The organism is Streptomyces sp. NPDC007164 (assembly GCF_040634135.1).
Lineage (GTDB): Bacteria > Actinomycetota > Actinomycetes > Streptomycetales > Streptomycetaceae > Streptomyces > Streptomyces sanglieri.
Genome location: NZ_JBEYFB010000027.1, coordinates 57,672 through 113,934 on the forward strand (window position 1 = coordinate 57,672; position 56,263 = coordinate 113,934).

General features: G+C 71.2%; 51 protein-coding genes (2 of these 51 only partly in view). 21 read left to right on the forward strand and 30 right to left on the reverse strand.

Translation table 11 applies throughout. The features are described from left to right. A protein-coding gene (locus tag ABZ622_RS27880) for a GntR family transcriptional regulator (RefSeq protein ID WP_360547693.1) crosses the window boundary here: on the reverse strand, positions 1-458 show its 5' portion. 301 nt of this gene lie to the left of the window's left edge; 458 of the gene's 759 nt are visible here — the first part of the coding sequence; its start codon is at positions 456-458; its stop codon lies beyond the left edge, outside the window. Positions 459-603: 145 nt separating this feature from the next. Between ABZ622_RS27880 and ABZ622_RS27885 the strand changes: the two genes are divergently transcribed. Continuing rightward, positions 604-1,626, forward strand: coding sequence for a Gfo/Idh/MocA family oxidoreductase (locus ABZ622_RS27885; RefSeq protein ID WP_360547695.1), 1,023 nt, complete (start codon positions 604-606; stop codon positions 1,624-1,626). Positions 1,627-1,680: 54 nt separating this feature from the next. Here the strand turns inward: ABZ622_RS27885 and ABZ622_RS27890 are convergent, their stop codons facing one another. The 5 genes from ABZ622_RS27890 to ABZ622_RS27910 all read right to left on the reverse strand — a co-directional run bounded on the left by ABZ622_RS27890 (position 1,681) and on the right by ABZ622_RS27910 (position 6,644). Beyond that, on the reverse strand, positions 1,681-2,877 hold the full coding sequence (locus tag ABZ622_RS27890) for a cytochrome P450 (RefSeq protein WP_360547697.1): 1,197 nt from the start codon (positions 2,875-2,877) through the stop codon (positions 1,681-1,683). A 63-nt stretch (positions 2,878-2,940) separates the two neighbouring features. Next, positions 2,941-3,654, reverse strand: coding sequence for a response regulator transcription factor (locus ABZ622_RS27895; RefSeq protein ID WP_360547699.1), 714 nt, complete (start codon positions 3,652-3,654; stop codon positions 2,941-2,943). Between the two features lie 61 nt (positions 3,655-3,715). After that, positions 3,716-4,933 carry a histidine kinase gene (locus ABZ622_RS27900; RefSeq protein ID WP_360547701.1) on the reverse strand — a complete coding sequence of 406 codons (1,218 nt, stop codon included), beginning with the start codon at positions 4,931-4,933 and terminating at the stop codon, positions 3,716-3,718. A gap of 119 nt (positions 4,934-5,052) precedes the next feature. Then, the gene (locus ABZ622_RS27905) at positions 5,053-5,976 is read right to left on the reverse strand and encodes a DMT family transporter (protein ID WP_360547703.1); all 924 of its coding nucleotides are present in this window, start codon (positions 5,974-5,976) and stop codon (positions 5,053-5,055) included. Positions 5,977-6,020: 44 nt separating this feature from the next. After that, positions 6,021-6,644 (reverse strand): dihydrofolate reductase family protein, encoded by a 624-nt coding sequence (locus tag ABZ622_RS27910; RefSeq protein ID WP_360547704.1) that lies wholly within the window; start codon positions 6,642-6,644, stop codon positions 6,021-6,023. Between the two features lie 208 nt (positions 6,645-6,852). Here ABZ622_RS27910 and ABZ622_RS27915 point away from each other — a divergent pair, with 208 nt between their 5' ends. Beyond that, a complete protein-coding gene (locus ABZ622_RS27915) occupies positions 6,853-7,602 on the forward strand; it encodes an SDR family oxidoreductase (protein ID WP_360547706.1) in 750 nt (249 codons plus the stop codon). A gap of 31 nt (positions 7,603-7,633) precedes the next feature. On the opposite strand, the gene ABZ622_RS27920 is transcribed toward ABZ622_RS27915, so the two are convergent. From ABZ622_RS27920 to allB, 3 genes are all read right to left on the reverse strand, one after another. Beyond that, the gene (locus ABZ622_RS27920; RefSeq protein WP_360547708.1) at positions 7,634-7,963 is read right to left on the reverse strand and encodes a putative quinol monooxygenase; all 330 of its coding nucleotides are present in this window, start codon (positions 7,961-7,963) and stop codon (positions 7,634-7,636) included. 92 nt (positions 7,964-8,055) lie between these two features. After that, entirely contained in the window at positions 8,056-9,171 is a 1,116-nt protein-coding gene (gene alc, locus ABZ622_RS27925; RefSeq protein WP_360547710.1) for an allantoicase, read from the reverse strand. A gap of 2 nt (positions 9,172-9,173) precedes the next feature. Continuing rightward, positions 9,174-10,517 (reverse strand): allantoinase AllB, encoded by a 1,344-nt coding sequence (gene allB, locus ABZ622_RS27930; protein ID WP_360547712.1) that lies wholly within the window; start codon positions 10,515-10,517, stop codon positions 9,174-9,176. Between the two features lie 362 nt (positions 10,518-10,879). Here allB and ABZ622_RS27935 point away from each other — a divergent pair, with 362 nt between their 5' ends. After that, on the forward strand, positions 10,880-11,680 hold the full coding sequence (locus ABZ622_RS27935) for an IclR family transcriptional regulator (RefSeq protein ID WP_124721361.1): 801 nt from the start codon (positions 10,880-10,882) through the stop codon (positions 11,678-11,680). A gap of 60 nt (positions 11,681-11,740) precedes the next feature. On the opposite strand, the gene ABZ622_RS27940 is transcribed toward ABZ622_RS27935, so the two are convergent. Further along, positions 11,741-12,421 (reverse strand): ABC transporter ATP-binding protein, encoded by a 681-nt coding sequence (locus tag ABZ622_RS27940; protein ID WP_360547714.1) that lies wholly within the window; start codon positions 12,419-12,421, stop codon positions 11,741-11,743. Beyond that, complete coding sequence (locus tag ABZ622_RS27945; RefSeq protein ID WP_360547716.1) at positions 12,418-13,512, reverse strand: ABC transporter permease; 1,095 nt, start codon at positions 13,510-13,512, stop codon at positions 12,418-12,420. Before ABZ622_RS27945 ends, ABZ622_RS27940 begins: the two co-directional genes overlap by 4 nt. Before the next feature lie 110 nt (positions 13,513-13,622). Here ABZ622_RS27945 and ABZ622_RS27950 point away from each other — a divergent pair, with 110 nt between their 5' ends. Beyond that, on the forward strand, positions 13,623-14,831 hold the full coding sequence (locus tag ABZ622_RS27950; protein ID WP_360547718.1) for a sensor histidine kinase: 1,209 nt from the start codon (positions 13,623-13,625) through the stop codon (positions 14,829-14,831). Then, a complete protein-coding gene (locus ABZ622_RS27955; protein WP_360547720.1) occupies positions 14,828-15,466 on the forward strand; it encodes a response regulator transcription factor in 639 nt (212 codons plus the stop codon). The genes ABZ622_RS27950 and ABZ622_RS27955 overlap by 4 nt, the downstream gene beginning before the upstream one ends. Before the next feature lie 28 nt (positions 15,467-15,494). On the opposite strand, the gene ABZ622_RS27960 is transcribed toward ABZ622_RS27955, so the two are convergent. Then, entirely contained in the window at positions 15,495-15,794 is a 300-nt protein-coding gene (locus tag ABZ622_RS27960; protein ID WP_241196650.1) for a DUF5955 family protein, read from the reverse strand. Between the two features lie 289 nt (positions 15,795-16,083). On the opposite strand from ABZ622_RS27960, the gene ABZ622_RS27965 reads away from it, so the two are divergent. Both ABZ622_RS27965 and aceB read left to right on the forward strand, forming a co-directional pair. Next, positions 16,084-16,689, forward strand: coding sequence for a nucleotidyltransferase family protein (locus ABZ622_RS27965; RefSeq protein ID WP_360547722.1), 606 nt, complete (start codon positions 16,084-16,086; stop codon positions 16,687-16,689). 234 nt (positions 16,690-16,923) lie between these two features. Next, positions 16,924-18,543, forward strand: coding sequence for a malate synthase A (gene aceB, locus ABZ622_RS27970; RefSeq protein ID WP_360547724.1), 1,620 nt, complete (start codon positions 16,924-16,926; stop codon positions 18,541-18,543). A gap of 73 nt (positions 18,544-18,616) precedes the next feature. On the opposite strand, the gene ABZ622_RS27975 is transcribed toward aceB, so the two are convergent. Beyond that, a complete protein-coding gene (locus ABZ622_RS27975) occupies positions 18,617-19,885 on the reverse strand; it encodes an extracellular solute-binding protein (protein ID WP_360547726.1) in 1,269 nt (422 codons plus the stop codon). A gap of 109 nt (positions 19,886-19,994) precedes the next feature. On the opposite strand from ABZ622_RS27975, the gene ABZ622_RS27980 reads away from it, so the two are divergent. After that, positions 19,995-20,624: a TetR family transcriptional regulator gene (locus ABZ622_RS27980; protein ID WP_360547728.1), complete on the forward strand. Its 630-nt coding sequence runs from the start codon at positions 19,995-19,997 to the stop codon at positions 20,622-20,624. 105 nt (positions 20,625-20,729) lie between these two features. Here the strand turns inward: ABZ622_RS27980 and ABZ622_RS27985 are convergent, their stop codons facing one another. Both ABZ622_RS27985 and ABZ622_RS27990 read right to left on the reverse strand, forming a co-directional pair. Continuing rightward, on the reverse strand, positions 20,730-23,018 hold the full coding sequence (locus ABZ622_RS27985) for a glycosyl hydrolase family 18 protein (RefSeq protein ID WP_360547732.1): 2,289 nt from the start codon (positions 23,016-23,018) through the stop codon (positions 20,730-20,732). A gap of 232 nt (positions 23,019-23,250) precedes the next feature. Beyond that, a complete protein-coding gene (locus ABZ622_RS27990) occupies positions 23,251-23,916 on the reverse strand; it encodes a hypothetical protein (protein WP_360547734.1) in 666 nt (221 codons plus the stop codon). Positions 23,917-24,106: 190 nt separating this feature from the next. On the opposite strand from ABZ622_RS27990, the gene ABZ622_RS27995 reads away from it, so the two are divergent. Beyond that, positions 24,107-27,493: an AAA domain-containing protein gene (locus ABZ622_RS27995; RefSeq protein ID WP_360547736.1), complete on the forward strand. Its 3,387-nt coding sequence runs from the start codon at positions 24,107-24,109 to the stop codon at positions 27,491-27,493. 39 nt (positions 27,494-27,532) lie between these two features. On the opposite strand, the gene ABZ622_RS28000 is transcribed toward ABZ622_RS27995, so the two are convergent. Continuing rightward, complete coding sequence (locus tag ABZ622_RS28000; RefSeq protein WP_360547738.1) at positions 27,533-28,510, reverse strand: fibronectin type III domain-containing protein; 978 nt, start codon at positions 28,508-28,510, stop codon at positions 27,533-27,535. A 167-nt stretch (positions 28,511-28,677) separates the two neighbouring features. Between ABZ622_RS28000 and ABZ622_RS28005 the strand changes: the two genes are divergently transcribed. Both ABZ622_RS28005 and ABZ622_RS28010 read left to right on the forward strand, forming a co-directional pair. Next, positions 28,678-29,739 (forward strand): amidohydrolase family protein, encoded by a 1,062-nt coding sequence (locus tag ABZ622_RS28005; RefSeq protein ID WP_360547740.1) that lies wholly within the window; start codon positions 28,678-28,680, stop codon positions 29,737-29,739. A gap of 36 nt (positions 29,740-29,775) precedes the next feature. After that, positions 29,776-30,381, forward strand: a complete 606-nt coding sequence (locus tag ABZ622_RS28010; RefSeq protein ID WP_360547742.1) for a TIGR03086 family metal-binding protein — start codon at positions 29,776-29,778, stop codon at positions 30,379-30,381. 66 nt (positions 30,382-30,447) lie between these two features. Here the strand turns inward: ABZ622_RS28010 and ABZ622_RS28015 are convergent, their stop codons facing one another. Next, positions 30,448-32,586: a hypothetical protein gene (locus ABZ622_RS28015; RefSeq protein WP_360547744.1), complete on the reverse strand. Its 2,139-nt coding sequence runs from the start codon at positions 32,584-32,586 to the stop codon at positions 30,448-30,450. Positions 32,587-32,735: 149 nt separating this feature from the next. After that, a complete protein-coding gene (locus ABZ622_RS28020) occupies positions 32,736-33,419 on the reverse strand; it encodes an alpha/beta hydrolase (protein ID WP_360547746.1) in 684 nt (227 codons plus the stop codon). A gap of 291 nt (positions 33,420-33,710) precedes the next feature. Between ABZ622_RS28020 and ABZ622_RS28025 the strand changes: the two genes are divergently transcribed. The 3 genes from ABZ622_RS28025 (at position 33,711) to ABZ622_RS28035 (ending at position 36,202) form a co-directional block, all read left to right on the forward strand. Then, positions 33,711-34,019 carry an SH3 domain-containing protein gene (locus ABZ622_RS28025; protein ID WP_360547748.1) on the forward strand — a complete coding sequence of 103 codons (309 nt, stop codon included), beginning with the start codon at positions 33,711-33,713 and terminating at the stop codon, positions 34,017-34,019. Positions 34,020-34,193: 174 nt separating this feature from the next. Then, positions 34,194-35,201 (forward strand): hypothetical protein, encoded by a 1,008-nt coding sequence (locus ABZ622_RS28030; protein ID WP_360547750.1) that lies wholly within the window; start codon positions 34,194-34,196, stop codon positions 35,199-35,201. 125 nt (positions 35,202-35,326) lie between these two features. Then, the gene (locus ABZ622_RS28035) at positions 35,327-36,202 is read left to right on the forward strand and encodes a chitosanase (RefSeq protein ID WP_360547752.1); all 876 of its coding nucleotides are present in this window, start codon (positions 35,327-35,329) and stop codon (positions 36,200-36,202) included. Between the two features lie 136 nt (positions 36,203-36,338). On the opposite strand, the gene ABZ622_RS28040 is transcribed toward ABZ622_RS28035, so the two are convergent. The 9 genes from ABZ622_RS28040 to ABZ622_RS28080 form a co-directional block, all read right to left on the reverse strand. Continuing rightward, a complete protein-coding gene (locus ABZ622_RS28040) occupies positions 36,339-37,799 on the reverse strand; it encodes a nucleobase:cation symporter-2 family protein (RefSeq protein ID WP_360547754.1) in 1,461 nt (486 codons plus the stop codon). A gap of 246 nt (positions 37,800-38,045) precedes the next feature. Next, positions 38,046-39,443 carry an 8-oxoguanine deaminase gene (locus ABZ622_RS28045; protein ID WP_360547756.1) on the reverse strand — a complete coding sequence of 466 codons (1,398 nt, stop codon included), beginning with the start codon at positions 39,441-39,443 and terminating at the stop codon, positions 38,046-38,048. Positions 39,444-39,485: 42 nt separating this feature from the next. Then, a complete protein-coding gene (locus ABZ622_RS28050; RefSeq protein ID WP_360547758.1) occupies positions 39,486-40,880 on the reverse strand; it encodes a nucleobase:cation symporter-2 family protein in 1,395 nt (464 codons plus the stop codon). A gap of 67 nt (positions 40,881-40,947) precedes the next feature. Further along, positions 40,948-41,895: a factor-independent urate hydroxylase gene (pucL, locus tag ABZ622_RS28055; protein WP_360547760.1), complete on the reverse strand. Its 948-nt coding sequence runs from the start codon at positions 41,893-41,895 to the stop codon at positions 40,948-40,950. Between the two features lie 5 nt (positions 41,896-41,900). Then, positions 41,901-42,293 carry a hydroxyisourate hydrolase gene (uraH, locus tag ABZ622_RS28060; protein ID WP_360547762.1) on the reverse strand — a complete coding sequence of 131 codons (393 nt, stop codon included), beginning with the start codon at positions 42,291-42,293 and terminating at the stop codon, positions 41,901-41,903. 5 nt (positions 42,294-42,298) lie between these two features. Beyond that, complete coding sequence (gene uraD / locus ABZ622_RS28065) at positions 42,299-42,808, reverse strand: 2-oxo-4-hydroxy-4-carboxy-5-ureidoimidazoline decarboxylase (protein ID WP_360547765.1); 510 nt, start codon at positions 42,806-42,808, stop codon at positions 42,299-42,301. A gap of 190 nt (positions 42,809-42,998) precedes the next feature. Continuing rightward, on the reverse strand, positions 42,999-43,376 hold the full coding sequence (locus tag ABZ622_RS28070; protein WP_360547768.1) for a helix-turn-helix domain-containing protein: 378 nt from the start codon (positions 43,374-43,376) through the stop codon (positions 42,999-43,001). Continuing rightward, positions 43,373-43,624 carry a hypothetical protein gene (locus tag ABZ622_RS28075; RefSeq protein ID WP_266687880.1) on the reverse strand — a complete coding sequence of 84 codons (252 nt, stop codon included), beginning with the start codon at positions 43,622-43,624 and terminating at the stop codon, positions 43,373-43,375. The genes ABZ622_RS28070 and ABZ622_RS28075 overlap by 4 nt, the downstream gene beginning before the upstream one ends. 58 nt (positions 43,625-43,682) lie before the next feature. After that, positions 43,683-44,921 carry a lactonase family protein gene (locus ABZ622_RS28080; protein ID WP_360547770.1) on the reverse strand — a complete coding sequence of 413 codons (1,239 nt, stop codon included), beginning with the start codon at positions 44,919-44,921 and terminating at the stop codon, positions 43,683-43,685. 237 nt (positions 44,922-45,158) lie between these two features. Here ABZ622_RS28080 and ABZ622_RS28085 point away from each other — a divergent pair, with 237 nt between their 5' ends. The 4 genes from ABZ622_RS28085 (at position 45,159) to ABZ622_RS28100 (ending at position 49,749) form a co-directional block, all read left to right on the forward strand. Continuing rightward, positions 45,159-45,998 carry a TIM barrel protein gene (locus tag ABZ622_RS28085; protein ID WP_360547772.1) on the forward strand — a complete coding sequence of 280 codons (840 nt, stop codon included), beginning with the start codon at positions 45,159-45,161 and terminating at the stop codon, positions 45,996-45,998. A 47-nt stretch (positions 45,999-46,045) separates the two neighbouring features. Then, entirely contained in the window at positions 46,046-46,945 is a 900-nt protein-coding gene (locus tag ABZ622_RS28090; RefSeq protein WP_360547774.1) for a 2-hydroxy-3-oxopropionate reductase, read from the forward strand. 199 nt (positions 46,946-47,144) lie between these two features. After that, complete coding sequence (locus ABZ622_RS28095) at positions 47,145-48,602, forward strand: catalase (RefSeq protein ID WP_360547776.1); 1,458 nt, start codon at positions 47,145-47,147, stop codon at positions 48,600-48,602. Positions 48,603-49,065: 463 nt separating this feature from the next. Further along, entirely contained in the window at positions 49,066-49,749 is a 684-nt protein-coding gene (locus tag ABZ622_RS28100; RefSeq protein ID WP_360547778.1) for a phosphotransferase, read from the forward strand. A 231-nt stretch (positions 49,750-49,980) separates the two neighbouring features. Here ABZ622_RS28100 and ABZ622_RS28105 read toward each other — a convergent pair whose 3' ends face one another. Continuing rightward, positions 49,981-50,922 (reverse strand): alpha/beta hydrolase, encoded by a 942-nt coding sequence (locus ABZ622_RS28105; protein ID WP_360547780.1) that lies wholly within the window; start codon positions 50,920-50,922, stop codon positions 49,981-49,983. A 116-nt stretch (positions 50,923-51,038) separates the two neighbouring features. Here ABZ622_RS28105 and ABZ622_RS28110 point away from each other — a divergent pair, with 116 nt between their 5' ends. Then, the gene (locus ABZ622_RS28110) at positions 51,039-52,019 is read left to right on the forward strand and encodes a WYL domain-containing protein (RefSeq protein ID WP_360547782.1); all 981 of its coding nucleotides are present in this window, start codon (positions 51,039-51,041) and stop codon (positions 52,017-52,019) included. 350 nt (positions 52,020-52,369) lie between these two features. On the opposite strand, the gene ABZ622_RS28115 is transcribed toward ABZ622_RS28110, so the two are convergent. Both ABZ622_RS28115 and ABZ622_RS28120 read right to left on the reverse strand, forming a co-directional pair. Next, positions 52,370-52,933 (reverse strand): YdeI/OmpD-associated family protein, encoded by a 564-nt coding sequence (locus tag ABZ622_RS28115; RefSeq protein WP_360547784.1) that lies wholly within the window; start codon positions 52,931-52,933, stop codon positions 52,370-52,372. A gap of 331 nt (positions 52,934-53,264) precedes the next feature. Further along, complete coding sequence (locus ABZ622_RS28120; RefSeq protein WP_360547786.1) at positions 53,265-54,992, reverse strand: IS1182 family transposase; 1,728 nt, start codon at positions 54,990-54,992, stop codon at positions 53,265-53,267. A 183-nt stretch (positions 54,993-55,175) separates the two neighbouring features. On the opposite strand from ABZ622_RS28120, the gene ABZ622_RS28125 reads away from it, so the two are divergent. Further along, on the forward strand, positions 55,176-56,018 hold the full coding sequence (locus ABZ622_RS28125) for an IS5 family transposase (protein WP_360547788.1): 843 nt from the start codon (positions 55,176-55,178) through the stop codon (positions 56,016-56,018). Next, positions 56,015-56,263: the 5' portion of a hypothetical protein gene (locus ABZ622_RS28130; RefSeq protein ID WP_360547790.1), read on the forward strand. It continues 84 nt past the right edge of the window; only the first 249 of its 333 coding nucleotides appear in the window; the start codon lies at positions 56,015-56,017; its stop codon lies off the right edge, out of view. The genes ABZ622_RS28125 and ABZ622_RS28130 overlap by 4 nt, the downstream gene beginning before the upstream one ends.

A 56,263-nucleotide genomic window follows, 5' to 3' on the forward strand; every position in this document is an offset into this window, starting at 1 on the left:
AGCGGCTCGCCGTGCGCGTACCGCAGCCGCTCGACGAGGTGTACGTCGGTGCCCTCGGCGACCCCGAGGGCTTCGGCCACCGCCGGGTCGGCGGGTTCGACGGTGTTGCGCAGGACCCGGGTCGTGGGGTGCCCGCCCGCGGCCTCCAGGTCGTCGTAGAGGCTGCTCAGTTCGAGCGGGCGCCTGACCCTGCTGTGCACCACCTGGGTGCCGACGCCGCGGCGACGCACCATCAGCCCCTTGTCGACCAGCGACTGGATGGCCTGGCGGACCGTGGGCCGGGACAGGCCGAGACGTGCCGCCAGTTCGATCTCGTTGCCGAGGAGGCTGCCGGGGACGAGCCGGCCCCGCTCGATGGCGGCCTCCAGCTGCTGGGCGAGCTGGAAGTAGAGCGGGATCGGGCTGGAGCGGTCCACGCCGAGTTCGAGCGCGGCCGGGTCGGTGGTGGGTTTGGGCACGCGTGGAGGGTATCCCTCACGTCAGAAACTCCGGAAGTCCGGTCGTCCGGTCGTCCTGTTGTCCGGACAGCATGACCAACGAACAAGGGACACCTTGTCAGGACATATGGTTGACAGCGCAGCCGGTGGGCGGCACGTTGGGTCCATGCGTATCGGACTCATCGGCACCGGCCGGATCGGTTCCTTCCACGCGGGCGTGCTGGCCCGCCATCCCGAGGTGGACGCCCTGGTGGTGACGGACACCGACGGGGCGCGGGCGGCAAAGGTCGCCGAGCGCGTCGGCGCGACGGCGGTCCCGGGCGCGGCCGAGGTGTTCGGCGCGGGGGTGGACGCGGTGGTGATCGCCTCGGCCACCTCGGCCCACGCGGAGCTGATCGGCCGGGCGGCGCGGGCCGGGCTCCCGGCGTTCTGCGAGAAGCCGATCGCGCTGGGCCTGCCGGGGACACTGGGCGCGCTGCGCGAGGTCGACCGGGCCGGGAGCCTGCTCCAGCTGGGCTTCATGCGCAGGTTCGACGCGGGTTACCGGGCGGCGCGGGCCGCCGTGCGGGCCGGTGCGCTGGGCCGGCTGCACACCGTGCGGGCGGTGACGATGGACCCCGCCCCGCCGCCCGCCGCGTATCTGCCGCTCTCCGGGGGGCTGTACCGGGACTGTCTGGTCCATGACTTCGACATGCTGCGGTGGGTGACGGGCCGTGAGGTGACGGAGGTGTACGCCGCCGGGTCGGACGCCGGGCCCGGGATGTTCCGGGCGGCCAGCGACGTGGACACGGCGGCGGTGCTGCTGACCCTGGACGACGGCACCCTGGCCACGGCGGCGGCCACCCGCTGCAACGGCGCCGGTTACGACGTACGGATGGAGCTGGCGGGCGAGCTGGACCAGATCACGGTCGGCCTGGACAGCCGCACACCGGTCACCTCGGCCGAACCGCAGGGCCCCCCGGCCCCTTCCTCGCCCTGGCCCGGTTTCCTGGAGCGGTTCGCTCCGGCGTACGAGGCCGAACTGGACACGTTCGTAGGGGTGGTGCGGGGCGAGCGGCCCAATCCGTGCGACGGCCGGGAGGCGTTGTCCGCGCTGCTGATCGCGGAGGCGTGCGAGGTCTCCCGCCGGGAGCGGCGCCCGGTGACGGTCGCGGAGATCGCCGACGGCGCGGCGGGGCCCTCCGCGTAGGACCCCGCCGCCCCCGTCTCCGGGTCAAGTCCCCTCGGTCCGGGGCGCCTCGGCTCACCAGCGGACGGGCAGTCCACGCACCCCGCGGATCAGCATCCCGGGAATCCAGTCCAGTTCCCCCGCCTCCGCGTCCGGCGCCAGGGAGGGGCAGCGCTCCAGCAGCGTACGGATCGCGATCCGGCCCTCCATCCGGGCCAACGGCGCGCCCACGCAGAAGTGGGCGCCGTGCCCGAAGGCCAGGTGGCCCCGGGCGTCGCGGCGGATGTCGAAGGTGTCCGGTTGCGGATAGCGGGCCCGGTCCCGGTCGGCGCCGGCCAGGGAGACCAGGACCGGTGCGCCCGCCGGTACGACCTGTCGTCCGATCTCGACCTGTTCGCGGGGATAGCGGAATGTGGCGGTCTCCACCGGCCCGTCGTAGCGCAGCATCTCCTCGACGGCACCGCCGGTCAGCTCCGGGTCGTCGCGGAGGGCGGCCAGTTGGCCGGGGTGGTCGAGCAGTGCCCGTACCCCGTTGGCGATCAGGTTGACCGTGGTCTCGTGGCCCGCGACGAGCAGCAGGAAGGCCATCCCCACCAGTTCGTCGGGCGACAGCCGGTCCCCTTCCTCGTCGCGCGTGCGGACCAGCGCGCTCATCAGGTCGTCGCCGGGCGAGCACCGCTTGTCCTCGATGAGTTCGCGCAGGTACTCGCTCATGGCGCGGACCGCCTCCATCTCCTGGAGCGGCGAGGCCGGGGTGATGACGCCGTTCGACAGTCCGCGGAAGGCGCCGCGGTCCAGGTCCGGTACCCCGATCAGTTCACAGATGACGGTCATCGGCAGCGGGAGCGCCAGCGCGTCGACGAGATCGGCTCGGCCGGCGGGCACCATCGCGTCGAGGAGTCCGTCGGTGATCTGCTGGACGCGAGGGCGCAGCGCCTCGACCCGGCGGGCCGTGAACTCCCGGGCGACGAGCTTGCGCAGCCGGGTGTGGTGGGGTGCGTCCAGCTCCAGCATGTTGAGGAAGATGGGGTCGCTCTCGGTGGGTGCGCCCGGCAGGCCCCGCCAGTCCTTGGCGAACCGCGGGTCGGCGAGGGTGGCGCGGGCCTCGTCGTACCCCACCACCAGCCAGACGCGCTCGAACTCGTCGGTGCGGACGGTGTGCACCGGGCCCGCGGCGCGCAGCTTCTCGTAGTACGGATACGGGTTCGCGGTGAAGTCCGCGATGTCGCTCAGATCGACATCGGCCTCGGCACGGCCACTGGCATCGGACATGGGATCGCCCCTCCCGGTCTGACGGCCCGCTCGGCCGGATCGCTGCGGGCCGACCGGTTCACCCTATGTCGCCCGCTCCGTGCCGTCATCGTCGAGCAGGCCCGCGTCATGCACCAACAGCGCGATCTGGACACGGTTGTTGAAGCCGAACCTGGCCAGGATCCGGGACACCTGGGTCTTCACGGTCGCCACGCTGAGGTAGAGCGCGGCGGCGATCTCGGCGTTGGAACGGCCGCGTGCCACGGCGATCGCGACCTCGCGTTCCCGCTCGGCGAGTGCGGCGACCCGCGCCCGTGCCCGCTCGGCGCGGTCGGCCCGGTCGTCACGGCCGGTGCGGGGCCCGGTCCCGGCAGCGCGGGCCATCAGCTGACGCGTCACCGCGGGCGACAGCACCGGATCGCCGGCCGCCACCCGTCGTACCGCGTCGACGATCTGCGCCGGCGGGGTGTCCTTCAGTACGAAACCGGCCGCTCCGGCACGGATGGCCCGCAACACCTGTTCGTCGGCGTGGAACGTCGTCAGGACGATGATCTCCGGGGCGTCGGGCCGGGTGCGCAGCGACTCGGTCGCGGTCAGTCCGTCCATGCCCGGCATCCGGATGTCCATCAGCACCACGTCGGGGCGCAGCCGGTCGACGAGTCCGGCGACCTCCGTGCCGTCCGCCCCCTCCCCCACGATGTCGATGTCGTCGGCGCCGCCGAGCATGAGGTTGAGTCCGGCGCGTACGAGCGGGTCGTCGTCGACGATGATCAGCCGGACGGGCTGCGGGGTGGTCATGGCGACCACCGTAGCCAGGCCCGGAATCCGGCCGCGCCGGGGCCCCGGGTGCCCACGGCGGTCAGGCCGGCCAGGGCAGCACGGCACGGACCCGGAATCCGCCGTCCGGTTCCGGCCCGTGGTCGAGGCTGCCCCCGGCCAGGGTGGCGCGTTCCGTGAGGCCGATGAGCCCCTGGCCGGAGCCGGGGACCCGCTCGAAGGGTTCGGTGGGCGCCGGATTGCGCACCTCGACGGTGAGCCCCTCGCCCGGGGCGCCGGTGACCGTGACGGTGACCTCGGTGCCGGGTGCGTGCTTGCGGGCGTTGGTCAGGCCCTCCTGGGCGATGCGGTAGACGGTGCGGCCGGTGGCGGCCGGGGCCGCGCCGGGGTCGCCGACGCGGTTGTCGAGGGTGACCTTCATGCCGGCCAGCCGGGACTCGTCGACCAGTGAGTCCAGCGTGGCGAGGGTGGGCTGCGGCCGGTCGCCGTCGCTCTCCCCGGGGCTGCGCAGGACCCCGATGATCTCGCGGAGGTCCTGGAGGGCCTCGTGCGCGCTGTCCCGGATGACCCCGGCCGCGCGGGCCACTTCGGCCGTCGGTGCGTCGGGGCGGAATTCGAGGGCGCCGGCGTGGACGCTGAGCAGGGTCAGCCGGTGGGCGAGGACGTCGTGCATCTCGCGGGCGATGGCCTCGCGGGCGAGCCGCTGCGCCTGTTCGGCGCGGAGCCCGGCCTCGGTCTCGGCCCGCTGGGCCCGCTCGCGCAGGGTGACGACGAGCTGCCGCCTGGACCGTACGGCCATGCCCCAGCTGATCACCAGCAGGGGCAGCAGTGCCCCGATGACCGTGGCCTCGACGAACGAGGTGTCCGGTTCGGGGCGCAGATACGGCTGTACGGGGGCGAGTGCCAGCGTGAGTGCCCCGACGGCCGCCACGGGCCTGAACGGGCGGTGCACGGCCACCCCGAACAGCGCGACGAGTATGGCCCCCGCCGCGACCGGCTCGACCGCGGCGACCAGGACCAGGCCCACCGCGACGCCCAGCGGCCACCGCCGCCGCACCCACAGGGCACAGCAGGCCAGGGCGCCGATCACGATGTCGGCGAACAGGACGCCGTCGGGGGTGGTGCCATCGGCCTCGATCGTGGCGGCCGCGAGCATGCCGACCAGGGCCGCGCAGAGGAAGGCGGTGACGTCGACGGCCCAGTCCCGCACGGTGCGTCGTGAGCGGCCGCGCCGGTCGCCGGGCAGCTCGGGGTCGGCCATCGCCGAGGGCAGCAGCCAGCGGTATTCCGTACGGGTCATGCCACAAAACTACCGAGGTCGGGCGGGTGATCCCGGCCGTGCGGAGGTGAGCGGCGACCAAAGTCGCGAAAGACGAGACTTTCGGACGGGCGGCGCGGGGGCGGTGGCCGCCGGCCGGCTCAGGAGGCGGCCGGGGCAACCGCGCGGCGGCCCCGGGCGGTGCCGGCCAGGACGAGCACCGCGCCCACCGCGCCGGGGACGCCGAGCCGCTCGCCGCCGATCGCGATGCCCACGGCCGCGGCCCACAGCGGCTCCGTGCCGAGCAGCAGACCGACCCGGGACGGCGAGGTGCGGCGCACCGACCACATCTGCACGAAGAAGGCGAAGAGCGTGCAGAAGACGGAGAGGAAGAGCAGCCCGCCCCATTCCCGGACACCGAATCCGGCGGCCACCGTCCACGGCGCCTCGCCGGTGCCGGGAACGGCCGAGAGCAGGGCGAAGACGGGGACGGCGCTGCCGAGCTGGACCGTGGTCAGCGACAGCGAGTCGGCGCCCCGCACCGACGTGATGCGGGCCATCAGCAGCACGTGCACGGTAGGGGCGAGTGCGGCCACCAGCACCAGCAGATCGCCGGCCGAGGGGCTGGTGAATCCGCCGCCCTGGGTCAGCAGCACCACTCCGGCGACCGGGAGCGCGGCGGCGGCGAGGAAGGCGCGGGGCGGCCGGACACGTGCCACTGCGGCCTCGGCGAGCGGCGTGAAGATCATCGTGAGGCTGATGATGAGCCCCGCGTTGGTCGCCGAGGTGTGCACGACGCCGTACGTCTCCACGAGGAAGATCGCGCTGAGGACGAGCCCCAGCAGGCCGGCCCCCCGCCACTGCGCCGCGCTGAGCGCCCGCAGCCTGCGCCGTCCGGCGACGGCCAGCACGGGCAGTACGACGGCGAACCGCAGCACGAGCACGGCGAGGACGGTCTGGGTGGTGGTGATGCCCTTGGCCGCCAGGTAGCTCGAACCCCGGACGACCGCGACGAGCAGCACGGGCAGATCGGTGAGCCAGGCGCGGCGGGACGGGGCGAGGGTGGGTGCGGCGATCGAGGACACCTGGCACCCCTTCCGGAGCACCGCTTCCGGGCGTCCTGGCCTGCTCAGTTCTCCGGGGGGAAGCTACCGAACTCGGCCGGGCCGGCGGGCCGGTAGGTGTGGACCGAGATTCCGCTCCGGGTCTCCCGCGCCCCGGTCCGCTCGAAGGCGGCCGGCTGCCCGCCCTCCGGGAAGAGCCGGTGTCCCCGGCCCAGCACCACCGGGTAGACGAGGAGGTTGTACTCGTCGATCAGGCCGTGCGCCATCAGCGACCGGGCGAGCGTGCCGCTGCCGTGGATCTGGAGCTCGCCGCCCTCCGTCCGCTCCTTGAGGCGGGCGACCTCCCCGGCGACGTCCGTGGAGATCACGGTCGTGTTGTGCCACTGGGGCGATTGCAGGGTGGTCGAGACGACGTACTTGGGGCGGGCGTTGAGGCTGCCGGCGATCCGGTGCCCGGGGTCGGTCACCCTGGGCCAGTACGCGACGAAGATGTCGTAGGTGCGGCGGCCCAGGAGGAAGGCCGCCGACCGGTCGAACTGCTCGTCGATGAACTGCCGCATGCCCTCGTCCGCGAACGGCACGGTCCAGCCGCCGTACTCGAAGCCGCCGCTGCGGTCCTCGTCGGGCCCGCCCGGCGCCTGCATGACGCCGTCGAGCGACAGGAAGGTGGTGAGAGTCAGCTTGGCCATGGTCCGTCTCCTGTGTTCCGGTCCAACGATGGTCTTTCTCCTGAGACCCCGCTGCCACCCGGAACTCATCGGCGCGCGCCGGACGGCCGGTGGGGAGGGCGCCTCACGCAGGGGTCCGATTCCCGCCGGTGACGGCCGGGCGCGACGACTTTGCTGGTCCGTGTCGGGGCACCCGCCCCGGACACCACCGACCGACGAAGGACCCATCATGACCAGCACCATCACCGGCACGACCCGCACCGCGCTCGTCACCGGGGGCAGCCGCGGCATCGGCGCCGCGACGGCCCTGCGGCTCGCCCGGGAGGGCGTCGACGTGGCACTGACGTACGTACAGGACGAGGCGGCCGCCCACGAGGTCGTGGCGAAGATCCGCTCGTACGGCCGACGGGGCATCGCCCTGCGCGTGGACTCGGCCGACCCCGAAGCGGTCCCGGCGGCCGTGGCCGGCGCCGCGGAGGCGCTCGGCCGGCTGGACATCCTGGTCAACAACGCGGGGATCGGCGTCCTCGGCCCCATCGGCACCCTCACCCCGGCCGATGTGGACCGGGTACTGGCGGTGAACGTGCGGGCGGTGTTCCTGGCCTGCCGCGCGGCGGCGGGGCTGATGGAGCGCGGTGGCCGCATCGTCTCCATCGGTACGGCCCTGAGCCGGCACGCGGGCGGCCCCGGCTCCACCCTCTACGCGATGAGCAAGTCGGCGCTGGCCGGTCTCACCAAGCCGCTCGCCCGTGAGCTCGGCCCGCGCGGCATCACGGTCAATCTGGTGCAGCCCGGTCCGGTCGACACGGACCTCAACCCGGCCGACGGCCCCTTCGCCGCCGGCCAGCGCTCGGCGACCGCCCTGGACCGCTTCGGCACCACGGACGAAGTCGCTTCCCTCGTCGCCTACTTGGCCGGCAACGAGGCGGCGTACATCACCGGTACGGAGGTGGTGGTGGACGGCGGCCACGCGGCCTGACCGGGGCCGTGCCGGAAGGGGTGCGGAGGTCTCACCGCGAGCGCGGGGTGACCTCCGCCATCCGGGACCACCCCTCGCCGGGCACCTCCACGTTGATGATCTCGGGGGTCTCGGCGACCAGGTCCGCCATCAGGTCCATGGCCGCCGCGAAGTGCTCGGACTTCACATGGGCGGCACCGGCCTCGGGGTCGACGAAGGCCTCCAGCAGGATGAACTGGTCGGGGTTCTCCACGCTGTACGACCACTCGAAGAACACATTGCCCGGCTCCTGCCGGGTGGCCAGCGTGAAGGGCTCGACGGCCGGGAGCCAGTTGTCCCGCTCTTCGCTGCGGACGGTGAATTTGACGGCGATGAAGATCATGCGTCCAGAGTCGCATATGCCCCGGACGCGGACGCGCCGGGCACACCCGGACGGCGTCGGACGGACCGGACACCGGCCCGTCCGGCGCCGGGCTACCCGCCCAGCTCGCGGTGGCGGGCGGCCAGTCGTGCGGCGCCCTGCTCGGTGGGAGAACCGAAGAGCCGGAGCCGGGAGATCCCGCCGTCCGGGAAGATGTCGATCCGGACGTGCGTGGCCGAGACCGCCTCCGGCAGGACGAAACGGTGGTTGGTGTCGGGCTGCAGCCGGGTCCGGGGCAGCACCTCGGTCCACTCGCCGCTCCCGCCGTCGCGGGCGAAGAGGCTCGCCCAGCCCGCCGAGTTGCCCTTCAGGTACGCGGTGTCGATCTCGACGGCGCGGATCTCCGACTGCTCGACGAGCCGGTAGCGGATCCAGTCGTTGCCCCTGTCGCGCCGGCGCCGGGTCTCCCAGCCGTCGTCCATCTTGCGGGACCGGCCGGGCTGGATGGTGTTGGTGGCCGGGGAGTAGAAGCGGTCGGAGGCGTCCTCCACCGTGCCGCCGTTCTCCAGGGCCACCAGGTCGAAGGTGCCGAGGGCGGCCAGCCAGTCCGGGTCGGGGGTGACCTCGCCGTACACCCGGAGGCGGGCTGTCCCGCCGTCGGGGTGCTGGTTGAGCCGCAGATGGGTGACGCGCAGCCCGGCCCCGACGACGAAGCCGTTGGCCGCGTGCCCGCCGACGGCCGTACGGGGGACGAGCGTCGTCCACTTCACCTCGGGCGCGAGCAGTTCGCCGGGCGACGGGGAACCGGGCACACAGGCCGCCTCGACGGAGACCGCCTGCGGGTAGTTGCCCCGGAAGTGCGCGGTGTCGACGACGATGCCGCGGACGACTCCGGGCACCCCGAGGCGTACCAGCGCCCAGTCGTGGTCCTCGTCGGCGGGGTGCGGCACGTCCGCGCTCGCACCCCGGCGGCGCCGGGTCTCCCAGCCGTCCATGATCTTGCCCTTGTGGCCGAAGCGCTCGGGGTCGAACTCGGCGGGCTCCGGCCGGAGCAGGTTCTCGCGCTCGGCGAAGAACTCGTCGTTGGCGGCGATCACGCCCGCGCCGAGCCGCCGGTCGGCGAGGTCGACGAGGTCGGTGAAGGGGAAGTCGCAGGTGCGGTAGTCGGCGTACGGGTCGCCGCCGCCGTACGGGTTCGCGTCACCGGTGAAGCGGGCTGTCGCCGTCATGGTCAGTGGCTCCTTTCGAGGAGGCGGCCGGTGGGTTCGCCGACGGTGCCGTCGGCGGCTATCCGTACGCCGCGCAGCCAGGTCGACCTCACGACGCCGTGCAGGGTCTTGCCGGCGTAGGCGGTGACCCGGTTGCGGTGGAACAGTCCGGCGGGGTCGACGGTGAACGTGTCGTCCGGGGCGAGCACCGCGAAGTCCGCGTCCCGGCCGGCCTCGATGGCGCCCTTGCGGGTCAGTCCGGCCAGTTCGGCGGGGGCGGCCGACATCCAGCGGGCGACGTCGTCGAGCGAGTGGCCGCGCCTGCGGGCCTCGGTCCAGATGGCGGGCAGCCCCAGCTGGAGTGAGGAGATCCCGCCCCAGGCGGTTGCGAAGTCCGGCGTCTTGAGGTCGGTGGTGCACGGCGAGTGGTCGGAGACGATGCAGTCGATCGTCCCGTCGGCCAGCCCCTCCCACAGCGCGTCCTGGTTGGCCGCCTCACGGATCGGCGGGCAGCACTTGAACTCCGTCGCGCCGTCCGGGACCTCCTCGGCGGTGAGGGTCAGGAAGTGCGGGCAGGATTCCACGGTGACCCGGACACCCTCGCGTCTGGCGGCGGCGATCATCGGCAGGGCGTCACCGGAGGACAGGTGCAGGACGTGGACGCGGGCGTTCAGCCGCCTGGCGTGCGCGATGAGCCCCTCGATCGCGGTGTTCTCGGCGTCGCGCGGCCGGGAGGCGAGGAAGTCGGCGTACGCGGGTCCGCCGTGCTGCGGGGCGTCGGCCAGGTGGTGCGGGTCCTCGGCGTGCACGATCAGCAGCCCGCCGAAGCCGGCGATCTCCGCCATGGACCGGGCCAGCTGCTCCTGGTCGAGCTCCGGGAACTCCTCGACGCCGGAGGGAGAGAGGAAGCACTTGAAGCCGAACACCCCGGCCTCGTACAGCGGACGCAGGTCCTTGACGTTGGACGGGATCGCGCCGCCCCAGAAGCCGGTGTCGATGTGCGCCTTGGGGGCGGCCACCTGCCGCTTGGTGCGCAGGTGGCCGACGGTGGTGGTCGGCGGGAGGGAGTTGAGCGGCATGTCGAGCAGGGTGGTGATGCCGCCGGCCGCCGCCGCGCGGGTGGCGGTCCAGAAGCCTTCCCACTCCGTGCGGCCCGGGTCGTTCACATGGACGTGGGAGTCGACGATTCCGGGCAGCAGGACATCGTCGCCGAAGTCCTCCAGCCGGGCGCCGGCCGGCAGCTCGGCGCCGTAGGGCAGGACGGCGTCGATTCTCCCGTCGACGACGGCGACCGCTGCGGGGCGCGTCCCGTCCGGGGTGACCACCCGCGTCGAGCGCAGTACCAGTTCCACGTCCGCACCGGACACCCGTGCTCCTCACTTCGGACTTTCGAACGCCGATGAATTCAACGAACTGTTGAAGGAGTCTTCACTTGGGATCCGGGCCCGTCAAGACCCCACTTTCCTCGCCCGGCGACCGTCGGGCCACCCCGGGGCCACAACTGGAGATTTCCACAAAGTAAAAGACTCATTTCGGAGAGCGGAACGTAACATGGGACCAGTACCGGCCCGGAGATCCGCCCCGCCGACTGCCGACACCGGGACAAACGGGCTCTGACCGGCCAGGACGCCGTACCCCGAGCAGTGGGCCGATCGGGAACCGCCCGGTAGGCTGCTGGGTGCCTCGCCGGGCGGGGCACCAGCTCTTCCGCCTCGAAAGGACCGTTGACGTGCCGCCGTCCCACGCCAGCACATCCGACTCCAAGCCCGCCGCCCCCAGCGGTGGTGTGCAGTCCCTTGAGCGTGCCTTCGATCTGCTGGAGCGGATGGCGGACGCGGGGGGTGAGGTCGGGCTGAGCGAACTCTCCGCGAGCAGCGGGCTGCCGCTGCCCACCATTCACCGCCTGATGCGCACGCTGGTGCTGTGCGGATACGTACGCCAGCAGCCCAACCGGCGCTACGCGCTGGGCCCCCGGCTGATCCGGCTCGGCGAGTCCGCGTCCCGGCTGCTGGGCACCTGGGCCCGCCCGTATCTCGCGCGCCTGGTCGAGGAGACCGGCGAGACCGCGAACATGGCGCTGCTCGACGGCGACGAGATCGTCTACGTCGCGCAGGTGCCGTCCAAGCACTCGATGCGGATGTTCACCGAGGTGGGCCGCCGGGTGCTCCCCCACTCCACCGGGGTCGGCAAGGCGCTGCTGGCGCACACGCCGCCGGAGGAGGTACGGGCGCTGCTCGCCCGTACCGGGATGCCGGCCGCCACCGAGAAGACGATCACCACCCCCGACGGCTTCCTCGACGCGCTGGAGCAGGTCCGCCGGGTCGGCTACGCGGTCGACGACAACGAGCAGGAGATCGGGGTGCGCTGCCTGGCGGTCTCCGTACCGAACTCGCCCACCTCGGCCGCGATCTCGATCTCCGGCCCGGCGGGACGGGTGACGGACGCGGCGACGGAGCGGATCGTGCCGATCCTCCAGCAGGCCGCCGAGGAACTCTCCGACGCGCTGGCGAGCAGCGGTTCCACCGGCTGAGGCGTCCCGGAGCGCGACGCGGTGGAGGGGGTGGCCGCGGGCCACCCCCTCCACCGGTTCTCAGACCGGTTCCGGCACCGTCAGGCGGCCGTCGTCCATCCGGACCGTGCGGTCCACCCGGTCCAGATGGGCCAGGTCGTGGGTGACCAGCACCGTCGCCGTCGACCGCTCCCGGGTCAGCGCGAGCAGCAGGTCGAGCACCGCGGCGCCCCGCTCGTGGTCGAGCGCGCTGGTCGGTTCGTCGACCAGCAGCACCGCAGGGTCGTTCATCAGGGCCCGCGCGATGTTGATCCGCTGCCGCTGCCCGCCCGACAGCTGGTGGGGCCTGCGTCCGGCCTGGTCCGCCAGGCCGACCGCGTCCAGCAGTTCCAGCGCCCGGCCGCGGGCCGCGCGCACGGCGCCGCCCGAGAGATGGGCCATCACCTGGAGCTGTTCGGCCGCCGTGAGCGACGGCAGCAGATTGGGCTGCTGGAAGACGATGCCGATGCGCTCCCGGCGCAGCCGCGCCTGCTCCTTTCGGCCGAGGCCGGCGGTCTCCGTACCGGCGACGGCCACCCGGCCGCTGTCCGGGGTGACCAGGGTCGCGGCCACCGCGAGCAGGCTGGACTTGCCGGAGCCGGACGGTCCCACGACCGCGGTGAGCGAGCCCGCAGGTACGTCCAGCGAGATCCGGTCGAGGGCGGTGAGCCGGCCGTCGCCGTCGGGGTAGGTGAGGCTGACGTCGGCGAGGGTGAGGGTCATCGGGCACTCCCGAGTGCGGTGAGCGGGTCGACGGCGGTGATCCGCCGGATGGACAGGGCCGCCCCGAGGGCACCGAGGACGATCATGACGGCCGCCGGGACCAGGACGGTCGCCGCGTCCAGGACGAACGGCACGGCCCCGCCGCTGATCAGGGCGCCGATGCCGGAGGCCAGCGCGGTGCCCGCGCCCGTCCCGACGGCGAGCATCACGACGGCCTGCCCGAGCGCGTCGCGCAGCAGGTACCGGGTGGAGGCACCGAGCGCCTTGAGGACGGCGACGTCGCCGCTGCGCTGGATCGTCCAGACGGTGAAGAAAGCGCCGATGACCAGGGCGGAGATGGCGAAGAGGAAGCCGCGCATCAGCTGGAGCGAGCCGTTCTCGGCCTGGTAGGAGCCGATGGCGGTGAGGGAGCCGTCGAGGGTGAGCGTGCTGGTGCCGGTCGCCTCGTCGCCCGCGGCGAGGTCGGCGCCGCCGGTGGTGGTCAGGGCGATCACCGTGGCGTGCCGGGCCGGGCCCGTACCGTCCGCTCCGAACCGCTGCCAGTCGTCGAGCGAGGTCCACACGACCGGCGTGTGGCTGTACGAGGCGTCCCCCGCCACGGCGGCGACGGTGACCTCGGTGGCGCCGAGCCGCAGCCGGTCACCGGCCCCCGCCGCCAGGTCGTCGGCGGCCTGCCGGGACAGCACCACCTTCCCCGCGCCGACCGGGGCTCCGCCGGTGGGCGCCAGGCCCCCGTCCGGCTCGATCCCGAACGCCGACACGGCGGCCGTGCGCTCCCCCCGGTCCGCGACGGCGTTGAGCGTGCGGATGCCGAGCGGCTCCGCGCCGCTCACCCCGGGCCGCTTCGCCCAGCTCCGCCAGGCGTCCTCCTTCACGACCGAGTCGGTGAAGGACACGGACCGGCCGTCGGGCGGGGCGGCGAACGCGAGGTGGTCGGCGTTCAGCCCGGTGACGGCCGAGGTGTTCTCCCGGGCCAGGCCGGCGGTGAGGCCGGACAACAGACCCACGAGCAGCGTGATCAGCACCACGACCGAGCCCATGAGCGCGAACCGGCCCTTGGCGAACCGGAGATCTCTCCATGCGACGAACATGCCCCCAGCCTCGGCCGCCGGACGCCCGGAAACATCGCTCGGCGGTGGGGCCCGACATCAACCTTTCGATTGACCGGCCCCCGGCACCCCGCGTCTACGCTGGACGAATCATGGATTCCCGCGCCCATCCCCCGGTCGCCGCCGCGCTGCGGCTGTGTCTGCACGCGCTGCTGGTGGGACTGCTGGCACTGGCGGCGGTACGGGCCGTCGCCGACGGCACACATCCCAGGGCCGTCGTCGTGGTGAGCGCTGTGACGGCCGCCCTGTACGCGGCGGGCGCACTCGCCCCCGCCGTACAGCCCCGCACCCGCGCGGGCGCGCTGTGGCTGGCGGCGCTGGGCGCCGCGTGGCTGGCGCTGCTCGTCCTGTCGCCGGAGGCCCTGTGGGTGGCCTTCCCGCTGTACTTCCTGCAACTGCATCTGCTGCCGACCCGCTGGGCGCTGCCCGCGGTCGCGGTCACCGCGGCCGCCGCCATCGCCTGCTTCGTGCTGCACGGCGAGCCCGTCTCACCGGGCACCTTCATCGGTCCGCTGCTCGGGGCGGCGGTCGCGGTGGCGACGGTCCTCGGGTACGAGGCGCTGTTCCGGGAGAGCGAGCGGCGCCGGGAGCTCATCGAGGAGCTGATGTCGACCCGGGCGGAGCTGGCCGAGGCGGAACGCACCGCGGGCACGCTCGCCGAACGTGAGCGGCTGGCCCGCGAGATTCACGACACCCTCGCCCAGGGCCTGTCCAGCATCCAGCTGCTGCTGCGCGCCGCCGAACGCACCCTGCCCGCCGACGCCCCCGCCACCCCGCACGTCCGCCGGGCCCGCGAGGCCGCCCAGGACAACCTCGCCGAGGCCCGCCGCTTCGTCCGCGCCCTGTCGCCGCCGGACCTGGAGAACGGCTCCCTGGCGGCCGCCCTGGAACGCCTCTCGTCCCGCACCACGGGCCCCGGCCTCACGGCGCAGTTCGCGGTGAGCGGCACACCGGTGGAGCTGCCCACCCCGTACGAGGTGGCGCTGCTGCGCACCGCCCAGTCGGCGCTGGCCAACACGGTGCGGCACGCCGGGGCCGGGCGTGCGGAGATCACCCTCAGCTTCATGGACACCTCGGTGTCGCTGGACGTCGTCGACGACGGCCGGGGGTTCGCCCCGGGCCGCGGCCCGGTCGTCGCGGACCAGGACACCGGGGGCTTCGGGCTGCCCGCGATGCGGGCGCGGGCCCGTTCCCTGGGCGGCACGCTCAGTGTCGAATCGGCCCCCGGTCAGGGCACCGCCGTCGCCCTCACCCTTCCGCTCCCGATCCCCGACGGCCGGCCAGGACAGGACGCCGCATGACCACCCCCGCCCCCATCAGGCTGCTGCTCGCCGACGACCACCCCGTGGTGCGGGCGGGGCTGCGCGCCGTACTCGACTCCGAACCGGGTTTCCGGGTGGTCGCCGAGGCGGCCACGGCCGAGCGGGCCGTCTCGCTCGCCGCGACCGGCGAGTTCGACGTCGTCCTCATGGACCTCCAGTTCGGCGCGGGCATGCACGGATCGCAGGCCACCGCGGCGATCACCGCACAGCGGGGCGCGCCCCGCGTCCTGATCCTCACCACGTACGACTCGGACGCCGACATCCTGGCCGCCGTCGAGGCGGGCGCCGCCGGCTATCTGCTGAAGGACGCCCCGCCGGAGGAGCTGGCGGCGGCGGTACGCACGGCCGCGGCGGGCCGGTCGGCGCTGGCGCCGGCCGTCGCACACCGCCTGATGGACCGCATGCGCACTCCCGCGGAGGCCCTGACCAAGCGGGAACTGGAGGTGCTGCAACTGGTCGGCGAGGGGCTGTCGAACCTGCAGATCAGCAAGCGGCTCTTCCTCAGCCAGGCGACGGTGAAATCCCATCTGGTGCACATCTACGCCAAGCTGGGCGTGGACTCGCGCACCTCGGCGGTCGCGGCGGCGACCGCCCGTAGGCTCATCCGCCGCTGACCCCGTCGCCCCGCCGCCGGGTCACCGGTCAGCCGCGCGGCGGCTCACCGAAGAGGTCGACGGCCACCCGTACGTCCCTGAGCGCCGACGCCAGTGCGCTCACCGAGCCGATCGCCCCGGCGATCAGCAGCAGCGAACGGCGCAGCCGCGGAATCTCGGGGACACCGCTCGCCGCCATCGCGTCCAGCGCGGCCAGTTCGTCCTCGGCGATACCCCGGTCCGGGAATTCGCGCGGATGCCCGGCCAGCTCGCGGCGGAGCCGGGAGACGGCCGTACGCAGCTCCGTCACCCTCGGGTCCTCGCTGCCGGTCACCCGCGTCTGCCCCACGCTTCGCAACAAAGCACTCCCCCTCGCACATCCTTGTGCCAGTGTTCCGACCGGTCCCCACACCGTTGGTCAAGTGTCCGGGCGTGCGCGCAAGTTAACGCCATGAAAGCTGTCGAGCGCCACTCCGCGGACGGAATTCGGGGTGTCCCGTATGGGTGATCCGGGTGGATCGCGGTGGACGGCTTTCCCGCCCGCGCCCGCCTCCGCCTGCCTGCGCGAAGGGTGTGCCAAGGGAGTGCGCGAGGTGCGAAGGGTGCACGTCCGGGGCGTGCTGGGGTATCCAGACCGCATGACTCCGACAACACCAACCCCGAAGGTCGCCGGGCTGCTGCTGGCCGCGGGCGGCGGGCGGCGGCTCGGCGGACGGCCCAAGGCGCTGCTCGAACACCATGGCCGGCCACTGGTCGAGCACGCGGTGCGGGTGCTGCGGGACGGCGGCTGCGGCCCCGTCCAGGTGGTGCTGGGCGCGGCGGCCGGGCGGGTCCGGGACCGGGCCGACCTCACCGGCTGCTCGGTGACCGTCAACCCCGGGTGGGCCGAGGGCATGGGCTCGTCGCTGCGGGCGGGGCTCGGGGCGCTGGCCGCCACGGGGGCGGACGCGGCGCTCGTCCTCCTGGTCGACCAGCCGGGGATCGGTGCGGACGCGGTGGGCCGGGTGCGTTCGGCGTACCGCTCGCGGACCGGGATCGCGGCCGCCGCGTACGGCGGGGAGCGTGGCCATCCGGTGCTGTTCGGGGCGGATCTGTGGGCGGAGATCGCGGCGGGGGCGGTGGGCGACCAGGGCGCTCGGGCGTATCTGCGGGCGCACCGCGATGCGATCACGCTCGTCGAGTGTTCGGATGTGGCTCAGGCGTACGACATCGACACGGTGGAGGACCTGAGACACCTCGGGTGACCGGACTGGCACGCCGCGCCATCCCGGGGCCACTTCTGTCGACCCAGAGAATCTCGACATCAACAAACCATTGAACTTCCACCATGAGGAAACTACTATCCACTGGTCAGAAGCTCTCTGCACCTCGGACGGCTTCCACGCCCGTATCCCGGAGCCCTGGCACGCCGTGCCATTTCAGGCGACCCGGCGGCCGTGAGACGCCGCCCGCACCGCCCGCTGAAGGAGTGACAGCTCATGTCCGCACCAGCGCCGTCCCCGCTGGCCATCGTCGATGCCGAGCCCCTGCCCCGGCAGGACGAGGTCCTGACCGAAGCGGCCCTCGCGTTCGTGGCCGAGCTGCACCGGCAGTTCACGCCGCGCCGTGACGAGCTGCTCGCCCGCCGCGGCGAGCGCCGCGCCGAGATCGCCCGCACCTCCACGCTGGACTTCCTGCCCGAGACGGCGGCGATCCGCGCGGACGACTCCTGGAAGGTCGCGCCGGCTCCGGCCGCGCTGAACGACCGCCGGGTGGAGATCACCGGTCCGACCGACCGCAAGATGACCATCAACGCCCTGAACTCGGGCGCGAGGATCTGGCTCGCCGACTTCGAGGACGCGTCCGCCCCCACGTGGGAGAACGTCGTCCTCGGCCAGCTCAACCTGATCGACGCGTACACCCGCTCCATCGACTTCACCGACCCGAGGTCCGGCAAGTCGTACGCCCTGAAGCCCGCCGACGAGCTCGCCACCGTCGTCACCCGCCCCCGCGGCTGGCACCTGAACGAGCGTCACCTCCAGCTCGACGGCGCCCCGGTGCCCGGCGCGCTGGTCGACTTCGGCCTCTACTTCTTCCACAACGCCCAGCGCCTTATCGACCTCGGCAAGGGCCCGTACTTCTATCTCCCGAAGACGGAGTCGCACCTGGAGGCCCGCCTCTGGAACGACATCTTCGTCTTCGCCCAGGACTACGTCGGCATCCCGCAGGGCACGGTCCGCGCGACCGTCCTGATCGAGACGATCACCGCCGCGTACGAGATGGAGGAGATCCTCTACGAGCTCCGCGACCACGCCTCCGGGCTGAACGCGGGACGTTGGGACTACCTCTTCTCCATCGTCAAGAACTTCCGCGACGGCGGCTCCAAGTTCGTCCTGCCGGACCGCAACGCGGTGACGATGACCGCCCCGTTCATGCGCGCGTACACCGAACTCCTGGTCCGCACCTGCCACCGGCGCGGCGCGCACGCCATCGGCGGCATGGCCGCCTTCATCCCGTCCCGCCGCGACGCCGAGGTCAACAAGGTCGCGTTCGAGAAGGTCAAGGCCGACAAGGACCGCGAGGCGCACGACGGCTTCGACGGCTCCTGGGTCGCCCACCCGGACCTGGTCCCGATCGCCATGGCCTCCTTCGACGCGGTCCTCGGCGAGAAGCCGAACCAGAAGGAGCGCCTGCGCGAGGACGTCGCGGTGGCCGCCGGTGACCTGATCGCCATCGACACCCTGGACGCCAGGCCCACCTACGAGGGCCTGCGCAACGCCGTCGCGGTCGGCATCCGCTACATCGAGGCCTGGCTGCGCGGCATGGGCGCGGTCGCCATCTTCAACCTGATGGAGGACGCCGCCACCGCGGAGATCTCCCGCTCGCAGATCTGGCAGTGGATCAACGCGGACGTGGTCTTCGAGAACGGCAAGCACGCCACGGCGGAGCTGGCCCGCGAGGTCGCCGCCGAGGAACTCGCCGCGATCCGCGCGGAGATCGGCGACGAGGCGTTCACCGCCGGCAGGTGGCAGCAGGCCCACGACCTCCTGCTCCAGGTCTCCCTGGACCAGGACTACGCGGACTTCCTGACGCTCCCCGCGTACGAGCAGCTGGGCTGAGCCCCGCACCGTTCGAACCGACACGGCTCCGCCCCCGGCACCGCACAGCGCCGGAGGCGGAGGTGTGCGGCCGTCAGGAGGTCGCCGCCGCCATGCCCGCCTTGACGGCCGACTCGTCGAGCGAGGTGAGCACGGACCGGGGGTCGCCGCCCTTCATCACCGCCTGGCCCACATCGGTGCGGATGGTGCCCCGGACTGCGGGCCAGGAACGCATGTTGACCGGTGCGAACTGGGCGTTCGACAGCTGCTCGATGAACGGTGAGAGCGGCTGCTCGGCGGGCTTCCCGGTCGCCGCGTCGGACGCGGAGTACGTCACGGGCAGCGCGGACTGGCTGCCGCCGTAGGTCAGGGCGGACTTCCCGCTGTAGAGGAACGAGAGGAAGGCGCCGCACTCCTTGCGGTGGTCGTTGCGCCGGAACGCCATCAGCCAGTCGCTGATCCCGACCGGAGGGGCGGCCCCGCCGTCCTTCTTGGGGAACGCGGCGTGCGCGTAAGGGAGTTTGGCCTGATCGGCCGCGCCCATCAGCATCGGGTGGCCGATCATCATGCCGATCTCGCCCCGCATGAACTGGGTGTACGCGTCGGTCCGGTTGAGTTTCATGGGGTCGGCACCGGCCAGCCCCTCGGTGACCAGCTCGTCCCGCAGCCAGGTCAGGGCCTCGACGTTCTCCGGCTTCACGAAGTCGTACTCCGCGAGCTCGCTCGTGTAGCCGCCGCCGGCCGCGAGCAGCCAGGACAGGGCCTCGTCCTCGGCCGCCTCGGGGCCGAGCTGGAGCCCGTACGGCGTCTTCACGCCGATCGCCTTCAGCGCCTGGGCGGACGCCCGCAATTCGTCCCACGACGTGGGGGCACCGCTGACGCGGGCCCGCCGGAAGAGCTCCTTGTTGTAGAAGAGCCGGGGTGTGCTGGCCAGGAACGGAATGCCGTAGGTGGCGTCGCGGACCGTGCCCGCGTCGGTGAAGGACCGGATGAAGTCGGCCTGAGTGGCGATGTCGAACAGCTGGCTCATGTTGTAGAGACGGCCGTCCTCGGCGTACGGCGCGAAGACGTTCGACTGCGCGATGTCGGGCGCCCGGCCCTCCTCGACCCGCTGGGCGAGCGTCTTGTCGATCCTGGTGTAGGAAACCCGCTCCAGCTCGATCCTGATCCCGGCGTGCTGCTTCTCGAATGCTGCGACGACGGCGTCCCACTGGTCGCCGAGCGAGGCGCCGATGCTCTTGTCGTAACTGGCCACGAGCAGATGGAGCTTCACGTCCTTGCTCGCCGAACAGCCGGTGAGCCCCAGCGCGGCCGTGGTGCCGGCGAGGCCGGCCGTCTGAAGAAGGAACTGCCGCCGACGCACCGCTCTTGCCACCTCTTGCTAGCCCAACACGTGCCCTTATGGCAGATTCTGCCACAAGGGCAATATCCGCCTTCTGGGCGCGCCAACTCCAGGGCATAACCTGATCCGCATGCAAGGTGGCTCATTGACGGAGCGGCGCAAGGCCGCGACCCGGATGGATATCGCCCGCACGGCGGCGGCGCTCTTCGTGGAACACGGCCTGCGGACCACCCGCGCCGAGGACATCGCGCGCGCCGCGGGTGTCGCCCCGCGCACCTTCTACCGCTATTTCGCGACCAAGGAGGAGGCCATCACACCTCTGCTCGCCGCCGGGGCCCGGCAGTGGGTGGAGGCGGTCCGGGACGCCCCGGCCGATCTGTCGCTGCCGGACGCGCTGCGGCACGCGGCGGCACGCGCGCTGACTCCGCCCCCCGGTGACACGGCGGCGGCGGAGTCCCTGGAGTGGGTGCGGTCGCTGCTGAGGATGGCGACGCGGAGCCCGGCCCTCCAGTCGGTGTGGAACGACGCGTGCCACGACGCGGACGTCACCCTGACCGGGGTCCTCGCGGCACGCGCCGGGCTCCCGGACGGAGCCGGTTCACTGGACACCCGGCTGACGGCCGGGGTGGCCGGCGCGGCGGTGCGGGCCGCGGTGGAGACCTGGGCGGCCGGCGACGCCCCGGCCGCCGGGCCGCAGGGCCCGGCGGCACTGGCACAGCACTGCCTGACCTCGGCGGAGGGCGCGCTGAAGGGCGTCTGACCGCGGGGGCCGTACCGCCCGGCCGACGAACGGCCCGGTCGCGGGCCCGCCCGGTTCGCGGGCCCGGTGGGGCTCCGCGGACCGGCGACCGGTGTGCCGCTCCGGCTACTTCAGACCGGTGTCCAGTGCGTTCATCAATGTGCCCTGTGACGTGTCACCGGACATCTCCCAGATCATCACCCCCAGCAGCCCCTTGGACTTCACGTAGTCGGTCTTCTTGCCGATGGACCAGGCGTCGTCGAAGGACCACCACTGACTGCCGGTGTAGCCGTACGTCGACACCGACTGCTCGTCGTGATGGACCGTCATCGTCGGGTACGCGCCGACGAGGTTGGCGTAGCCGCGGGTTCCGGCCTCCTCCGCGAACTGTCCGGGGGCCGCACCGCCGGCCGTCTGCCATTCGCCGGCCGCGCCGCCGTCGGCGACGTTCTGCCAGCCCCGGCCGTAGAACGGGATGCCGAGGGTCAGTTTGCGGGGCTCGACACCGGCGTCGGTGTAGGCCTTGACGGCGGCGTCGGCGCTGAAGTGGAAGTCGTAGGGGTCCTGGTCGTCCGTGTAGAGGTTGGCCTGGTGGCCGGTGCGGTTCGGCTCCCAGGAGTTGTCGCTGCCGGAGCCGTGGAAGTCGTAGCCCTGGACGTTCGCCACGTCGAGGGAGTCGAAGACCTTGCCCAGGTCCCAGCCCTCGCCGACCTTCTGCGGGTCGGCGGGGGTGAAGGCGGTGAGCAGGCGGTGTCCGCCGCCCAGGGCATCCAGCTGCTTGCGGAACTCGGCGAGCAGCAGGGTCAGATTGCCCTTGTCGTCGGGCGAGTAGTGGTTGCCGGGGTGCCCGGTTCCCGTACCCGGCCATTCCCAGTCGATGTCGAAGCCGTCGAAGATCCCGGCGGCGGTGCCGGGGCCGCCCGCACCGTTGTACTCGGGCAGGTTGCCCTTGATGTACATGTCGATGCAGGAGGAGACGAACTTCTTGCGGGCCGCGTCGGTGGCCGCCGCGTCGGAGAAGTACTTCGAGTACGTCCAGCCGCCGAGCGAGACCACGATCTTCAGGTCCGGGTGGAGCTTCTTCAGTTTCTTCAACTGGTTGAAGTTTCCGCGCAGTTTGCCCCAGCCGTCGTCCGCGACACCGTCGACGGACTGGGCGGCGCTGAACGGGCGCCCGTAGTCGGCGTCGGCGTCACCGGCCCCGGTGCCCTGCTCGGGGTCCTGGGGGTCGGCGGTGGTGCCCTTGGTGACACCGTTCAGACAGGTGAGGTTGTTGGGGTCGATGTTGGCGAAGGCGTAGTTGACGATGTCGAGCTTGTCCGCGGCTCCCGAGTCGTGGAGGTTCTTGACGAAGTACTGGCGGCCGTAGATGCCCCACTGGACGAAGTAGCCGACCTTGGCGTAGTTGCCCGCCCCGACGATGTCGTCGGTCTTCGCCGTGAGCGCGTTGCCGGCCGGTGAGGCGTTGTCCGCCGCGTCACGCGCCTTGACGGTGAAGGTGTACGAGGTCGAGGGAGAGAGCCCGCCGATGGTGGCGGTGGTCGTGGTGCCCGGGACCGTGGTGGCCAGCGCCCCGTCCCGGTAGATGTCGTACGCGGCGACGCGCTGGTTGTCCGTCGCGGCGGTCCAGGCGAGCGTGACGGACGAGGAATCGGTCGCCGTGGCGTGCAGCGCGCCCGGTGCGGTGGGCGGGGAGGTGTCGGTGGCCGGGTCGACGGTGGTGACGGCCAGCGGCGCGCTCTCGGCGGAGGTGTTGCCCCGGGTGTCCTTGGCCCGGACGGTGAAGGAGTAGGCGGTGGCCGGGGTCAGCCCGGTGACCGTGGCGGAGGTCGTCGCGGTGGCCGAGCCCACCACCTTGCCGCCCGCCAGGATGTCGTACGACGCCACCGGGAAGTCACCGGCCGTGGCCGCCGTCCAGGACAGCGACACGGTACGGGCGGTGACATCGGTCTGCTTCAGCCCGCCGGGCGCGCCCGGGGGCACGTCCGCGGAGCCGTCGCACTTGTCACCGTTGATCCGGCACCCGGCCGGCGCCGTGATCGGCCCGGTCGCGACGAACCAGAAGCTGTACGGCTCGCTGGTGCTGTGCGCGCCGACCGTGCCGTTGTAGTGGGCGTTGACCGCGGTGACATGGCTGCCCCGGGTGGTGACGGTGCCGTTGTACGAGGTGTCGATCGCGACCCCGGCCGGCAGGTCGAATTCGAGGCTCCATCCGGTCACGGCGGTGTCGGTGTCGTTGTGCAGTACGTAAGTCCCCTTCCACCACGACCCGTTGTCGGCCGAGGTGAAGGTGGCAGTCAGTTTGCCCGCCGCGTGCGCGGGTGCGGCCTGCAGGGACAGCAGCGCGAGGAGCAGTCCGAGAACGGCGACGAGGGCGGTCGCCGGTCTCCGTCTGAGTGTCATGTGCTCGAACATGGGGTTCTCCCTTGAGGCAGGGACCGGTGAGGCGGTCCTGAGGGGGAGCGGGATGCTTGGTGCCATGGAGCACAGGGGAAACTAAGAGGTCTGGACCACTACGTCAATAGGTACAGACCAAAGACATGGCCGCACCACAACGGGATCCGGCCGGAACGGACCTCGGATCTCGGATCTCGGACCTCGGATCTCGGACCTCGGATCTCAGACCCCAGGCCTCAGGCCTCAGGCCTCAGGCCTCGACGGCGGGTGGCAACTCCTCGTGGCGCTCCCACTGGAAAGTCCGGTCGATCTCCAACCGCGCTTCGCCCCAGTGGATCTGGTGGATGCCGTCCTGCGTGTCGCTGGTGAAGAAGACCGACACGAGACGTGTCTGCGAACCGAGTTCTTCGAATGCCTCACGGAGCCTCAGATATGCCTCCGTTTCCAGCTGTTCCCCTTCGACGTCGAACAGGGTGCCGGCGCTCCACCCGTCCGGACCGTGCGCGTTGTACAGCCTCTTGCGCCGCTCCGAGACTCCTGACCGAAATCGCGCCTTCTGAAGCGGCACCTTCCGGTTTGCGTACCGGTACGGAAAGAGTGCGTGATCCGCAATGATCGCGTAGGGCCTGCCGCCGAGAAGGCGTACCTCGCCGCCGAGCGACTCGGCTTCCTCGGCGAGTTCCTCAAGAGCCGCTTCCGCGAGGATCTGGCCGTACTTGGCATTGCGCTTCAGCCTCGATGCCGCATGACCCGCGAGTGCGCGGACATGAGCATTCCGCAGCCGTTGCGGAACGGCACGCGTCAATTGCCCGGCGTGCGCCCCGAAACACTTGATCGCCCAGTCCGACGGCTCCATCGTGCCGCTCCCCTCGGTGCCGCGCTTCCCGCCCTCACCTGCCTCATGACTTGATCCCATGTGTATTCCGGTGGGACAAGGGCGCGATCACGCCACCGGTCGGCGCCCCCTGGACAAGCGTCCCCCGCGGATCCGATCATGCTCATTCGACGAAAGTGGGGATCCGCACGTGCCGCGATGGCTGGACGAAATGACGCAAGCGGTCGCGGCCCTGTGCGGGACCCGAGCAGCCGAGCGTTCTTCCGAATCAATGAAGGACCGGCAATTCAAATACTTCGGCGATGTCGTCCATCTGGAGGACGGGTGGTACGCGCTGAGTACCTACGCACGCCAGGTCGGCCCGGACGATCTCACCGAAATGTGTCTGGCGCCGCGCAGTGGCCCCTCGGCCGCGGGCGACTCGACCTATCGCGTCATCTCCCACGTCGCGGAGACCGAACGACTGCGCCTCCAGGTGGGAGCGCACGCACCCGTTCACGGCCTCGGCCTGTGGGCCATGGGCCGGCCCGACGACTTTCTGGAGAAGAGCCTCCACGAGGCGCTCTGCGCCATCGATGACCCCGGCCTCGCCGAACAACTGGTCTCCGACCGGCTCAGCCCCGTGGCGCCGCTCACCAGCACGGCGTGCGCCGGCGTGCTCCAGGGAGCACAGGCACAGACCTATCTCGCCTGTACCACGCCGGGCATCCGGCTCGTGTGGGGGCCGCCCGGCACGGGGAAGACAACGGTGCTCAAACGCGCCATCGACCATCTCGCCTCCCGCAACAAGCGCGTGCTCCTCGTGTCCGGCACGAACATCGCGGTGGACAACGCGCTCGAAGGCGCTGTCAAGACGCGTACGGGACTGCTGCCCGGCGAGCTGGTCCGGGTCGGTACGCCCCACCTCGCCTCGGTCGCCGACGACCCCCGGGTCTGTCTCGCGCTGCTCGTGCAGGAACGGATCCGGGAGACGGAGGACCGCCGGGAACAGACGGAGAGCGAGCTTCTGGCCCTTCGCGACTCCCCGGTACTCACACGGCTCCGCAGCCTGGACGACGCCCTGTCGGGCTACGACCCCGAGGCGTACCGGCAGGCACACGACCGCCTCGCCCACGGCAGCCGCCTCGCAGCCCTGGCGGCCGACGTCGCCGACGCGGACACCGAGGTCAAGGAAGCGACCGGTCGCCGCGACCACGCTGCCGAAACGGTTCGGCGATGCGTCGCGGCCGAACGGGCGGTGGACGATCAGCGCGCCCAACTGACTGAAGTGGTCCGTCTGCGGGCGGTGCTCGACTCCATGGAGCAGGAACTGCTCCCCGCGCAGTCGGCGGCCCGCAAGGCGCGGCTCCCGCTGGAGAAGGCCCGGCAGGAGCTGGACACACTCGATCTGGAACAAGGCGTCAGGGCTCGCCTGCGCAACCGGAAACGACGTGCTGAACTCACGCAGGCGCTTCCGTCCCTGGTCGCCCGCCAGGTGAATCTCGCCGAGGCGGCCTCCCGGGCCGCCTCGGCGTTCGACCGTCAGCGTGAGCTCCTTGAGCCGCGCATCGGCGAACTGACACGTCTGGCCCACCCGGTCGACGCCGCCGAGCTGACGCGGCTCGCCGAGGCCACCGCACGGGCCCGCTCGTGTCTCGACGACACGGAGGACTCGCTCTCCGAAGCACGGCAGACGCATGACGGGCTGCGTGCGCGGTTCTCCTCCGCACAACAGCGGCAACCGGGGCCACTCCCCGACGACCGCACCACGGTGGACGCGGCGGACCGGGCCGACCTCCCGGCCATGGAGGCGAAGCGGACCGCCCTGCGCGGCAAGGCCGCGACGTCGCTGAAGCGCTGCCGGGACCTGGAGCAGCAACACGAGCAGCTGCTCAAGGAGATCAGCCGGCTCCGTGCCCGGGCGGAGCCCGACATCATCCGCAATGCGAAGGTCGTGGCGACGACCCTTGCCCGGATGCGGATCAACAAGGCGGTCGCGGCGGGCCCTTATGACGTCGTGCTGGTGGACGAGGCCGCCGCCGCTGCACTGCCGGAGCTGATCGTCGCAGTGGCCAAGGCCGGTGAAACCGCCGTCCTGCTCGGCGACTTCTGCCAACTCGGCCCGATCGAACACAGACGCACCCCGTCCGACACCAAGCTGTCGCGCTGGCTCACCCGCGACTGCTTCGCCGTGGCTGGCATAGGTACGCCGGACGAGGCCATGGCACACCCCGGCTGTGCCGCGCTGCTCACCACTCACCGCTTCGGGCCCGATCTCACCGAGCTGGTCAACCGCATCGCATACGGCAGCACGCTCCCCGACGGCCCGAGGCTCGATTCCGCCGTGGTGGAACGGAACCGGGAGGAGGATCCCGAGATCGTACTGATCACCACCGACCAACTCGGCGATGAGGGACTCGGCGTCGCCCACACCCCCAGGAAGGGCAGGGGGCGTTGGTGGACGGCAGGCAGTGTGGTCGCCCAAGCGCTCGCTGAACACCATCGTGACCAGGGGGAATCAGTCGGCATCGTGACCCCGTACAACGCCCAGGCCGACCTCACCCACGACTGGCTCGCCGATCAGGGCAGCCTGCACCGGTCACCGCCGGTCGAGGTCGGCACGGCGCATCGTTTCCAGGGCCGGGAGTTCGATGTCGTGGTGCTCGACCTCGTCGAGGACGGCAGGACACTCGGTTGGACCGGACTCGGAGATCTGGGCAGCAGCTCGGATTTCGCGCGCACGGGGGCACGGCTGTTCAACGTCGGAGCGACACGTGCCCGTCGGCGGGTCTACATCGTCGCAGCGTGGTCGGCCGTGTACCGGGCCGCGGCCGGAACCGTACTCGCGCACGTCCGGGAGATGGCCACACCCGGCCCGGACCGCCGCATTCTGGGTGTGCGGGCCGCGCATCTGCTCGGCATGGACGAGTCCGAGCTCTCCGCGGAGGATTCCACCGCGATTCAACGCGAGATCTGGCAGGCGTTCGACGGACATGTGCGGTGGGATGCCGTCTATGACGAGCACGACTACTTCCCCGCCGCGTTGGACGCCATCGACGCCGCCGAGGAGTCGATCTGGCTCTGGGCGCCCTGGTACTACACCCGGCTGTGGGATGTCCTGCCCCATCTGAACGCGGCCCGGCTGCGCGGTGTGCGCGTCGTCGTCTTCGTCGTCGAGGAATCGGACGAGGGTCTGCAACGGCAGCTGCGCCACCGCAATGCCGCCACCGCCGCCGACGCCGCCCGGCGACTTCCCGAACTGCGGGCGGGAGTGGGTCAGGTGGTGCACATCAGAACCATGCACCAGAAGATCCTCGTCGTGGACGAGCGGACGACCTTCCTGGGCAGCCTCAACACGCTGTCCCACAGTCCCCGGGGCAGCGGGGCCCGCCGCGAGATCATGGTCCGGTTCCGTGGCAGCCGCTTCGCCCGGACGCTGCTGGAACACGAACACGCCTCGGCCCTCTCCCGCCCGGCCGTATGCACACGATGCGGTTCCGAGATGGAAGCCGGGAAGTACAAGATCAGTCAGAAGAAGGCGCCACGGAGTCACTACTGGGTGTGGACCTGCCCCACGAAAGCCACCGACCCGCAGACCGGAAAGCTCCGTCCGTGCGGAGCGATGCGTGAAGTCCACCCGGAGGACGCCATGTTCGTACCGAAGCAGCGCCGGATCTGATCACCGGGCCTCACCGGCGCCCCCGCGTCCGAGCACCCGTCAGTCGCCGAGCACGACCGTGCGCTGGGCGGAGAAGTCGCCCCACTTCCCGTCGGGCAGCTTGGCGCGGAGCTTCATCGAGTAGCGGGTGCCGCGCGGCTCGGTGACGGTGAGGCGGTAGTGCGCCCGGCCCTTGGGCGGTGTGGCGCCCCAGACGATCGTGGTGGTCAGGCGGCCGCCGATGAAGAGCTGGTACGAGGGGATCTCGCCGCCCGTCTCCGGCTGCTGCCAGTCCAGGTCGATGGCGTACTCCTTGCCCTGGACACGGTTGCCGATCCGCAGGTCGGTGGGGGCGGTGCTCGCGGGTGCGCCCGGGGCGGCGGCGGTGGTGAGGTCGATGGCGTTGCTGTCCGGGGAAGAGGTGTCGGCGGCGTCGCGGGCGCGGACGGTGAAGGTGTAGACGGTGCCGGGGCGCAGACCGGTCAGATGTGCGGTGGTCCGGGCACCGGGCACGCTGTGGATCCGGGAGTCCTCCTGGTAGATGTCGTAGGAGGTGACACCGATGTCGTCCGTGGAGCCGCCCCAGGAGAGGTTCACCGCCCGGCTGCCGTCCACCGTTCCGCGCAGCTTCACCGGGCGGGTCGGCGGTTCGTGGTCGGCGGGGGTGGGCGCGGGTGTGGTGGCGCGTGCGGCGGTGCTCGGCGCGGAGAGGTTGCCGGCGGCGTCCCGGGCCCGGACGGTGAAGGTGTACGCGGTCGACGCGGTCAGCCCGTCGACGTCGATCATCACCTTGGCGGCGGGGACCGATTCGACCCGCCTGCCCTCGCGGTAGATCTCGTAGCCGGTGACCGCCCTGTCGTCGGAGGCCCGCTCCCACATGACATGCACGGAGGTGGCGCTGCTCGCCTGCGCCGTCACATGGCCCGGCACCGTCGGCTTGTGGGTGTCGGCCTCGGGGGCGGAGTCGCAGGCGGTGAGCGCGGCGAGGAGCAGGGCGGCGGAGCAGGCCGACGCGGCGGTTGCGTGGGGGCGTTGCACGGTCGTGCCTTCCGTCCGGAAGCAATGGTCCAGACCTGTATCGCATGGCGCGGGGGTCGCCGACAAGAGGGTGGAGCGGAAGCTTCCGCAATGTGGCGATGTGTACGGGCAGCCGATACGCATCGGTCGCACGTCGGTGTGTGGCCCATGTGCCGTACGGTCGGACGATGTTGTGCATACGCGGTGTTGTGCTGCCCGAGCGCGAGGAGCGCACGTTCTGGATCGACGGCGAGGTGCTCCGCGCGGGCGGTCCGCCCGGCGGGCTCGCCGGCCGGGACGCGGAGACGATCGTCGACGGCGGCTGGCTGCTGCCCGGGCTCGTCGATGTGCACACGCACCCGGGTGCGCTGGAGACGGACTCGCCGTTCGACGAGGAGTTGCTGCGCAGGCAGTTGGTCGAGCACCGGGACGCCGGGGTGCTCGCGGTGCGCACCCCGGGCACCGCGCGGCGGATGCCCGCGTGGGTGGCGGAGGACCCGGAGCTGCCGCAGGTGACGTCGGCGGGGCGGTGGCTGGCCACGCCCGGTCGGTTCTTCCCCGGCTTCGGACGCGATGTGAGCGAGGCCGGTCTGGCACGGGCGGCCGTGGAGGAGGCGGCGGCCTCGGGCGGCTGGTGCAAGGTCATCGGTGACTGGGCCGCCGACGAACCGGCCGTGCCGCTGCCGCTGCTGACCTCGGTGGTGGAGGCGGTGCACGCGGCCGGCGGCAAGGTGGCGGTGCACTGCCAGACCGCCGAGGGCACCCGCAACGCCGTACTGGCGGGCGCCGACAGCCTGGAGCACGGCATGCATCTCGACCCGGCGCTGCTGGACCGGATGGCCGCGCAGGGCACGGCGTTCGTGCCGACGCTGAGCGTGTTCGGCGCGAGGGAGGACGCGATGCGGGCCCGGGAGCCGAGCGTGCGCCGGGATCTGTGGCTGGCCGGCTGGGACACCATGCTCGGCAATGTGCGCGCGGCCCACGAGGCGAAGGTGACGGTGCTGGCCGGGACGGACTCCTTCCCGTGCGGGACGGTCGCGGGCGAGGTGGAGTGGCTGGTACGGGCCGGACTGCCGGCCCACGCGGCACTCGGCGCCGCGTCCTGGACCGCACGGACCTGGCTCGGGCTGCCCGGCCTGGTGGACGGCGCACCCGCCGATGTCGTCGCGTACGCCACCGACCCGACGCGCGACCCCGGTGCGCTGAACCACCCGAGCCGGATCGTGCTCCGTGGACGCGTCGTGCGATGAGCGATGAGTTCCGGGAACGGGTGGAGTCAGCACTGTATGGACACGCACCCGGAGACAACTCCCACGATCGACCTGGAGCCCGCCGCGCGGCAGATCGCCTCGCTGCTCCACGGCATCGACGAGCAGCAGCTCGACGGTCCGACTCCCTGTCCCGACTACGCCGTGCGCGAGCTGCTCGCCCATCTGGTCAGGCTGGCCACGGCGTTCCGTGACGCGGCGCGGAAGGACTTCGGCCCGACGACCGACACCGCTCCGGACGCGAGCGTTCCGGTCCTCGGTGACGACTGGCGCGAGGCGCTGCCGCCGCTGCTGGACGAGTTGGTGAGCGCCTGGCGGGATCCTGCCGCCCTGCGGGGCATGACCAGGGCGGGCAGCGTGGACCTGCCGGGTGAGGTGGCCCTGCTGGTCGCGCTGGACGAGCTGGTGATCCATGGCTGGGACCTCGCCCGGTCGACCGGGCAGAAGTACGAGGGGGACGAGGCGAGCCTTCGCGTCTCGCTGGCCATGCTGACGCCCGGCGACGACAACCCCCGGCCGGAGAGCATCTTCGGCCCGCCGGTCCCGGTCCCGGCCGACGCACCGCTTGTCGACCGGGCCGTCGCGATGAGCGGCCGCCGCCCGGACTGGGAGCCCGGCGACTGAGCGACGAGCGGGGAGGCCGCACCACCCGGAGGCCCCGGGCCGGCGGCGTGGACCGCGCGGATACGGTCAGGCTCCGGCCAGTGTCCGGGCCACCGCGCGTGCCTGTTCCCGCAGCCGTTCGTCGGCCGGGGCCATCCCCGACTCCAGGCCCGAGGCCCGCACCCGCAGGTCCCGTTCGGCCAGAGCGGTGAGGCGGCGGCGACCGTCCTCGGTGAGGGCGGCGGGTCCGAGTACGACCAGCGCCTCCAGCGCGGTCTCCGCATCGGCGTCCCGCTCCGCCGCGTCCAGGAGCAGCCCGGCCGTGCGGGGGCCGTCCAGGGACTCGGGCGCGATCGCGTGCAGGGCGAGCACCGCCGACGGAATCAGCATCGGCTCGATGAGCAGGCCCTCCAGCGCGGGGAGCAGCGTCCGGGCCGCGCCGCCGATGCCGGCGGCAGCCCGCACGGCACGGCCGAACGTCCGGCGCAGCCACATCGGCGCGGTCTCCGCCAGCACACCGGCGAGCACCGGCACCGCTTCCTCCGGGTCGCCGGTTATCCGCCACAGGGCCGCGGCGATCTCGACGTCGGCGTCCAGCTGCGGGATGTTGCGGTCGCCCGCCCGGTCGCTGAGCGCGGACCGGAGCGCGGGGACCAGGCCGGCCGCCTCCGGCCCCAGCCCGGCGGCGAGGCTCGCTGCCTCCCGCACCGCCGGACCGCCGGGGGTGAGCCGTGCGGCGACGGCCGCCCGCAGCGGGCCGGACTCCCCCGTCAGCTCGCGCACCGCCGTCGCCGCGGCGAGCCGGCCCTCCTCCGGGCCGGTGCGTGCCGCGGCGGTCAGGGCCTCCGCGGTCGCCTCCCGGTGCTCCGGCGGGCAGATCGCGGCCAGCGCCTTCGGTGCCGCCCCCGGGCAGAGCGGCAGCACGGCCAGCAGCTCGGGCAGGGCAGCCGATGCCCGGCTCCCCCACGCGCCGAGCAGGGAGACCAGCCGGATGGCCTCATCCGAGTGGGGACCGTCCGCCGCGGCCAGCCGGGTGCGGATCGCGTCCAGCAATTCCGGGTCGTACGGGAAGGAGGCCCCGGCCGCACCTGCGAACAGGAACCCGCATGCCGCGCGCAGCGCCCGTGGGCGCCGCTCCAGGTCACGGGCGAGGAGCGGGGCGGCCCGGTCGGGGTCCACGACGACGAGCGCCTCCAGCGCGCAGTCCGCCGGATCGCCCTCCCCCGCGGCGATCCGGGCCAGCACCGGAGCGGCCGCCGCGGCCCGGACGCCCAGCTTCGCGAGCAGCGAGTACGCCGGGGGCGCGTCCGCCGGGTCGGCGATCAGCGCCTCCACGGCACCGGACAGCCGCTCCGGCGCGCTGCGCGAGTACAGGCACGCCGTCTCGGCGGCCCACAGCGCCTCCTCCCGCGTCTCGGGGACCGCGCTGCGCAGGGCGGCGTCGAGCAGGGTGTACGCGGAGTCACGGTCGGCGTCGGTGTCGCGGCGCAGCAGCTCTTCGACGACGTACTGAAGTGGTTCGTTGCGCTCCAGGTCCAGCCGGTCCTCGACGAAGCCGTTCACCGGCAGGAGGGAGAGCATCGCCCCGTGGTGCGCGGACCCCCACGGCTGTCCGCCGTCCACGCAGGCCAGCAGAGCCGCGATCCGTACCTCGCCGGGCTGGTCCACGCCGATGGCCGCGGTCGCCGCGGCGGCTGTGCCCGCCGGGTCCAGATGCGCCATGGCGCCCAGGAGCTCGGCCCGTACCAGGGGGTCCGTCTCGGTGTCCCAGCACCGGTGGAGCACCGGCAGTACCCGCTCCGCCGCGCCGGTCATCGCGGCGGCCCACACCGCCGCGCGCCGGAGCCCCGGGTCCTCGGCGTCGACCGTCGAGAGGATCAGCGCCAGCTCACCGACGACGGCCGCCCGGCAGGCGGCTTCGTCGCTGTCACCGTCGTCCGCCCCGCCCTCGGCTATCCCGCCGAGCAGCACCAGCAGGTCCTCCGTGCGGCACCCGGCCCCGGCGAGCCGGGCGAGGTACGGAACGGCGCGGGCGGTGGCCTCGTAGACCGAACCCTGGTGCAGGATGCTGCCGTACAGCTCGGAGACCGCCTCGGACGCGGCCTCCTCGCTCTCCCCGGCGAGCGCCCGCAGATGACCGGGAACGTCCGCCGCGCTCCCGTAGGCATGCTGGAGATCCGCCCAGGGCTGGGCGTCGACGTCGGCGAGGAACGGTACGAGATCCATGAAGCGGATCCTGTCACCCGGCACTGACAACACCTGGCGGCCGGTTCCCGGTTGCCCGGGACTACGGCCCGACACTCCCGTCCCGCACGCCGGCCCGACACCCCCGCCCCGCGCGCCGTTTCGACGACGTCTTCCCCGGCCGACGCTCCTCAGCTGGTGAAGAACTCCGTGATCTGCTGGGCGACCTGGTCGGGGTGGACCTCGTGCACCCGGTGGCCACCCCCGATCGTGATCAGCCGGCAGTCCGGGATCAGCGCGGCCATGTCCTGCAGCCGCCCCTGGGGCATGGTGGACTCCGGGCCGCCCGAGATCATCAGCGTCGGCGCGACGATCTCACCGAGGCCGGCCGCCCACTCGGGGTCGGGATCGGCCACCTCGGCCCGGATCGGAGCGACGACGGCCGAGTCGTAGTCCACCGGCCCTTCCGGCTCCGCGGCCGGCTTCCGCTCGCTCGGGAACGGCGGCGGGGTCTCCACCAGTACCAGCCGCTCCACCCGGTCCGCGTGCTCCTGAGCGAGCAGATGGGCGACGACGCCGCCCATGGAGTGGCCGACCAGACCGACCCGGTCGAGCTCGCACTCGTCCAGGAAACCGAGGACGTCGTCCCGCATCAGCTCGAAGGAGTACTCGTCCGGCCAGTCGCTCTCGCCGTGACCGCGCAGGTCCAGGGCGTACACCCGCCACTGTTCGCCGAGCAGGCTGCCGGCCGCCTCCCAGCTCGCGGCGGAGGCGCCGAGGCCGTGCAGCAGGACCACGGGCGAGCCGAAGGGGTCGCCCCAGGTCCGGTACGCGAGCCGTACGTCGCCGACATCCACTACAGACTGATCTTCCATGCCCATGACGCTACAGGCGCACGGGCGAAGATCGTTCCGCCGCCTCCGCGATGGCCCCGGCCGGACGGTGTGTGGCGGCGTTTTCCGGATTCGGTGCCGCTCAAACCCGTGATCGGCGGGCGCGGGAAGCGTCCGCCCGGTACCTGCGCACGCCGGGGCACCGGCTGCATGACCTGCGCCTTCGCTCCTGCCCGAAGTCCGGTCCGGAGCCGTGACCGGCCGGCGGGCGGCGCCGTTGGGCTGATGGACGGCTCACGCCGACGTGGGCCGGAATACGGAGGAGAGAACCACATGATGAAGAAGTTGATGCTGGCCGCGGCGGTGCTGACCGCCGGCCTCGGGCTGGCCGTGAGCCCCGCCGCCCAGGCCGCGCAGAGCACCGCCGCCGTGCAGGCCGTGAAGGCACCGGCCGCGGTCTGCACCGTCAACGACAACGGGGTGAACTTCCGCGGCGGACCGGGCACCGACTACCCGGTCCTGGGTTCGGTGAACCGGGGCCAGAACCTCAACTACCGCGGCCAGCAGGGCAACTGGGTCATGGGTGACCTGTGGGGCGGCCCGACCGGCGTCTGGATCCACGTGGCCTACCTCGACTGCTGAGGCCGCCTCGGCACCCCGGCCCGCAGGCCGGACCGTCTCTCGGCCCCGCATCGCGCCTGCCGCGCGGTGCGGGGCCTCCCGCATCCCGGGAGAAGCCGCCCAGCCACCACACCGCCGGTCCCGGTCGGCCGACGCCCCGAAGCCGTTCCCCGAAGACCCGCTATCGTCACCTCGGTGATCATCGAGGACGACTTGAACCCGATGACGCTCGTCGCCGGGCTGCTTCGGCCGGCCTGGCGTCACGACCTGTACCGGACATTGGACACCCCGGACGACAACACGGCACTGCGGAACGCGATCGACCGCGCGGCGTCCGGGGCGGAGACATCCGCCGCGCAGCTGCGTCAGATCGTCGAGACCTTGGTCGCCGAGGGGCAGGAGTGGCTCGGGAAGGGGTTTGTCCACAACCCGAACATGTCCGAGGAGTACCTCCTCGAACTGTGTGACCGTGGCGTGCTCACCGGCGTATTGGGGCACTGCGCCGGGCCGCGCAGCCTTCTGGTCCGTATGTGCGAGGTCCACCGGTACCCGGAGTCGGTTCTGACGCTCGGGCTGGGGTTCTACCGCGATCCCGACATCCGGCCCGACGAGTTCGCCGCCTTCGTCCGTCGGTACCGCGATGTGTCCGGCGGCTGGCTGCTGCGGGCGCTCGCCGAGGTCGATCCGGACTCGACGGTCAAACTGGCCGCGTACGAGGCCGCCCTCGACGGGGCGCCGGCAGTGGGAGATGCCGGGCGGAAGGCGATCGCCTTCCACGCCCGGCATCTGGCGAACGCCGCGAGCAGCGACGCCGGCCGGCTCGCGCGGTTCCTCGACCGGCACACCGACGCGCAGGTCCTCACCCTCCTGCTGGAGTCGTGCGTCCCGGACCCGGTCCGCGGCGAACTGCTCGAATCCCGCGCCCGGGACTCGACCGACCCGAGCGTTTCCGACGCGCTCCGGCGCCGGAAGCACCGCAGGGAGGCGTCCAGTCCGTCCCTGGCTCCCGAGGCCGCTGCCGTACTCGCCGCGACCGGTGCCCCGGACGTCCTCGTCCTGCTGGCCGCGAACCCGCGTACCCCGCCTCCGATCCTGCGCGAGTTGAGCGCCATGCGGGCGTCGCACGGCGCCCGCGCCATCCGCGACGCCGCCACGCGCACCCTCCACCTCGCCCGCCGGGCCGCGGGCCGGCCGGAGTTCTGACATCGGGCCGGCACCGGCCCGACTTCTCAACTCCCCTGTGCCAGAGGGGTGTACGGCCGCCCCACACTCTGATAGGAAAGCTTCCTAACAGACCGTCGGAACGAAGAACTCCCTTTGGAGGACTGGTGCACGCTCCCCCTAAGCGCGCCGCACGTCGCAACAGCCGCCCCGTGCGCATCACGGTCATCGCGGTCGGACTGGCCCTCACGGCCATTCCCGTCACCGCCTACGCCGGTGGCCTCTCACACCAGGCGGCCCCCACGGCAGCGGCGGCTCCGAAGGCCGCCGCCGCGACCGGGCTGGACGATCCGGCGAAGAAGGAGATCGCCATGCAACTGGTCTCCAGCGCCGAGAACTCCTCCCTCAACTGGAAGTCCCAGTACAAGTACATCGAGGACATCGACGACGACCGCGGCTACACCGCGGGCATCATCGGCTTCTGCTCCGGTACCGGCGACATGCTCGACCTCGTCGAGCTGTACACCGAACGCAAGCCGGACAACGTCCTCGCCAAGTACCTCCCCGCGCTGCGGAAGGTCAACGGCACCCCCTCGCACAGCGGTCTCGACCCGAACTTCACCAAGGACTGGGCGAAGGCCGCCTCCGACTCCGCGTTCAAGAAGGCTCAGGACGACGAGCGGGACCGGGTCTACTTCAACCCTGCCGTCAAGCAGGGCAAGGCCGACGGCATCGGCACGCTGGGCCAGTTCGCGTACTACGACGCCATCGTCATGCACGGCGACGGCGGCGACAGCACCGGCTTCAGCTCCATCCGCAAGCGGGCCCTCTCGAAGGCGAAGCCGCCGTCCCAGGGCGGCAACGAGGTCACCTACCTCAACGCCTTCCTCGACGCCCGCGTCTGGGCGATGAAGCAGGAGGAAGCCCACGAGGACACCAGCCGGGTGGACACCGCCCAGCGGGTCTTCCTGAAGAAGGGCAACCTGAACCTGGACCCGCCGCTCGACTGGAAGGTGTACGGCGACAGCTTCCACATCGGCTGACGCACCCCGCGGAACACGGCCGTGGCGCGTACGGCGGCACCCGCGAGGGTGTCCGTACGCGCCACGGCGCTCCGCCGGCCGATCCGGCCGATCCGGCCTGCACTGATCCGATCCGCCCGGTACCGGCCGGGGCGGATCAGTGTGCGGCCACCGGGTCCGCCGCTGCCGGGCCCTGCTCCCGCTCCGACGGTTCCGGATCCGGATCCGGCTTCCTGCCGAGGTGGTTGAAGGCCAGGTTGAGCACGATCGCCACCACGCAGCCGGTCGAGATCCCGGAGTCGAGCACCCCCAGCAGGTCCTTCGGGAACGAGTGGTAGAACTCCGGCGCGGCGATCGGGATCAGGCCGATGCCCACGGCCGCGGCCACGATCAGCGCGTTCTCGCCCTTCTCCAGCGCGGCGGTCGCCAGGGTCTGGATGCCGCTCGCGGCGACCGAGCCGAAGAGCACGATGCCCGCACCGCCGAGGACCGGCAGCGGTACGAGCGCGATGACGGACGCCGCGACGGGGACCAGGCCGAGCACGATCAGGATGCCGCCGCCGGCCGCCACCACGAAGCGGCTGCGGACCTTGGTCATCGCGACGAGCCCGATGTTCTGGGCGAAGGCACTGCACATGAAGCCGTTGAAGAGCGGGCTGACGGCGCTGCCCAGGGTGTCGGCGCGCAGTCCGCCCTCGATGGTCCGCTCGTCCGCCGGCCGGCCGACGATCCTGCCGAGCGCGAGCATGTCCGCGGTGGACTCGGTCATGCAGACCAGCATCACGATGCTCATGGAGACGATCGCGGCGATCTCGAACTGCGGCGCCCCGAAGTGGAAGGGCGTCGGGAAGCCGATCGGGTCGGCGTCCTTGATGGCGCCGAAGTCGGTGATGCCGACCGGGATCGCGATCAGGGTGCCGACGATCAGTCCGAGCAGGATGGCGATCTGCTGGAGGAAGCCGCGCAGCAGTTTGCGCAGGGCCAGAACGATCACCAGGGTGACGGCGGCCATGGTGATGTTGGTCGTGGAGCCGTAGTCCGCCGCCGTGGCGTTGCCGCCCTGGGACCAGTTGAAGGCGACCGGCAGCAGCGAGACACCGATCAGGGTGATCACGGTGCCGGTGACCACGGGCGGGAAGAAGCGGACCAGTTTGCAGAAGTACGGGGCCAGCAGGAAGCCCAGCAGGCTGGCGACGATGATCGCGCCGAAGATGACGGCGATGCCGTCGTGCCCACGGTCCTTGCCGATCGCCACCATCGGGGTGACCCCGGCGAACGAGACGCCGTTGACGAACGGCAGCCGGGCGCCTATCCGCCAGAAGCCGAGGGTCTGGAGCAGGGTGGCGATGCCCGCGGTGAACAGGCTCGCCCCCATCAGGAAGGCGGTCTCCTTGGCGGTGAGGCCCACGGCGGGCCCCACGATCATCGGCGGGGCCACCACACCCGCGTACATCGCGGCCACGTGCTGGAGGCCGCTGGTGAACATCTTCAGTGGGGGGAGCGTCTCGTCGACCGGGTGCTTCCGGTCCGGCGGGGCCGGATCGGGGGCGGCGTCGAGATGCGGTTGTCCATCGGATCCTGCGACTGCGTCGTTGCGAAACCTGGGCTTTGCTGCCACGGCGGTTCCTCCGGTCGGGTACACGTCTGCGGTGACGTGGGTGTCAGGGAGGTGGTGCAAGTGGTGCGTTGGAGCAGGTGGGGCAGGTCGTGCAGCTGGTGCGGGCAGCTTTGGTCACCGGTGCGGGGGCGCGTGCGTCACAGGCACGCGCCCCCGCACCGGCTGCCATGGACCCCGCTCGGGTCCACGGCGGCCGGTCGAGGGCCGTCCCCCTCGGCCGGCCGGTATCGGGGGTGCCGCGGAGGGTCAGGCTCCGGCGGCGATCTGCGCGAGGCGGCGGGCCTCGTCACGGGTGGCCCGGGCGATGGCGTCCTCGTCCGCGGTGATCAGGTGGTTGTCCTCGACGACCGGCTTGCCGTCGACGAGGGAGAGCGTGACGGGGGCCGCCGCGCCGAAGACGAGCGCGGTCACCGGGTCGGCGATGGAGGCGTGGGCGAGGGTGTCGAGCTTCCAGAGCACCAGGTCGGCGAGCTTTCCGGGCTCCAGTGAGCCGATCTGGCCGGCGCGGCCGAGTACCTGGGCGCCGCCGTACGTTCCCAGGCGCAGCGCCTGGCGCGCATTGAGGGCCTTCTCGCGGTGGGCGCCGAGGCGGTTGATGAGCAGGGCGTTGCGCAGCTCGGTGTGGAGTTCGCCGGACTCGTTGGAGGCGGTGCCGTCGACGCCGAGACCGACCGGGACGCCGGCCGCGAGCATGTCGGGGACGCGGGCGATGCCCGCGGCGAGCCGGGCGTTGGACGAGGGGCAGTGCGCGACGCCGGTTTTGGTGCGGGCGAAGGCGGCGATGTCGGAGTCGTTCATGTGGACGCAGTGCGCCATCCACACGTCCTCGCCGAGCCAGCCGGTGGACTCGAAGTAGTCGGTCGGCCCCATCCCGAACAGCTCGTGGCAGAATTTCTCCTCCTCCACGGTCTCCGAGCCGTGGGTGTGCATGCGCACTCCCTTGCGGCGGGCCAGTTCGGCGCCCTGGCGCAGCAGTTCGGTGGAGATGGAGAACGGGGAGCAGGGTGCGGCCGCGACCTGGGTCATCGCGTCGAACGAGGCGTCGTGGTGCGCGTCGATGGTCGCCTCGGTGCCGGCCAGCGCGCCTTCGAGGGTCTCCACGGCGAAGTCCGGCGGCAGCCCGCCGTCCTTGACGCTGCGGTCCATGGACCCGCGGGCGAGGGTGAACCGTACGCCCATGTCACGGGCGGCCCCGATGATGGCGCCGGACAGGTCGCCGGACCCCCGCGGGTAGACGTAGTGGTGGTCCATGGCAGTGGTGACGCCGCCGCGGGCCATCATGGCCAGCGAGCCCTGGGCGGCGGCGCGGACCATCGGCTCGTCGATGCGTGCCCAGGTGGGGTAGAGGGCGACCAGCCAGTCGAACAGGTTGTGGTCGGTGGCCAGGCCCCTGGTGATCCACTGGTAGAAGTGGTGGTGCGTGTTGATCAGGCCGGGGGTGACCAGGTGTCCGGTGCCGTCGATGCGGCGTACGACGTTCGCCAGGTTCTCGGGGGCCCGGCCGGCGCCGACGGATTCGATGCGGTTGCCCGCGACGACGACATGGCCCGAGGCGTACTCGGTGTCGTCGGCGTCGACGGTCGCGATCGAACAGTTCTCGATGACGATGCGTTCCACATGCTCAGGGGCTGCCGATGCTGCCATGGTGCTTCCTTCTCTTTCCGGCGGTGTGGGCACGGCAGGACCCTAGGAGGATTTGAGTGCCACGGCCTGGCGGCCGTGGGTGCCGAGATGGTGGAAGAACAGGTTGAGCAGGACCGCGACGAGCGCTCCGGCGCTGATGCCGGAGCCCAGTACGGTCTGCGCCCAGGACGGGAATCCGGCGTAGAAGCCGGGCGCGGCGAGCGGGATGATGCCCGCGCCGAGTGCCACGGCGACCAGGATGATGTTGGAGCTGTCGTCGAGTCCGGCCTCGGAGAGGGTACGGATGCCGCTCACCGCGATCGAGCCGAACAGTACGATGCCGGCGCCGCCGAGCACGGGCATCGGCACCGTGGAGACCACCGCGCCCAGCACCGGGAAGACGCCGAGGACCAGCAGTGCGCCGCCGGCCGCGGCGACGACGTAGCGGCTGCGGACCTTGGTCAGTGAGACGACGCCGACGTTCTGGGCGAAGGCGGAGGTGGGGAAGCCGCCGAAGACGGGGCCGAGGAGGGTGGCGATGCCGTCGGTGCGCAGGCCCCGGGTGATGGTCCTGCCGTCGGTCTCGCGGTCGCAGATCTCGCCGATGGCGAGCATTCCGGCGCTGGACTCCGTCATCAGGACGAGCGTCACCAGGCAGAGCGAGATGATCGCGGCGGGCTGGAACTCGGGGGCGCCGAACGCGAAGGGTGTGGGCAGCGCGGCGACGGGGGCCGAGCGGAACGCGCCGAAGTCCGCCATGCCGAACGGGATCGCGGCCAGGGTTCCGGTCAACAGGCCGAGCAGCAGGGCGACTTGCTTGACGAAGCCGCGGCCGAAGCGCTGGATCAGCAGGATGACGAGGAGTGTGAAGGCGGCGAGTGCCAGGTATTTCATGTCTCCGAAGCCGACGGCGGTCTTGTCGCCGCCCTGGGCCCAGGCGACCGGCACCGGCATCAGGGTCACTCCGATGAGGGTGATGACGACGCCTGTGACGAGCGGCGGGAAGAAGCGCAGGAGCCTGCCGAAGAAGGGCCCGATGGCGAGACAGAAGATGCCGGCGACCATCACCGCGCCGTAGATGGGGGGGAGTTGGTCCCCCGTGGCGTTGGTCTCGGCGATGGCGAGCATCGGCGCGATGCCGGCCGAGGAGGCGGCGTTGACGAAGGGCAGCCGGTTGCCGACGAGGCCCTTGACCCCGAGGGTCTGCAGGAGGGTGGCCACACCGGCGATGAGCAGACTCGCGGCGATGAGCCGGGTCTGGCCCGCGGTGTCGAGGCAGACGGCCTGGCCGATGATGAGCGGGGGCGTGACCACTCCCGCGTACATGGCGGCGATGTGCTGGAGCGCGGCGGGGACGAGCCGCGAGGGGTGGAGCTTCTGGTCGACCGGGTGGACCTCGGGTCCTTCCGGTCGGGTGGAACACGGGCCTTCTGCCGGCCCTTTTGCAGGCGTTGCCATGGCTGGTTGTTCCCTCCGGTGTGGCGCATCCCCGCCGACTGCGGGCGGCGGGGATGCGCGCCCCGCGTCAGAGGTTGGTCATGTCGACCGGGATGTGCGGCTCGCAGCCGTCGCGCAGGATGGTGGCCTCGATCAGGCCGTAGGGGCGGTCGGCGGCGTAGTACACGGCGCCGTCCTTGGCTTCGTTCTCCAGCCCGAAGGCGGAGAGGTCCTGCCGGAAGTGGTGCTTGTTGGGGGCGGAGAAGCGGATCTCGTCGATCTCGCTGCGGCTGTTGATGACCCGCGAACCCATCTGGTACAGCGTCTGCTGGAGCGAGAGCGAGTACGTCTCCACGAACGCCTGGAGGATGTGCTTCCTGGCCTGTTCGTAGGACTTCTCCCACTGCGGCATGCGCTGCTCGTCAGAGGTCCAGTTGTGCCGCCACCACGTCGACAGGGAGGTGGCGAGGATGCGGTCGTAGTCCTCCTGGAGCGTCGTGTACTTGTCCTTGATGTAGCCCCAGAACTCGGAGTTCGTGGTGTTCATCACGGTCAGGTCCTTGAGCCCGGACAGGACTTCGAACTTCGCCTCCCCGTCGCCTCCGGCGGAGTAGGTGATCTGCGCGAGGCGGGTCTCCTGGCCCTTGCGTACGAAGGAGTGCTTGACCTCGTCGGCGCCGATGAACCTGGAGTTGCCGTCGGAGCCGGCGATGCGCTCCCAGGCGTACTCCTCGATGCGGATGCGCGCGCGGTGGATCGAGGGCTGGCTGTCCACGAAGTGCCGGGCGAGGTGGATGCCGTACTGCTCGGCCGACTCGATGCCGTGTTCCTTGGCGAACGCGAAGCAGGTGTTCTTCGTGGTGTCCGTCGGAAGGCAGTTGGCGTTCGAACCGTTGTAGTGGACGTCGGCCAGGTCGCCGGAGAGGGCGACGGAGACGTTCAGGTCCTTGATGTGGTGGGTGTCGCCGTCCCTGGTGATCTTGACGACGCGGTTCTCTGCTTTGCCGTACTGGTTCTGGCCGAGAATCGTGGGCATGTCTGCTAGCTCCCTCGGTAAACGGAGTAGCCGAACGGGTTGAGCAGCAGCGGTACGTGGTAGTGCTCGCCCGGTACGACGGCGAAGGTGATCGCCACTTCCGGGAAGAAGGCACCGCTGTCCCTTACGCGGGGGGCGTCCTGCTGCGCCTCGGCTTGCTTCTTGGCTGCGAAGTACGCCTCGGTCTCGAAGCCGAGACGTACGTGGGTGGTGCCCTCCGGCAGCGCCGGCAGGTCCTTGCATCGCCCGTCCGCGTCGGTCGCGGATCCGCCGAGCGTCGCCCATGGTGCGCCGCCGCCGCTGCGGGCGGCGAGCGTGACGGCGACGGCCGCGGCGGGGCGGCCGATGCTGGTGTCCAGGATGTGGGTGGACACCGATGCGGTGGTGTCGGTGCTCAAGACCGTCACTCTCCTTCGGTTACGAGACGGGTCAGCCGGATGCGGTTGATCTTGCCCAGCTCGGTGCGCACAATCCCGCGCTCCTGCTCGGGCGAGTTCCCGATCCGGGACTTCACCGCGTCGCGCATCTGCTCACCGGTGGCTCCGGTGGCGCAGATCAGGAAGACATGTCCGAACCGCTCCTGGTAGGCCAGGTTCAGTTCGAGCATCTCGGCCCTGAGTTCCTCGGTGGCGCCGGCCATCCCCCGCTGTTCGCGGGAGGAGGTCGGGTCTCCGGGCTTCGGGCGGCCGATCGGCGGATGACCGGCCATCGCGTCGGCCAGCTCCTCGGTGGTCAGTGCGTCCGTGGCGGCGTCGCCGGCGCGGAGGAGGGCTTCGGCGGTGGCGTACGGGCGTCGGGAGAGGATCGCTCTTCCCCATGCCGCGCTGGCGCACACCTCGTGCAATGCGGTGGTGGCCTCGCCGTCCGCCAGGGTGTTGAACCGGGCGAGGCCCGGCGTGGAGCTCGAAGTCACGGGAGCCTCCGTGGCTGTTTTCGCTGTGCGTTTTCCGCTTCGCGTCGGTCGGGCTGCGGATAGCTAACGCCCTCCACAACACCACGTCAACACTTTGTTGAAATTACGCGAATGTAAAAAGCCGTCGCCCGGTACTCCGGACGACGGCCCTCCGCGGCCTTGCACGGCCTTCGCTCACCTACCGCCTCAACTACTCGCCTTTGGCTGCATTTTCCCTGTTCAGGTAGTTGTAGATGGTGAAGCGGCTGACCCCCAGCGCGCCCGCCACCGTCTCCACGCCGTGCCGCACGGAGAAGGCACCACGTGCCTCCAGGGTCCGCACCACCGACTGCTTGGTCCTGCGGTCCAGCTCGGCGAGCGGCGTGCCGTACCGGCGTTCCATGGCGGCCAGGATGTGCCCGAGCGACTCCGAGAGCTGAGGCAGCCGGACGGCTATGACGTCCTCGCCCTCCCAGGCCAGTACGACGTCGTCGGGCTCGGCCAGCTCGGGTCCGAGCAGTTCGGCGCCCATGGCGTCGACGAGCGGCTTGACCGCGGTGACGAGCGGGTGGTCGGCCGGTTCGGTCACTGGGAGTCCTCCCCGACCACGTTCACCTGGAGGGACACCCGGGTGGCACCCGATGCCAGGGCGCGGCGCAGCAGCGAGTCCACCGCGGTGAGCACTTCGTCCGCGCCGCCCTCCGCGGTGTTGCCGAAGGGGCCGACGTCCACGGCGTCCAGATCGGCCGACTGGATGACCTCGCGGGCCACGACCGCGTGGGCGGGCGCCTCGTCGAGATCGAAGGGCTCGGTGGTGAACTCCACTCTCAAGCGCACTGTGCCTCCCTCATGCGTTCGCCGCGTCGCTGTGAAGCCCCGCGGCTCGCGCCCGACCCTAACGGACCCGCGCCGGGGCCGTGGGGCGATCGATCCGCCCTCGGCGACCGGCCGGTCGCACGCCCGCGTACGGCAGTATGCAGACGGCGACCGGGGCGGCGAACGCCTCACCCGTGCGGGTCAGGCCGCCGTCGCGGGAACCGACCCGGAAGACCGTCACCGTGCCGGACCTCTGGTTGGCCGCGAAGAGCAGCTTCCCGTCGGGCGAGAAGGCGATCTGCCGGGGGAAGTCGCCGCCGACGGGCACGGTGCCGAGCAGCCGGAGCACGGCCCCGTCGTCCTCCACGGCGTAGCGGGTGAGGCTGTTGTGCCCCCGGTTGGCGAGGTAGGCGAACCGGCCGTCGCCGGTGACCAGGAACTGCGCGGGGTAGCTGGTGCCCGGCCCGGTCCCGGTGGGCTGCGGGGTGCCCGGGGAGAGGGTGCCGGTGGCCGGGTCGTAGCCGCAGACGACCGCCGTGTTGTCGACCTCGCAGGCCAGGTAGGCGTGGCGGCCGCCGGGGTGGAACGTGAGGTGCCGGGGTCCGGCGCCGGGGCGCAGCGCCGCGCGGGAGACCTGGTCCAGGGTGCCGCGCCGTTCGTCCAGCCGGTACGTGTACACGGTGTCGTTGCCGAGGTCGACGGCGAGGACGTGGCCGCCGTCGGGGGTGGTGACGATCTGGTGGGCGTGCGGCCCGTCCTGGCCGGGGCCGGGCGGCGGGCTGTCGTGGGCGACCAGGTCGGTACGCTCCCCCAGCGATCCGTCGCCCCCGATGGGGTGCACCGCGACGCTGCCCGAGGTGTAGTTCGCGCTGAGCAGCCACTTTCCCGTGGGGTGGACGGACAGATGGGTGGGTCCGGCCCCGCCCGTGGCGCGTGTGCCCAGCACCCGGTGGCCGCCGTCCGGCGACAGGGCCACGGCGGTCACACCGCCCTGTTCCTGTTCGTCGACCGCGTAGACGGTGCTGCCCGAGGGGTGCATGGCCAGGTACGAGGGGTTGGCGACGCCCGCGATCACCGGTCCCGCGGTGATCGCCCCGGTGGCGGCGTCGTAGCCCGCCGTCCCGATTCCGGTACCGCCGCCCTCGGCGGAGGTGTAGGTGCCGATCAGCAGGCGCGGGGTGGTGCGCGGGCGCGGGCCGACCGCGGTGGCGGGATCCGGCGCGGGGAGCGGGGAGCGGGGCGGCACGGGAGCCGCCGACAGGGCCGCGCCCGCGAGGAGCGCTCCGAGGACGGCGCGCCGGCTGGTGGCGTGGTTCATGCGAGGCACCTCGTGTGGGGGTCGGCTGCATCGGATCGCACCGCAACCCTGGCGCGCCCCGGACCCCGTCGGCAACCGGCGCAATTGGGGGCCCACCTTGCGCAACCCGCACGAAGCACCTGACGAAGGACCTCGGCCCGAATTCCGGGCGCCCCCTTGACAGTCTCCGCAGCTCCGAGGCAATCTTCCGTAACGTAGAAACTAACTTCCGCAATACGGAAGGAGCGCCGAACCCTCATGGGCTACCCGGACCAGCGCTTCGATGTGAACCTTTCGATCCTCTTCACGGAACTCCCGCTCCTGGAGCGTCCCGCGGCCGCCGCCGCGGCCGGCTTCACGGCGGTCGAGCTGTGGTGGCCCTGGATCGAGACCCCCACCCCTCCGCAGGCCGAGCTCGACGCCCTCAAGAAGGCACTCGACGACGCGGGCACGCAGTTGGTGGGACTGAACTTCTACGCCGGACAGCTGCCCGGCCCCGACCGCGGCGCGCTCTCCGTGCCCGGCACGGAGTCGGACCGCTTCCGCGCCAATATCGACGTGGCGGCCGGCTTCGCCGCCTCGGTCGGCTGCAAGGCGCTGAACGCGCTGTACGGCAACCGCGTAGACGGCGTGGACCCGGCGGTACAGGACGAACTCGCCCTGGAGAACCTGGTGTCCGCCGCCCGTGCGGCCGACCGGATCGGGGCGGTACTCCTGATCGAGACCCTCAACGAGCCGGAGTCGCCGCGCTACCCCCTGGTGAGCGCACCGGCCGGGATCGAGATCGTCGACAGGGTCAACGCGGCGACGGGTCTCGGGAACGCGAAGTTCCTGCTGGACCTCTACCACCTGTCGATGAACGGCGAGGACCTGAGCCGGGTCGTCGCGGCGTACGCCGGGAAGACCGGCCACGTCCAGATCGCCGACAACCCGGGGCGCGGCGCGCCGGGCACCGGCTCGCTCCCGCTGGAGCAGCTCCTGGACGAGCTGACGAAGGCCGGTTACGACGGCTGGGTCGGCCTGGAGTACAAGCCGGGCGACCGGCCGAGCGCCGAGGCCTTCGAGTGGCTCCCGGCCACCGCGCGGGCCGCCCGCTGAGGGCGGCGGACTCCCCCTCGTACACACGCTTATCGGAAGGCACCCTCATGAGCAACAACCTCCCCAAGGTTGCGTGGATCGGACTCGGCATCATGGGCTCCCCCATGTCCGAGAACCTGATCAAGGCCGGGTACGACGTCACCGGTCACACCCTGGAGCAGGCGAAGACCGACCGGCTGGTCGCGGCCGGCGGCACCGGCGCGGGTTCGGTCGCCGAGGCGGTCCGGGACGCCGATGTCGTCATCACGATGGTGCCCGCCTCCCCGCAGGTCGAGGCCATCGCCTACGGCCCCGACGGCATCCTGGAGAACGCGAAGCGCGGCGCGCTGCTGATCGACATGTCGTCGATCACCCCGCAGACCTCCGTGGACCTCGCGAAGAGCGCGAAGGACAAGGGAATCCGGGCGCTCGACGCCCCGGTCTCCGGCGGCGAGGCCGGTGCCGTCGAGGCGGCGCTGTCGATCATGGTCGGCGGCGAGCAGACCGACTTCGACGAGGCCCGGCCGATCTTCCAGGCGCTCGGCAGGACCATTGTGCTGTGCGGTCCGCACGGCTCCGGCCAGACGGTGAAGGCCGCCAACCAGCTGATCGTCGCGGTCAACATCCAGGCCTGCGCCGAGGCCGTGGTCTTCCTGGAGAAGTCCGGCGTCGACCTCGCCGCCGCGCTGGACGTGCTGGGCGGCGGACTGGCCGGCTCGACCGTCCTGACCCGCAAGAAGGACAACTTCCTGAAGCGGGACTTCGCACCGGGCTTCCGGATCGACCTGCACCACAAGGACATGGGCATCGTCACGGACGCCGCCCGCAATGTCGGTGCCGCGCTGCCCGTCGGCGCCGTGGTCGCCCAGCTCGTCGCCTCGCTGCGCGCGCAGGGCGACGGCGGCCTGGACCACTCGGCGCTGCTGCGCTCGGTCGAGCGCCTGTCGGGCCGGCCCGTCCAGGCCTGACCGGCCCGGCACCCCCAGAGACTTCCGGACGGCGTCGCCGCCGACACCTGTCCTGTCGCGCCCAGGCGTCGGCGCCGTCCGGAACACCAGCCACCAAATTCAACAAACTGTTGACGTCGGGTTCGGGGCGTACTTACGCTCCTGGAGCCCCGAGCCGTCGCAGTTCAGCAGCTCCCGTACGGAAGGTCGCCCCGACACCATGACGCAGCGTGTGCTTACGACCGAGTCAGGCGCCCCGGTCGCCGACAACCAGAACTCCGCCACCGCCGGTGTCGGTGGCCCGATCCTCCTCCAGGACCAGCACCTGCTGGAGAAGCTGGCCCGCTTCAACCGGGAGCGCATCCCGGAGCGCGTGGTCCACGCCCGCGGCTCCGGCGCGTACGGCTACTTCGAAGTGACCGACGACGTCACCGGCTTCACCCGCGCCGACTTCCTCTCCGCCGTCGGCAGGCGCACCGAGACGTTCATCCGCTTCTCCACCGTCGCCGACTCGCTGGGCGGCGCGGACGCGGTGCGCGACCCGCGCGGCTTCGCCCTCAAGTTCTATACGGAGGAGGGCAATTACGACCTGGTCGGCAACAACACCCCGGTGTTCTTCATCAAGGACCCGATCAAGTTCCCCGACTTCATCCACTCGCAGAAGCGCGACCCGTTCACGGGCCGTCAGGAGCCGGACAACGTCTGGGACTTCTGGGCCCACGCGCCCGAGGCCACGCACCAGGTCACCTGGCTGATGGGCGACCGCGGCATCCCCGCCTCGTACCGCCACATGAACGGCTACGGCTCGCACACCTACCAGTGGACGAACGCCGAGGGCGAGGCCTTCTTCGTCAAGTACCACTTCAAGACGAACCAGGGCGTGCGGTCCCTCTCCAGCGAGCAGGCCGCCGAACTCGCGGGCAAGGACGGCAGTTCGCACCAGACGGACCTGCTCCAGTCCATCGAGCGCGGGATGAACCCGTCCTGGACGCTGTACGTGCAGATCATGCCGGCCGCCGAGGCCGCGGACTACCGGTTCAACCCGTTCGACCTGACCAAGGTGTGGCCGCACAGCGACTACCCGCTCCAGCGGGTGGGCCGGCTGGTGCTGGACCGCAACCCGGACAATGTCTTCGCCGAGGTCGAGCAGGCCGCGTTCTCCCCGAACAACTTCGTGCCCGGCATCGGCCCCTCGCCGGACAAGATGCTCCAGGGCCGGCTGTTCGCCTACGCGGACGCGCACCGCTACCGGCTGGGCGTCAACCACACCCAGCTCCCGGTGAACGCGCCGCGCACCGCCGTCGTCGACCACTACGGCCGCGACGGGCTGCACGCCACCCGCAACGGCGCCCGCCACGACAAGAACTACGAGCCCAACTCGTACGCGGGCCCGGCCCAGACCGGCGCCGCGCTCTCCGCCCCGCTCGCGATCCACGGCTGGACCGGCACCCATGCGGCCCCCGCCCACCCCAAGGACGACGACTTCTTCCAGGCGGGTGAGCTGTACCGGCTCATGTCCGAGGACGAGAAGGGCCGTCTGGTCGCGAACATCGCCGGGGGCCTGTCCCAGGTCACCCGCGACGACGTGATCGAGAAGAACCTCGCCCACTTCCACGCCGCCGACGCCGACTACGGCAGGCGCGTGGAGGAGGCGGTCCGCGCGCTGCGCGAGGACTGAGCCTCCCACCGAGCCCTGCTCGTGCCGCGCACCCGGATGAGGGGTGCCGCGCGGCGCGGGCAGGACGAGGGGGTGTCTGGCGGATCCGCGCAGGAGAAGGAGCGGTGTCTGGTGCGTGCGATCGCAAGGCGCCGGGAAGTCCTCGTAGCGGAGCTACTAGGGCTTTTCGGCAACGCCGCGAGCGTGCGTGCCGGACACCGCGACGCTGCGGGGAGCTGTCAGACACCCCCTTGGGCCGCGGCGGTTGTGCGATGCCAGTGCGGTGGTACGTGGGCGGGCGGCCCGGTCACCTGACCTGAAGGCCCCGGACGGCCCCCCCTTCGCGCCTCCGCCGCGGCCCCTGTTTTCCCTGAACCAGGGCGTGGAGTACGGATACGGTCCCGTACTCCACGCCCTTTTCTGTGCCGTGGTGCATGGTGACCCTTGTACGTCTGCACGGCCGTCTCCCGTTCTCGACGCCCGGGTGACCGAGGCGAACGTGGCGGGCAGAGCGCACCTCCCCGCAGATGATCTCGCCGAGCTGATCCGGGCGTACGGCCTCAACGAAGTACTGAACCGACACCACCTCGCCGATGACCTCATGAACGTGAACTGGCGGCTGGACACCCGCACAGTGAGGTTCGCCCTCAAGCGCGCCACGGACGTGCCGCTGAATCGACTGCGCCGCACCCTCGCGGTCCTTCCTCTCCTGGCTTCGTACGGCGTTCCCGTATGTACCCCGCTCCTCACCGCCCACGGCGACGTGATCGCCGAGGTCCGCGGCGGCGCCTACTGCCTCTTCCCCTGGTCAGCCGGCGAGCACATGCACGGAACCGACCTGTCGCTGACGCAGACGTTCAAGCTCGGCACACACCTCGCGGAACTCCATACGGCACTCGGCCGTGCTGCCGATGAGACGGGGATGCCTGCGGTACCGGCCTCGGTCACCGCCGAGGTGACCGAGGCCGGCCTGGCCGTCCGGAAGGCTGACCGGCTTGCGGGAGCGGTGCTGGCCCAGGGCGCGGGCGACGCTTTCGACAGGGCAGCAGGTACTGCCCTCGCGGAGCGCAAGGTCCTCCTCGACAAGCACGCCCACCTACGCCCCGAGAGGGGCATCCCTGCAGGCCCGCATGGCTGGACGCACGGTGACTTCCAGTACCTTCACTAGGCAAGTGGGTTGTCGGGATGACACCTGTCGGGGCTTGGGTCAGCCGCTCGGGCTCGACGAGCCACGGTGGGGAGGTTGGGTTCCACCCCAGGGTGAGCCTGAAACCCGCTACCAGATGACCTTGAAGCCCTGACGAGGAGGCCGCGCGGCCTGGCCCGCCCCCACGTCCGGCTGTCATCGGTGTGATGCGAGAACTCGGCCTTCAGGTGATACGAACCGGATCACAGGACACTAGCCCTGCCGTTCCAGCCATTCCGAAATCACCTGGTTGGTTTCTTCTGGCATTTCCTCCTGGATCCAGTGACCGCAGTCCAGGCCGACCACTTCCACGTTGGGCACGAACTCTGCCAGTCTTTCGAATCTCGGGATCGCGAAGTCCTGGTCGCCGTAGATCATGAGGGCGGGCTGCTTGATGATCGGGTCCGCGTCCGCCAGCTGGTGCCAGTTGCGGTCGAGGTTCCTGTACCAGTTGATGCCGCCCGTGAATCCAAACGTCTCGAACGCGGAGACGTAGACGGCCAGATCACTGTCGCTCATGATGGGCTCACCGAGTGGTGTTTCCGCCTTGGCGAGGTTGATAAATGCCATGCCCGGCTCAGGGGGTGCGGGGGGCACGTTCTTCCGGTAGAGGTTGCGGAGGAACTGGGAGGTGTTGGCATCAAATGCGGCGTCCGCGACGCCCGGCTGCCGGTTGAAGTGGACGAAGTAGAAGTCGCCGCCGAGGAAGGTTTCCATGACCTCGATCCACGGCGTTCCTCCGCGCTCCTGGTAAGGCAGGCTCAGGTTGATCAGCTTGTTCACCCGGTCGGGGTGCAACAGGGTCAGTCCCCAGACGACGAACGCACCCCAGTCATGGCCGACGAAGGTGGCGTCCTCGTAGCCATAGTGGTCCAGGAGCGCGACGAGGTCACCCGTCAGGTGTTCGATGTCGTAGTCCGTCACCTCGGTCGGGCGGGATGAGTTGCCATAACCCCGCTGGTTCGGTGCGATGACGTGGTAGCCAGCCGCTGCGAGGACGGGCATCAGGTGACGCCAGGAGAAGGCGTGCTCCGGCCAGCCGTGGCAGAGCACGATGGGCTTGCCCTTGTTTTCTCGGCCTGCCTCGAAGACTTCGAGCTCCACACCGTTGACCTGGATGAGGGTGGGCTCGGGAAACTCTGCTTGATTGAACACTGCATTTCCTCTCTGGGGGCGTTCGCTGGCGGTCGACCTCCTCGATGAGGCCATGTCGCCATCTTGCTCCCCAAACCGGTCACCCCATGACCGGTTTTTATGAGAGTTTTGTCAGTATGCGATCCGATCGGCTGGTGGCCATACTCCTCTTGCTCCAACGGCGCGAGCAGGTGACAGCCGCAGAGGTCTCCCGAGAGCTGGACGTCTCCGAGCGCACCGCCCGCCGTGACCTCGACGCCCTGGCCATGGCCGGGGTGCCCGTGTACTCCGTACAGGGCCGAGGTGGCGGCTGGCGCCTGGTGGGCGGTGCTCGTACCGACCTGTCCGGGTTGACCGCCAGTGAGGCACGCGCCCTGTTCCTGGCTGTCGGTCCGGCCTCGGATGCGACGCCGGCGATGAAGGCAGCTCTGCGCAAGCTCGTCCATGCTCTACCGAAGCCTTTCCAGGTGCAGGCCGAGGCAGCGGCGGCGTCGCTGGTCGTAGACCCGCAGCGATGGGGGGCGAGCCGGATCGAGCACCGGCCGCCTCGCTTCCTCGACGAACTCCAGGACGCGGTGATCAGCGGCGTCCAGGTGTCGCTCGGCTACGTCGACAGCAAAGGCGTCGAAACCCGGAGAACCGTCCACCCGCTGGGCATCGTCGCCAAAGGTCCTGTGTGGTACCTCGTCTCCAACACCGAGACCGGCCGACGGGTCTTCCGGATCGACCGCGTGTCGTCCGCCGACCCGACCGGCGACCCTGTGCACCGACCCGGGGACTTCGACCTTGCCGAGAGCTGGAATGAGATCGCCAAAGAGGTCGATCGCAAACGAACGCCGCTGGAGGTCCAGGCGGTATGCACACCCGACGGGATAGGCATACTCCGGATGGCGCTCGGCGACCGGCTCGACGTGGGAGGTTCCACGACCGATGGCCGCATCGAGGTCGTGATCCGCGGCCCCAATGAGTCCATCCTCGCCGGCGAGCTCTCCGGGCTGGTCGAATGGGTCGAGGTGACCGGCCCTCCGGAGGTCCGAGACCACCTGGCCTCGATCGGCAACGCCCTCGTCGAACGATACGGCCGGCCGCGCACCAGCGGAGACCTTCACCCGTCTTGAAGCGGACTAGGCAGGGCTTCGAGAACAGTTCCGCTCAATAGGGTGGGTTTATCCGTTCCGGCAGTCGCCTGGTCACGAGTCGGCGGGTCTGCCGGCCTGGCTCGCTGCGGGTGGACCGTCTCGTACCGGGCCAGCATCGCCACGCACTCGGCGCGCTTCCGGGGTCGAGGTCGCGACGGGCGATGCAGGTTGTGGCGGCGGCTGGCGCCTCGTAGGCGGCGCTGTCGATCACGGGCCGTGGGCCATGGGCGGCTAAGGCCAGCCCGAGGGGTTCCTGGAACGGCAGGTCCCGCACTGGACGGCCGAGCTGGAGGGCTACGCGATCGCGCTCGGCCTGTTGCAGCGGGCCCTCAGGTTCCAGGTCGCCGGAACGGCTTGAGCCGCACCCCCTCCAGGCTGTCGGCGATCAGCTGGTCCAACCGCCGCTCCCGAGTCTCGTCCCGCTTGGCACTGATCACATGGTGGATGGCCGACTTGCGGTAGGACGGCGCCTGCCCGCTGAACCACTCCCACGCCCGCGGTTCCGCTTGGAAGCGAGCCAGCTGCGCCGCCTCGAACTCCCAGACCGGCTTCTCCTCGCGGTCCCGGTCACGGGCTTCGAACACCGCGATGCCGGCCGGCCGCATGAGCCCCTGCGCAGTCAGCTCCTCGATCTTGCGGAGGTTGACCTGGCTCCAGTTGCTGCGCGGCCTGCGCGGGGTGAACCGGATCGTCCAGGAGAAGTCGTCGATCGGGCTCTGCCAGCCGTCGATCCAGCCGTAGCACAGGGCCTGGTCGACCGCCTCCGACCAACTCAGGGTGGGCTTGCCCGTTCCCTTCTTCCACATGCCCACCCGGCATTCGGAGGCAGTCGCGTGGTGCTCCTCCAGCCAGTCCCGGAACTCCTCAGGACTTGAGAAGAAGGTTGACTCCATGCGCGGTGCTCCCGTCGGTCGTCTCGTCGGTTCCATTGAACCTGTCGGGTACGACAATCCGAGAGTTTCACCGCGCCGCCCGGGCTCTGCGCCGGGGTGTCATCACCATGACGGGCAGGCAGCCACAGGAGCCGAGCGGGGACGGATCGGCCGCAGGCCCCTCGTTCGAGGGAGCGGGAGAGGCGTGGGCCTCGCCAACGCGAGTGGACAGCTCAGCTCAAAGTGCGCTGACGATATCTTCCTCGTCCTCCGGGATCGGCGCGTTCGGATCGCGAGACGGGCTGTGGATCAACTTAGCTTGACTCTGTCGGGGATCTTGGAGTTACCGAGGTCAGCTGCCCAGGGTTCGCCAGGACCTCGGCCGGGGGATCTCGTGCTGATCGAGGTAGTTCTGGAAGGCGGTCGGCCGGCGGCGCGGGGGTGCTTCCGCGGTCGGTCGCAGGCTGCTGAGGCGCTCGATGTTGACGGCGATGGCGGTCAGGACGTGTTGGAGGTGGGCCTTGTCCTGTCCTCTGTAGCGGCAGCGGCGCATGCCGTGGCCGTGGGCGAACTCGTTGACCGTGCCCTCTACTCCTGAGCGGACCGCGTAGCGGGTCTTCCACTCGGGCGTTTGTTGCTCGGTTCGGACGCGGAGTTGAAGGTCGCGGAGCTCGCGTGGAGGAAACCCGACGTTGCGGGCGCCTTCGCGGGAGGTGGTGCACTGGGCGCGGGCCGGGCAGGGGTGGCACTGGCCCTTGGTGAACCGTGCCACGATCAGCGGGGCCGCGGTGGGTGAGGAGGTCGGGTAGGGGCCGTGCCAGCCCCGACTGACCTGGCCCTGGGGGCAGGTGACCTGTCGGCGGTCGTAGTCGATGTGGAAGTCGTCCCGGCCGAAGCCTTCATTCTGGCGGTGCTGGCGGGTGGGGTTGCCCGGCAGCGGTCCGGTGACGGTGACCTGATGTTGTCGGGCGGCCTGGTCCAGGTGGACCAGGGAGGTGTAGCCGCTGTCGACCAGGTGCTCGGCGGGTAGCAGGCCGCGGCGGTGCAGGCGGGTGTGGATGCCAGGCAGGACCTTGCTGTCATGTGTGGTGGCCGCGGTGGTGGCCACGTCCGTGATCACGTTGGGGCCGTCCGGAGCACACGTCTCCGTCAGGTGAGCGGAGAACCCCTTCCAGCTGATGATGTGTCCGTGACGAGCGTAGCGGGCCGAAATGTCGTAGGGAGAGACGATCGCCCGGGACGAGGGCGGCAGCCCGGGCCCGCCTTCCGCCTCGGCACTCCGCCAGCGCAGGTGTCCTGCGGCGTCGCGGTGGTAGTTCTGCACCATGATCTGGCGCAGGGCCTGGATACGGGGGCTGAACGCGCGGTCTGCTCCGTGCTGGTAGAGGTGTTCCAGGAGCCGGACGGCATCGTTTCCGGTGGCGAGGATCCTGGTCCTGGGCTTGGTGGGGTTCTTGCCCAGGCGGACCGGTCGGCCGTAGCGGCGTCCCCATTGCTCGTCGACCAGCTCGTCCAGAAGGTGAGGGGCGGTGCCGGCGACTTCTTCCAGTACGGCGCGTACCGCTTCGGTGATCAGCTCCAGGCGGGTCAGGTCGCGCACCGCGGCCAGGACATGGGTGGAGTCGGTGCGCTGTGTGGTGCGCTCCCGCACCAGGCCGTACTCCTTGAGGCGGGCCAGCGCGAGGTCGAGGAGGCGGTCAGCGCGGTCGCCTTCGGCCAGACGGTCGCGGAAGCCGGCCAGCACGCTGTGGTGGAAGCCGGGGTCGTCCAGCTCCATCGCCATGGCGTACTTGAAGTCGATGCGGCAGCGGACCGCCTCGGCAGCCTGCCGGTCCGACAGGCCGAGCAGGAACTGCAGCACACAGACGGTGGCCAGTTGAGCGGGCGAGAGACCCGGACGCCCGTCACGTGGGTACCAGTCAGCGAAGTCCTCGTCGCACCACAGCCCATCCAGCCGATCACGCACCCATATCGCGGTCGTACCGTTCGGGTTGCTCGCCCGCGCGACCTGCGCAGTCAGAGGCGGGACTTGCTCACCGGAACGGGGGCGGAGGGACAACGGGCACCTCGACAGCTGCATCGGTCATCGGAACTACACGAGCATGCCCGTTGACCATGCTGCCGCACCCGAAAATCCAAGATCCCCGACAGAGTCAAGCTAAGAGGCCACGCGGATAGGCGCGGTTGGGGACACCAACAGCGGAACGGGCGCAAGTCCCGGTGATCATGGAGTTGCGACGCTCTGTGATTACTGAGGAGACCTGTGCCTGTGCTGCCGTCGTGGCTCACCGAACCGCTCTGGGACCAGTTCGCGGTCCTGCTGCCCGTGCGGCCGGAGTACCATCCGGATCATCCGCTGGGCTGCCACCGTCGGCGCATCAGTGACCGGATCGTCTTCGACAAGCTGCTGCAACTGCTGCGCTTCGGCTGCTCCTACGAGGCGATCGCCGACACGACCTGCTCGGCCACCACGATCCGCAGCCGCCGCGATGAGTGGATACGACTGGGCGTCTTCGCCGAGTTCAAGCAGATCGCGCTGGACGCCTACGACCGCATCGTCGGCCTCGTCCTCGACCGGATCGCCGTGGACGGCTCCATCACCAAGGCTCCCGGAGGCGGCGAGGCGGCCGGGCGTTCCCCGGTTGACCGCGGCAAACAGGGCCTGAAACGCTCCGGCATGACCGACGGTTACGGCATTCCGCTGGGTCGTGTCCTGGCCGGAGCCAACCGACACGACTCCCCGCTGCTCGCCCCGACCCTGGACCTCCTGGAGGGCCTCGGGCCGCTGCCCGACGACGTGACCGTGCACCTGGATGCCGGCTACGACTCCGACAAGACCCGCGCCGTGCTTGCCGGACGCGGCCTGCGCGGCCGGATCGCGCACAAGGGCGAGAAGGCACCCGTCCAGGCCAGCCGCAGGTGGCAGGTGGAGCGCACACATGCCGGGCAGAACGCCTTCCAGCGCCTGGCCCGCTGCTACGAGCGCCGGGCCGTCGTCATCGACGCGTTCTTCGACCTCGCCGACACCGTCATCACCGTCCGCAGCGTGATCCGCCGGGCGTGGATGACCCACCGCTGGGACGGACGACCGCACCGCCGCCCATGACTGCACACCGGCGGTGGCAGGTGATCGTGGTCGCGGTGGGCCGGTGGCTGCGGCTGACCGGCCCCGCCACGGGCCGCCGTATCGGTCCCCTGCTGTCCGGCCGCCCCCGACCGGTCACCACGGTCGCGACAGCCGTGACGGACGGCCGCCCCGTCGCCGTCGTCGGCAGCGGCAGCGGCAGCGGCAGCGGCAGCGGCAGCGACGACGGAACAGTACGCGTATGGGACCTGGCCACCCACCGGCAG

Excerpts from the sequence above, each read along its gene's own strand:
- ABZ622_RS27885 (WP_360547695.1), top strand. The coding sequence starts at position 604 with ATGCGTATCGGACTCATCGGCACCGGCCGGATCGGTTCCTTCCACGCG.
- ABZ622_RS27890 (WP_360547697.1), bottom strand. The coding sequence starts at position 2,877 with ATGTCCGATGCCAGTGGCCGTGCCGAGGCCGATGTCGATCTGAGCGAC.
- ABZ622_RS27895 (WP_360547699.1), bottom strand. The coding sequence starts at position 3,654 with ATGACCACCCCGCAGCCCGTCCGGCTGATCATCGTCGACGACGACCCG.
- ABZ622_RS27900 (WP_360547701.1), bottom strand. The coding sequence starts at position 4,933 with ATGACCCGTACGGAATACCGCTGGCTGCTGCCCTCGGCGATGGCCGAC.
- ABZ622_RS27910 (WP_360547704.1), bottom strand. The coding sequence starts at position 6,644 with ATGGCCAAGCTGACTCTCACCACCTTCCTGTCGCTCGACGGCGTCATG.
- ABZ622_RS27915 (WP_360547706.1), top strand. The coding sequence starts at position 6,853 with ATGACCAGCACCATCACCGGCACGACCCGCACCGCGCTCGTCACCGGG.
- ABZ622_RS27920 (WP_360547708.1), bottom strand. The coding sequence starts at position 7,963 with ATGATCTTCATCGCCGTCAAATTCACCGTCCGCAGCGAAGAGCGGGAC.
- alc (WP_360547710.1), bottom strand. The coding sequence starts at position 9,171 with ATGACGGCGACAGCCCGCTTCACCGGTGACGCGAACCCGTACGGCGGC.
- ABZ622_RS27940 (WP_360547714.1), bottom strand. The coding sequence starts at position 12,421 with ATGACCCTCACCCTCGCCGACGTCAGCCTCACCTACCCCGACGGCGAC.
- ABZ622_RS27945 (WP_360547716.1), bottom strand. The coding sequence starts at position 13,512 with ATGTTCGTCGCATGGAGAGATCTCCGGTTCGCCAAGGGCCGGTTCGCG.
- ABZ622_RS27950 (WP_360547718.1), top strand. The coding sequence starts at position 13,623 with ATGGATTCCCGCGCCCATCCCCCGGTCGCCGCCGCGCTGCGGCTGTGT.
- ABZ622_RS27955 (WP_360547720.1), top strand. The coding sequence starts at position 14,828 with ATGACCACCCCCGCCCCCATCAGGCTGCTGCTCGCCGACGACCACCCC.
- ABZ622_RS27965 (WP_360547722.1), top strand. The coding sequence starts at position 16,084 with ATGACTCCGACAACACCAACCCCGAAGGTCGCCGGGCTGCTGCTGGCC.
- aceB (WP_360547724.1), top strand. The coding sequence starts at position 16,924 with ATGTCCGCACCAGCGCCGTCCCCGCTGGCCATCGTCGATGCCGAGCCC.
- ABZ622_RS27980 (WP_360547728.1), top strand. The coding sequence starts at position 19,995 with ATGCAAGGTGGCTCATTGACGGAGCGGCGCAAGGCCGCGACCCGGATG.
- ABZ622_RS27985 (WP_360547732.1), bottom strand. The coding sequence starts at position 23,018 with ATGTTCGAGCACATGACACTCAGACGGAGACCGGCGACCGCCCTCGTC.
- ABZ622_RS27990 (WP_360547734.1), bottom strand. The coding sequence starts at position 23,916 with ATGGGATCAAGTCATGAGGCAGGTGAGGGCGGGAAGCGCGGCACCGAG.
- ABZ622_RS27995 (WP_360547736.1), top strand. The coding sequence starts at position 24,107 with ATGAAGGACCGGCAATTCAAATACTTCGGCGATGTCGTCCATCTGGAG.
- ABZ622_RS28005 (WP_360547740.1), top strand. The coding sequence starts at position 28,678 with ATGTTGTGCATACGCGGTGTTGTGCTGCCCGAGCGCGAGGAGCGCACG.
- ABZ622_RS28010 (WP_360547742.1), top strand. The coding sequence starts at position 29,776 with ATGGACACGCACCCGGAGACAACTCCCACGATCGACCTGGAGCCCGCC.
- ABZ622_RS28015 (WP_360547744.1), bottom strand. The coding sequence starts at position 32,586 with ATGGATCTCGTACCGTTCCTCGCCGACGTCGACGCCCAGCCCTGGGCG.
- ABZ622_RS28020 (WP_360547746.1), bottom strand. The coding sequence starts at position 33,419 with ATGGAAGATCAGTCTGTAGTGGATGTCGGCGACGTACGGCTCGCGTAC.
- ABZ622_RS28025 (WP_360547748.1), top strand. The coding sequence starts at position 33,711 with ATGATGAAGAAGTTGATGCTGGCCGCGGCGGTGCTGACCGCCGGCCTC.
- ABZ622_RS28045 (WP_360547756.1), bottom strand. The coding sequence starts at position 39,443 with ATGGCAGCATCGGCAGCCCCTGAGCATGTGGAACGCATCGTCATCGAG.
- ABZ622_RS28050 (WP_360547758.1), bottom strand. The coding sequence starts at position 40,880 with ATGGCAACGCCTGCAAAAGGGCCGGCAGAAGGCCCGTGTTCCACCCGA.
- pucL (WP_360547760.1), bottom strand. The coding sequence starts at position 41,895 with ATGCCCACGATTCTCGGCCAGAACCAGTACGGCAAAGCAGAGAACCGC.
- ABZ622_RS28080 (WP_360547770.1), bottom strand. The coding sequence starts at position 44,921 with ATGAACCACGCCACCAGCCGGCGCGCCGTCCTCGGAGCGCTCCTCGCG.
- ABZ622_RS28085 (WP_360547772.1), top strand. The coding sequence starts at position 45,159 with ATGGGCTACCCGGACCAGCGCTTCGATGTGAACCTTTCGATCCTCTTC.
- ABZ622_RS28090 (WP_360547774.1), top strand. The coding sequence starts at position 46,046 with ATGAGCAACAACCTCCCCAAGGTTGCGTGGATCGGACTCGGCATCATG.
- ABZ622_RS28095 (WP_360547776.1), top strand. The coding sequence starts at position 47,145 with ATGACGCAGCGTGTGCTTACGACCGAGTCAGGCGCCCCGGTCGCCGAC.
- ABZ622_RS28110 (WP_360547782.1), top strand. The coding sequence starts at position 51,039 with ATGCGATCCGATCGGCTGGTGGCCATACTCCTCTTGCTCCAACGGCGC.
- ABZ622_RS28115 (WP_360547784.1), bottom strand. The coding sequence starts at position 52,933 with ATGGAGTCAACCTTCTTCTCAAGTCCTGAGGAGTTCCGGGACTGGCTG.
- ABZ622_RS28120 (WP_360547786.1), bottom strand. The coding sequence starts at position 54,992 with ATGCAGCTGTCGAGGTGCCCGTTGTCCCTCCGCCCCCGTTCCGGTGAG.